The 55,840-nt window shown below is 73.1% G+C and carries 50 protein-coding genes and 4 pseudogenes (1 of these 54 cut by a window edge); 25 read left to right on the forward strand and 29 right to left on the reverse strand.

The features are described 5' to 3' along the window. Both AB0F11_RS04255 and AB0F11_RS04260 read left to right on the forward strand, forming a co-directional pair. Positions 1-463, forward strand: a pseudogene (locus AB0F11_RS04255) (transposase family protein); the annotation flags it as partial. 53 nt (positions 464-516) lie between these two features. Then, positions 517-948, forward strand: a complete 432-nt coding sequence (locus tag AB0F11_RS04260) for a VOC family protein (protein WP_362168226.1) — start codon at positions 517-519, stop codon at positions 946-948. 67 nt (positions 949-1,015) lie between these two features. On the opposite strand, the pseudogene AB0F11_RS04265 reads toward AB0F11_RS04260, so the two are convergent. Both AB0F11_RS04265 and AB0F11_RS04270 read right to left on the reverse strand, forming a co-directional pair. After that, a pseudogene (locus AB0F11_RS04265) lies at positions 1,016-1,678 on the reverse strand (transposase). 82 nt (positions 1,679-1,760) lie between these two features. Then, positions 1,761-2,531 carry a hypothetical protein gene (locus tag AB0F11_RS04270; protein ID WP_362168229.1) on the reverse strand — a complete coding sequence of 257 codons (771 nt, stop codon included), beginning with the start codon at positions 2,529-2,531 and terminating at the stop codon, positions 1,761-1,763. A gap of 96 nt (positions 2,532-2,627) precedes the next feature. On the opposite strand from AB0F11_RS04270, the pseudogene AB0F11_RS04275 reads away from it, so the two are divergent. Continuing rightward, positions 2,628-3,271: pseudogene (locus AB0F11_RS04275) on the forward strand (transposase family protein). Positions 3,272-3,277: 6 nt separating this feature from the next. Here the strand turns inward: AB0F11_RS04275 and AB0F11_RS04280 are convergent. Together AB0F11_RS04280 and AB0F11_RS04285 are read right to left on the reverse strand one after the other, a co-directional pair. Continuing rightward, on the reverse strand, positions 3,278-3,655 hold the full coding sequence (locus AB0F11_RS04280; RefSeq protein ID WP_362168598.1) for a VOC family protein: 378 nt from the start codon (positions 3,653-3,655) through the stop codon (positions 3,278-3,280). Between the two features lie 105 nt (positions 3,656-3,760). Beyond that, positions 3,761-4,369, reverse strand: a pseudogene (locus AB0F11_RS04285) (hypothetical protein); the annotation flags it as partial. A gap of 100 nt (positions 4,370-4,469) precedes the next feature. Between AB0F11_RS04285 and AB0F11_RS04290 the strand changes: the two are divergent. Beyond that, entirely contained in the window at positions 4,470-5,648 is a 1,179-nt protein-coding gene (locus AB0F11_RS04290) for an FAD-dependent monooxygenase (RefSeq protein ID WP_362168232.1), read from the forward strand. Between the two features lie 79 nt (positions 5,649-5,727). After that, the gene (locus AB0F11_RS04295) at positions 5,728-6,207 is read left to right on the forward strand and encodes a nitroreductase family deazaflavin-dependent oxidoreductase (RefSeq protein WP_362168235.1); all 480 of its coding nucleotides are present in this window, start codon (positions 5,728-5,730) and stop codon (positions 6,205-6,207) included. Positions 6,208-6,238: 31 nt separating this feature from the next. On the opposite strand, the gene AB0F11_RS04300 is transcribed toward AB0F11_RS04295, so the two are convergent. From AB0F11_RS04300 to AB0F11_RS04310, 3 genes are read right to left on the reverse strand one after another with little or no spacing between them, the layout of a single operon-like run. After that, positions 6,239-7,954 carry an NAD(P)/FAD-dependent oxidoreductase gene (locus tag AB0F11_RS04300; RefSeq protein WP_362168238.1) on the reverse strand — a complete coding sequence of 572 codons (1,716 nt, stop codon included), beginning with the start codon at positions 7,952-7,954 and terminating at the stop codon, positions 6,239-6,241. Beyond that, complete coding sequence (locus AB0F11_RS04305; RefSeq protein WP_362168241.1) at positions 7,951-10,101, reverse strand: serine/threonine-protein kinase; 2,151 nt, start codon at positions 10,099-10,101, stop codon at positions 7,951-7,953. The genes AB0F11_RS04300 and AB0F11_RS04305 overlap by 4 nt, the downstream gene beginning before the upstream one ends. A 33-nt stretch (positions 10,102-10,134) precedes the next feature. Then, positions 10,135-11,016 (reverse strand): oxygenase MpaB family protein, encoded by an 882-nt coding sequence (locus AB0F11_RS04310; RefSeq protein WP_362168244.1) that lies wholly within the window; start codon positions 11,014-11,016, stop codon positions 10,135-10,137. 420 nt (positions 11,017-11,436) lie between these two features. Here AB0F11_RS04310 and AB0F11_RS04315 point away from each other — a divergent pair, with 420 nt between their 5' ends. Continuing rightward, positions 11,437-13,236, forward strand: a complete 1,800-nt coding sequence (locus tag AB0F11_RS04315; RefSeq protein WP_362168600.1) for a GAF domain-containing protein — start codon at positions 11,437-11,439, stop codon at positions 13,234-13,236. On the opposite strand, the gene AB0F11_RS04320 is transcribed toward AB0F11_RS04315, so the two are convergent. Both AB0F11_RS04320 and AB0F11_RS04325 read right to left on the reverse strand, forming a co-directional pair. Continuing rightward, positions 13,237-13,665: a pyridoxamine 5'-phosphate oxidase family protein gene (locus AB0F11_RS04320; RefSeq protein ID WP_362168602.1), complete on the reverse strand. Its 429-nt coding sequence runs from the start codon at positions 13,663-13,665 to the stop codon at positions 13,237-13,239. 77 nt (positions 13,666-13,742) lie between these two features. Continuing rightward, positions 13,743-14,066, reverse strand: a complete 324-nt coding sequence (locus tag AB0F11_RS04325; RefSeq protein ID WP_362168246.1) for an STAS domain-containing protein — start codon at positions 14,064-14,066, stop codon at positions 13,743-13,745. A 247-nt stretch (positions 14,067-14,313) separates the two neighbouring features. Between AB0F11_RS04325 and AB0F11_RS04330 the strand changes: the two genes are divergently transcribed. The 4 genes from AB0F11_RS04330 (at position 14,314) to AB0F11_RS04345 (ending at position 17,648) form a co-directional block, all read left to right on the forward strand. Then, positions 14,314-15,045: a response regulator transcription factor gene (locus AB0F11_RS04330; protein ID WP_362168249.1), complete on the forward strand. Its 732-nt coding sequence runs from the start codon at positions 14,314-14,316 to the stop codon at positions 15,043-15,045. A gap of 79 nt (positions 15,046-15,124) precedes the next feature. Then, positions 15,125-16,015 (forward strand): hypothetical protein, encoded by an 891-nt coding sequence (locus AB0F11_RS04335; protein ID WP_362168252.1) that lies wholly within the window; start codon positions 15,125-15,127, stop codon positions 16,013-16,015. Positions 16,016-16,107: 92 nt separating this feature from the next. Continuing rightward, complete coding sequence (gene sigK / locus AB0F11_RS04340; RefSeq protein WP_362168255.1) at positions 16,108-16,707, forward strand: ECF RNA polymerase sigma factor SigK; 600 nt, start codon at positions 16,108-16,110, stop codon at positions 16,705-16,707. After that, complete coding sequence (locus tag AB0F11_RS04345) at positions 16,704-17,648, forward strand: anti-sigma factor (protein WP_362168257.1); 945 nt, start codon at positions 16,704-16,706, stop codon at positions 17,646-17,648. The genes sigK and AB0F11_RS04345 overlap by 4 nt, the downstream gene beginning before the upstream one ends. A gap of 69 nt (positions 17,649-17,717) precedes the next feature. On the opposite strand, the gene AB0F11_RS04350 is transcribed toward AB0F11_RS04345, so the two are convergent. Next, positions 17,718-18,146, reverse strand: coding sequence for a VOC family protein (locus tag AB0F11_RS04350; RefSeq protein ID WP_362168259.1), 429 nt, complete (start codon positions 18,144-18,146; stop codon positions 17,718-17,720). A gap of 10 nt (positions 18,147-18,156) precedes the next feature. After that, positions 18,157-18,576 (reverse strand): helix-turn-helix transcriptional regulator, encoded by a 420-nt coding sequence (locus tag AB0F11_RS04355; RefSeq protein WP_362168604.1) that lies wholly within the window; start codon positions 18,574-18,576, stop codon positions 18,157-18,159. 155 nt (positions 18,577-18,731) lie between these two features. Here AB0F11_RS04355 and AB0F11_RS04360 point away from each other — a divergent pair, with 155 nt between their 5' ends. Beyond that, positions 18,732-19,202 carry a VOC family protein gene (locus AB0F11_RS04360; RefSeq protein WP_362168262.1) on the forward strand — a complete coding sequence of 157 codons (471 nt, stop codon included), beginning with the start codon at positions 18,732-18,734 and terminating at the stop codon, positions 19,200-19,202. 47 nt (positions 19,203-19,249) lie between these two features. Next, on the forward strand, positions 19,250-21,637 hold the full coding sequence (locus AB0F11_RS04365) for an excinuclease ABC subunit UvrA (RefSeq protein WP_362168264.1): 2,388 nt from the start codon (positions 19,250-19,252) through the stop codon (positions 21,635-21,637). A 66-nt stretch (positions 21,638-21,703) separates the two neighbouring features. Here AB0F11_RS04365 and AB0F11_RS04370 read toward each other — a convergent pair whose 3' ends face one another. After that, positions 21,704-22,960 (reverse strand): molybdopterin molybdotransferase MoeA, encoded by a 1,257-nt coding sequence (locus AB0F11_RS04370; RefSeq protein WP_362168267.1) that lies wholly within the window; start codon positions 22,958-22,960, stop codon positions 21,704-21,706. Between the two features lie 143 nt (positions 22,961-23,103). On the opposite strand from AB0F11_RS04370, the gene AB0F11_RS04375 reads away from it, so the two are divergent. Then, the gene (locus AB0F11_RS04375; RefSeq protein WP_362168269.1) at positions 23,104-24,108 is read left to right on the forward strand and encodes a methyltransferase domain-containing protein; all 1,005 of its coding nucleotides are present in this window, start codon (positions 23,104-23,106) and stop codon (positions 24,106-24,108) included. Between the two features lie 170 nt (positions 24,109-24,278). Further along, positions 24,279-24,995: a response regulator transcription factor gene (locus AB0F11_RS04380; RefSeq protein WP_362168272.1), complete on the forward strand. Its 717-nt coding sequence runs from the start codon at positions 24,279-24,281 to the stop codon at positions 24,993-24,995. Positions 24,996-25,030: 35 nt separating this feature from the next. Here the strand turns inward: AB0F11_RS04380 and AB0F11_RS04385 are convergent, their stop codons facing one another. After that, entirely contained in the window at positions 25,031-26,761 is a 1,731-nt protein-coding gene (locus AB0F11_RS04385; protein ID WP_362168274.1) for a GAF domain-containing protein, read from the reverse strand. Between the two features lie 48 nt (positions 26,762-26,809). After that, positions 26,810-27,745 carry a universal stress protein gene (locus AB0F11_RS04390; RefSeq protein ID WP_362168276.1) on the reverse strand — a complete coding sequence of 312 codons (936 nt, stop codon included), beginning with the start codon at positions 27,743-27,745 and terminating at the stop codon, positions 26,810-26,812. 227 nt (positions 27,746-27,972) lie between these two features. Here AB0F11_RS04390 and AB0F11_RS04395 point away from each other — a divergent pair, with 227 nt between their 5' ends. Together AB0F11_RS04395 and AB0F11_RS04400 are read left to right on the forward strand one after the other, a co-directional pair. After that, entirely contained in the window at positions 27,973-29,307 is a 1,335-nt protein-coding gene (locus AB0F11_RS04395) for a CBS domain-containing protein (RefSeq protein WP_362168278.1), read from the forward strand. Continuing rightward, positions 29,304-30,290: a nitroreductase family protein gene (locus tag AB0F11_RS04400; protein ID WP_362168281.1), complete on the forward strand. Its 987-nt coding sequence runs from the start codon at positions 29,304-29,306 to the stop codon at positions 30,288-30,290. Before AB0F11_RS04395 ends, AB0F11_RS04400 begins: the two co-directional genes overlap by 4 nt. Positions 30,291-30,319: 29 nt before the next feature. On the opposite strand, the gene AB0F11_RS04405 is transcribed toward AB0F11_RS04400, so the two are convergent. From AB0F11_RS04405 to AB0F11_RS04415, 3 genes are read right to left on the reverse strand one after another with little or no spacing between them, the layout of a single operon-like run. Beyond that, positions 30,320-32,719, reverse strand: coding sequence for a glycoside hydrolase family 65 protein (locus AB0F11_RS04405; RefSeq protein WP_362168283.1), 2,400 nt, complete (start codon positions 32,717-32,719; stop codon positions 30,320-30,322). Beyond that, a complete protein-coding gene (locus AB0F11_RS04410) occupies positions 32,716-33,471 on the reverse strand; it encodes an HAD-IA family hydrolase (RefSeq protein WP_362168285.1) in 756 nt (251 codons plus the stop codon). Before AB0F11_RS04410 ends, AB0F11_RS04405 begins: the two co-directional genes overlap by 4 nt. Then, positions 33,468-34,154, reverse strand: a complete 687-nt coding sequence (locus tag AB0F11_RS04415; protein ID WP_362168288.1) for a pyridoxamine 5'-phosphate oxidase family protein — start codon at positions 34,152-34,154, stop codon at positions 33,468-33,470. The genes AB0F11_RS04410 and AB0F11_RS04415 overlap by 4 nt, the downstream gene beginning before the upstream one ends. A gap of 651 nt (positions 34,155-34,805) precedes the next feature. Here AB0F11_RS04415 and AB0F11_RS04420 point away from each other — a divergent pair. Further along, entirely contained in the window at positions 34,806-35,387 is a 582-nt protein-coding gene (locus AB0F11_RS04420) for an FAD-dependent oxidoreductase (protein ID WP_362168290.1), read from the forward strand. 50 nt (positions 35,388-35,437) lie between these two features. After that, a complete protein-coding gene (locus AB0F11_RS04425; protein ID WP_362168292.1) occupies positions 35,438-36,721 on the forward strand; it encodes a class I tRNA ligase family protein in 1,284 nt (427 codons plus the stop codon). A gap of 7 nt (positions 36,722-36,728) precedes the next feature. Here AB0F11_RS04425 and AB0F11_RS04430 read toward each other — a convergent pair whose 3' ends face one another. Next, positions 36,729-36,968 carry an SHOCT domain-containing protein gene (locus tag AB0F11_RS04430; RefSeq protein ID WP_362168294.1) on the reverse strand — a complete coding sequence of 80 codons (240 nt, stop codon included), beginning with the start codon at positions 36,966-36,968 and terminating at the stop codon, positions 36,729-36,731. Between the two features lie 223 nt (positions 36,969-37,191). Here AB0F11_RS04430 and AB0F11_RS04435 point away from each other — a divergent pair, with 223 nt between their 5' ends. Further along, positions 37,192-37,656: a cyclic nucleotide-binding domain-containing protein gene (locus AB0F11_RS04435; protein WP_362168297.1), complete on the forward strand. Its 465-nt coding sequence runs from the start codon at positions 37,192-37,194 to the stop codon at positions 37,654-37,656. 506 nt (positions 37,657-38,162) lie between these two features. Here the strand turns inward: AB0F11_RS04435 and AB0F11_RS04440 are convergent. After that, the gene (locus AB0F11_RS04440; RefSeq protein ID WP_362168298.1) at positions 38,163-39,023 is read right to left on the reverse strand and encodes a universal stress protein; all 861 of its coding nucleotides are present in this window, start codon (positions 39,021-39,023) and stop codon (positions 38,163-38,165) included. Beyond that, positions 39,020-39,928 (reverse strand): universal stress protein, encoded by a 909-nt coding sequence (locus AB0F11_RS04445; protein WP_362168301.1) that lies wholly within the window; start codon positions 39,926-39,928, stop codon positions 39,020-39,022. The genes AB0F11_RS04440 and AB0F11_RS04445 overlap by 4 nt, the downstream gene beginning before the upstream one ends. Before the next feature lie 211 nt (positions 39,929-40,139). Between AB0F11_RS04445 and AB0F11_RS04450 the strand changes: the two genes are divergently transcribed. The 3 genes from AB0F11_RS04450 (at position 40,140) to AB0F11_RS04460 (ending at position 41,696) form a co-directional block, all read left to right on the forward strand. After that, the gene (locus AB0F11_RS04450; RefSeq protein WP_362168303.1) at positions 40,140-40,316 is read left to right on the forward strand and encodes a BON domain-containing protein; all 177 of its coding nucleotides are present in this window, start codon (positions 40,140-40,142) and stop codon (positions 40,314-40,316) included. 13 nt (positions 40,317-40,329) lie between these two features. Next, positions 40,330-40,926: a CBS domain-containing protein gene (locus AB0F11_RS04455; RefSeq protein WP_362168305.1), complete on the forward strand. Its 597-nt coding sequence runs from the start codon at positions 40,330-40,332 to the stop codon at positions 40,924-40,926. A 125-nt stretch (positions 40,927-41,051) separates the two neighbouring features. Continuing rightward, on the forward strand, positions 41,052-41,696 hold the full coding sequence (locus tag AB0F11_RS04460) for a CatB-related O-acetyltransferase (protein WP_362168605.1): 645 nt from the start codon (positions 41,052-41,054) through the stop codon (positions 41,694-41,696). A 79-nt stretch (positions 41,697-41,775) separates the two neighbouring features. Here the strand turns inward: AB0F11_RS04460 and AB0F11_RS04465 are convergent, their stop codons facing one another. After that, positions 41,776-42,933 carry a zinc-dependent alcohol dehydrogenase family protein gene (locus AB0F11_RS04465; RefSeq protein WP_362168308.1) on the reverse strand — a complete coding sequence of 386 codons (1,158 nt, stop codon included), beginning with the start codon at positions 42,931-42,933 and terminating at the stop codon, positions 41,776-41,778. Between the two features lie 580 nt (positions 42,934-43,513). Here AB0F11_RS04465 and AB0F11_RS04470 point away from each other — a divergent pair. After that, positions 43,514-44,167, forward strand: coding sequence for a CBS domain-containing protein (locus tag AB0F11_RS04470; RefSeq protein ID WP_362168310.1), 654 nt, complete (start codon positions 43,514-43,516; stop codon positions 44,165-44,167). Positions 44,168-44,207: 40 nt separating this feature from the next. Here the strand turns inward: AB0F11_RS04470 and AB0F11_RS04475 are convergent, their stop codons facing one another. The 3 genes from AB0F11_RS04475 to AB0F11_RS04485 form a co-directional block, all read right to left on the reverse strand. Next, on the reverse strand, positions 44,208-45,398 hold the full coding sequence (locus tag AB0F11_RS04475; protein WP_362168312.1) for an acyl-CoA dehydrogenase family protein: 1,191 nt from the start codon (positions 45,396-45,398) through the stop codon (positions 44,208-44,210). 171 nt (positions 45,399-45,569) lie between these two features. Further along, complete coding sequence (locus AB0F11_RS04480; RefSeq protein WP_362168314.1) at positions 45,570-46,409, reverse strand: class II fructose-bisphosphate aldolase; 840 nt, start codon at positions 46,407-46,409, stop codon at positions 45,570-45,572. Beyond that, the gene (locus AB0F11_RS04485; protein ID WP_362168316.1) at positions 46,406-47,326 is read right to left on the reverse strand and encodes an SIS domain-containing protein; all 921 of its coding nucleotides are present in this window, start codon (positions 47,324-47,326) and stop codon (positions 46,406-46,408) included. Before AB0F11_RS04485 ends, AB0F11_RS04480 begins: the two co-directional genes overlap by 4 nt. 180 nt (positions 47,327-47,506) lie before the next feature. Between AB0F11_RS04485 and AB0F11_RS04490 the strand changes: the two genes are divergently transcribed. Next, the gene (locus AB0F11_RS04490; protein WP_362168607.1) at positions 47,507-48,286 is read left to right on the forward strand and encodes a DeoR/GlpR family DNA-binding transcription regulator; all 780 of its coding nucleotides are present in this window, start codon (positions 47,507-47,509) and stop codon (positions 48,284-48,286) included. A 657-nt stretch (positions 48,287-48,943) separates the two neighbouring features. Here AB0F11_RS04490 and AB0F11_RS04495 read toward each other — a convergent pair. The 4 genes from AB0F11_RS04495 to tdh form a co-directional block, all read right to left on the reverse strand. Then, a complete protein-coding gene (locus AB0F11_RS04495) occupies positions 48,944-49,789 on the reverse strand; it encodes an alpha/beta hydrolase (RefSeq protein ID WP_362168318.1) in 846 nt (281 codons plus the stop codon). A 792-nt stretch (positions 49,790-50,581) separates the two neighbouring features. Then, positions 50,582-51,496: a LysR substrate-binding domain-containing protein gene (locus AB0F11_RS04500; protein WP_362168321.1), complete on the reverse strand. Its 915-nt coding sequence runs from the start codon at positions 51,494-51,496 to the stop codon at positions 50,582-50,584. A gap of 12 nt (positions 51,497-51,508) precedes the next feature. Continuing rightward, positions 51,509-52,717, reverse strand: coding sequence for a glycine C-acetyltransferase (locus AB0F11_RS04505; protein WP_362168322.1), 1,209 nt, complete (start codon positions 52,715-52,717; stop codon positions 51,509-51,511). A 306-nt stretch (positions 52,718-53,023) separates the two neighbouring features. Next, positions 53,024-54,052 carry an L-threonine 3-dehydrogenase gene (gene tdh / locus AB0F11_RS04510; RefSeq protein ID WP_362168325.1) on the reverse strand — a complete coding sequence of 343 codons (1,029 nt, stop codon included), beginning with the start codon at positions 54,050-54,052 and terminating at the stop codon, positions 53,024-53,026. Positions 54,053-54,266: 214 nt separating this feature from the next. Here tdh and AB0F11_RS04515 point away from each other — a divergent pair, with 214 nt between their 5' ends. After that, entirely contained in the window at positions 54,267-55,178 is a 912-nt protein-coding gene (locus tag AB0F11_RS04515; RefSeq protein WP_362168327.1) for an alpha/beta hydrolase, read from the forward strand. A 24-nt stretch (positions 55,179-55,202) separates the two neighbouring features. Here AB0F11_RS04515 and AB0F11_RS04520 read toward each other — a convergent pair whose 3' ends face one another. After that, positions 55,203-55,840 carry the 3' portion of a class I SAM-dependent methyltransferase gene (locus tag AB0F11_RS04520; protein WP_362168329.1) on the reverse strand. The gene runs 100 nt beyond the window's last position, so only the last 638 of its 738 coding nucleotides appear in the window; its start codon lies off the right edge, out of view; it ends in the stop codon at positions 55,203-55,205.

The raw sequence follows: 55,840 nt of genomic DNA on the forward strand, positions 1-55,840 counted from the left end.
CGCTACATCACCGAAGCCGTCGACCTCCTGGCCTCGCTCGCCCCCACCCTGGCCGAGGCCGCCCGGACAGCTTCGACCAAGGCGTACGTCCTGCTAAGATGGCACGCTCCTGCCGATCGACCGGATCGCCGCCGACCGACCCTTCTGCTCCGGCAAGCACAAGGAACACGGAGTGAATGTGCAGGTCATCGCCGAACCTTCCGGACGTCTGTTGTGGGCATCACCCGCCCTTCCCGGAGCCGTCCACGACGTCCGCGCTGCTCGCGAGAACGGCATTATCGACGCTCTTGCCGAGGCCGGCGTCCCGTGCTGGGCCGACAAGGCGTACCGCGGAGCCGGCGGCACGGTCCGTGTCCCTTACCGGGGCCGATGGGAGACCCTGTCCATTGGCCAGCAGGCGGTCAACCGCTGCCACGCCAAGATTCGGGCCCTCGCCGAACAGGCCGTCGCCACCCTCAAGTCCGTGTGGATCCACCCGCCCGGGGAGATGAGCAGGGCCCCTGTTATCGTGCGCCGATGTCAACGATCAAGCAGTTCCAAGTGACCTTCGACTGCGCGGAACCTGCGCGCCTCGCCGCCTTCTGGTGCGAGGTGCTGGGGTACGTCGTACCGACAGTCCCGGAGGGCTTTGCCACGTGGGAGGAGTACCACCACTCGCTGCCGCCTGAGGACGAGGTCTACTTCGCGTGCGCTGATCCCTCGGGTGTGGGCCCGCGCGTGCTCTTCCAGCGAGTTCCCGAAGGCAAGGTCGTCAAGAACCGGGTGCATCTTGATGTGCGGGTCGGCACAGGGCTCGTGGGTGACGAGCGCCTGGCCACACTCGAGGCCGAATGCGCACGGCTGATGGCGCTCGGCGCGAAACACGTGCTGACGCAGCGCGCCGATGGCGTCAACGAGTCGTGCATCACGATGCAGGACGTCGAGGGCAACGAGTTCTGCCTCGCCTGACTCTCCTCCGAGACTGCGAGGGGGAGCCGTCTCCCGAGGACCTCTCAGGTCTCGTATGCGGCAGAAGCTATCCCGTGAGAGCGAGGTTGTGCAGTGGGGCGATGCCGAGCATGGCGTGTCGGACCCCGTCGCCCTTGAGACGGCAGTCGCGGAGGATCTTCCAGGTCTTCATGCGGGCGAAGACGTGCTCGACGCGGGCCCGGACCTGTTCGTGCGAGCGATTGTGCTCGCGCTTCCAGCCCGGCAACTCTTCGCCCGGGGTGCGGCGGTGGGGCATGAGGAGGCCGGTGCCCGGATAGCCGCCGTCGGCCACCGTGAGGGTCCTGCCCACGGCGGCCTTCGCGCCGGACTCCTCCCATGCCCGGCAGTCGTTGCGATTGCCGGGCAAAGGCTCACCGACCACAACGACCAGGCGGGTATCCGCGTCAATGACGACCTGGTGGTCGGTGGAGTACCGGTGGTTCTTTGACTGTTCAGCAATGCTGTGGTCCCGGGTAGGCACCAGGGTGCCGTCGACTACCAGCACGGTGTCCTTGGCGAACCGGCGCCGAGGCTGGAACGCGATGAGCGGGCCGAGCTGGTCGATGATGCGGTCGGCCGCCGACTTCGAGATGCCAAACAAGGGGCGAGTTGGCGCATCGTCAGGTTCGTGCGCGAGTACGCCCTCGCGGCGAAGCGCGGTCACCAACTTGCCGAAGACGCGCGGGCTCAGCCCGATAAACGGGGCTATCCAGACACCTCACGGCGCCAAGCCGTCAAGTCGGGACAGCGGGCACGAGCTCACTGTTCGATTTCGAGGGCCCTGCCGGTGGTCATCGGAGAGCGTCCTTGGTGTGGCCTCGGGCGAAGTCCCATGGGGCGGGTGCTTTGGCGGCCTCGTACTCGTCTGCGATGCCGAAGACACTCCCGCCTCCTGGGCATTCCGCCCGGCCGAACAGGTGCGTCAGGCCCCAGGCGAGCCGTTGCTGGCCATCCCGTACGGCCGACTCGTGCAACATCCTCCCGGTGCCGGTCAGCTCGTGCGGGACGGCTGGCCGGAGGGGAACCTGGTGGACATCCCCCAGATTCCAGTCCCGGATCGAGGAGTAGCAGCCGTAGTCGCCGACCGCGATCGTCACCGGTGCGTCGCAGTGCGGACACGCGACAGTGACGAAGGGATCGGTGAAGTCGTCCAGGGCCTCGAACCACAAGGTCTGACCGTCGAACGCGAGCATGGCCCGCAGCCAGCTCAGGTAGATCTTCCCGTCCAGGCCAGACCGCAGCCGGGCGGCGGCCATGGCGCGAAGCTCGGCCAAGGCCACCGCACAACGGGCGACTTCTTCGTCGGCGCCATGAGGTTGAAGGAGGCCACCCGCTATGGCTCCGGCCAGATCGAGCGCCCAGTCCCCGGCGTCCTCGGTCTTCGCGATGTCCGCGAGCCGCGGCAGTGCGGCGATGCTCGCCGGGGTGATCGTCCCCTGGTGGCACAAGCGCCCCCAAAGCCAGTCGATGGCCTCCTGGTCACGACCGATGGCTCGGTCCGGCAGCCCGGGTATCGCGTGTGTCGGGCCGTAGGCGTCGTGGAGTGTGGACCAGTCGATCACTAGGCGCGGGCAGTCGGGATGAGAGCAGAACGAATGAGGCGTCCGGGTGGTTGAGCGAGATGTCTCCCGTCTCAAGCGACCAGCCGGGGAGCCTTGTTGGTCCCCTATCCTGCCGCACTGGACCTGCCGCACGCGCTCGTCGAGTGGGTCACCATGCTCATCGTCACCCGAGAAGGTGACCGCCGCTGCAAACTCCGGCCCTCCCAACGCGCCCTGGTCGCGCTAGGTGTACCTGCGCAAGCACGACACCCTCGCCCAGATCGCAGCCGGCTTCCGGATCAGCGTCGGCACCGCCCACGCCTGCGTCCACCAGGTCACCGACCTCCTCGCCCGGAAGGCACCCGGCCTGACCCGGGCCCTGCGAGAGGCCGACCCGGAGTACGTCCTGGTCGACGGCACCCTCGCCGAGTGCGACCGGGTCGGCGACGGCCGCGCAGACCACTCCGGAAAGCACCGGCGCCTCGGTGTGAACCTCCAGGTCATCACAGCCCCGCAAGGCAAACTCCTGTGGATATCCCGCGCCCTGCCAGCCCGCACCCACGACCTGACCGCCGTGCGCACCCACCGCATCGTGAAGACCTGCGTCCGGCTCTGAATCCCGGCACTGGCCGACATGGCATACACCGGCGCCGGCGGCACGGTCGCCGTGGCGCTGGCGAATCTTCCACCACGCCCGCTGCAGCCCGAACTGGCTAACGTCAGCAGCCAAGGCCGTCCTCACCCTCGAGCTTCAACGCTGAAAAGGCTCAGTGGCGGACCAGGCAGAACGGGTGGCCCGCCGGATCCGCGTAGATCCGCCAGCCGCCGGTGTCGGGGCGGCCGTCGAGGAGCGTGGCGCCGCCGGCCAGTGCCAGCTCCTGGGCCCGGTCCAGGTCCGGGACGCCGAAGTCGAGGTGGAACTGCTGCGGGCGGTCGGGGTCCGGCCAGTGCGGCGGCCGGTGGTCCGCGACCCGTTGGAAGGCCAGCACGAGGCCGGACGGGGTGTGCAGCGTCGCCCACTCCTCGTCGACGGACCACCGCGGGTCCGGCAGGTTGACGGTGCCGCCCGCCACCGACCGGTAGAACGCGGCGAGGAGCAGCGGATCGGGGCAGTCCAGCACCACGCACTGGAGCTCGGCGGCCACGAGGTCGGCGGCCACGGGCGCGGGGCCCGGGTCCCCGGGGCCGGCCGGGGCGGTCGCCTCGGCACCAGGGGGCTCGGCCGGGGCCAGGGCCGCGTCCAGCATCCGGCGTGCGGCGGCGGCCAGTTCGGCGCGGTCCGGGGCCTGGCGGGAGCGGGCGAGGGCGCCGACCAGCCGGTCGTAGAGCAGGCCGTCGGTCCAGGCGACGAGCAGCTCGGCGGCCTCCCGGGGCCGCTGCGCGCCCAGCGCGGCGAGGATGCCGGCGGCCCGGACCCGGGCGGCCTGGCCCGCACGGTGGAACTCCGGCTCCAGGTCCGGGTTGCGCGCCGCCTCCATGCTGAGCTCGAAGCGGGCGAGCTGCCGGGCCCGCCCGCTGGTCAGCCACCGGTGCAGCAGGGCCGCGAGGGCGGCCGCGACCGCGTCCCGGTCGCCCGCCGCCGGGCGGTCGTCGCCCTCGTAGTCCGCCAGGTCCAGTTCGGCGAGCCGCTGGTAGCAGGCCCCGATCAGGGCTGTCCTCGTGCGGAAGTAGTACGAGGTGCTGCCGGCCGGGAGTTGCGCCGCGCCGTCGACGGCCCGGTGGGTGAGCCCGCGCAATCCGGCGGTGGCGACCAGGTCGATCGCCGTGTCGGCGATCAACGTCCTGCGGTCGGTGCGTTCGCCGCGTGCGGTTCGGGGTTCCTCGTCTTCGCCGGGGCGGCCGGCTCCAGGGGTGGACATGCCTTCACTCTACAGCTGTAGAGTGAAGGCATGTCGCCTCTACGGATGTAGAGGCGCGGCGGGGGTCAAGCCAGTGGTGCGCGAGCGAACGGAGATGGTCATGTCCCAGCGTCATGCGGTCGTGGCGGGTGCGGGAATCGGCGGGCTCACCGCGGCGGTGGCCCTGCACCGCCGCGGCTGGCGGGTCACCGTGTGCGAGCGGGCCCCGGGGCCGTCCGCCGCCGGCGCGGGCATCGTGCTGGCCCCCAACGCCCTGCGCGCCTTCGACGCGATCGGCTTCGACCCCGGGCGCGTCGCGGGCCGGGCCGTCCCCGCCGCCATGGGGCTGCGCCGGCCCGGCGGCCGCTGGCTGAACCGCGCCGACACCGCCGTGATGGCCGCCCGCTACGGCCGGCTCCCGCTCGCCGTGCACCGCGCCGCCCTCGCCGCCGGGCTGGCCGCGGAGCTCCCTGCGGGCACGATCCGGTACGGGGCCGCGGTCACCGCCGTCGACAGCCCCGACAGCGCCCCCGTGGTCCGCACCGCCGGCGGCGGTCTCACCGCCGACGTGGTGGTGGCCGCCGACGGCATCAACAGCCCGACCCGCCGCAGCCACTTCCCCGGCCACCCCGGCCTGCGGTACAGCGGGGAGACCGCCTGGCGCACGGTGCTGCCGGCCGAGGCCCTCGCCGGAGCCCTGCCCGGGGCGCCGGAGGCCGCCGAGACCTGGGGTCGCGGCGAGCGCTTCGGCATCGTCCCGCTCGGCGACGGCAGCGTGTACGTGTACGCCACCGCCGTCGTCCCGCAAGGCCACCGTCCCGCCGACGTACGCGCCGAACTGCTGCGCCGCTACGGCACCTGGCACGCCCCCGTCCCCGCCCTCGTCGAGCGGATCGACCCCGCGGCGGTCCTCCAGCACGACCTGTTCGACCTGGCCGCCCCGCTCCCCCGGCACCACAGCGGCCGGCTCGTCTGGATCGGCGACGCCGCCCACGCCATGACCCCCAACCTCGGGCAGGGCGGCTGCCAGGCCGTCGAGGACGCCGTCGTCCTCGCACACCTGCTGGACGGCGCCGACGTACCCGCCGCCCTGGCCGCCTACAGCGCCGCCCGCTGTGCCCGTACGGACGCCATCCGGGTCCGGGCGCACCGCGCCGGCCGGGTGGCCGCACTCACCCACCCCCTCGCGGTGGCCGTGCGCGACCTCGCGATCCGGGCCACCCCGGCGCGCGCCGCGTACCGGGCACTGGACGACCTGTTCGACGGGTTCACCCTTCCGGAGGAACCGGTCCCGGCATAAATCGCCCCACGCCGGGGTTGACGCCCATCGGCATCCGGTTCACCCACCGTCGACCGACCCCCAGCGCAGGGAGGCCCACATGAGCACCGCCCACAACGCCGACACCTCGGACATCGACTGGGACAACCCGAAGGACCCCAGGCCGGGCTGGCAGCTCGACCACCTCCGGCAGTACGTCGACTCGGGCGGCACCGAGGGTCTCACCTGGCAAGGCGCCCAGGTCCTGCTGCTCACCACCCTCGGCCGGGTCTCCGGCAGCCCCGTGCGGACCCCGCTGTTCTACGGCGAGGCCGACGGGCACTACCTGCTGGTGGCCTCCAAGGGCGGCTCTCCCGAACACCCGCTGTGGTACCGCAACCTGACGGCGCATCCGGAGGTGCGCATCCAGGTCGGCCCGCGCATCATGCAGGCGACAGCCCGTACGGCGACGGCCGAGGAACGCGCCGCGTACTGGCCCGTCATGGTGGAGCACTGGCCCGCGTACGACGAGTACCAGGCCAAGACGGACCGCGAGATCCCGCTCGTGGTGATCGAGCCCGTCGGCGAACCGGTCGGATAGCGGACGGCGGTGGCGTGGCGTCGCCGGGCCCTCAGCGGCCCAGCGCCGCCATCGCCGCGTTGTGCCCGGGGACCCCGCTGACGCCGCCACCGCGCACGGCGCCCGCCCCGCACAGCAGGATGTTGGGGTACGGGGTCTCCACGCCCCACCGGCCCGGAACGCCGTCCCCGCCCGTGGCCCCGTCTCGGCGCGTGGCCCCGTCCCCGCCCGTGCCCCCGTCCGCGTACGGCCAGGACAGGTCCCGGTGGAAGATGTGCCCGCCTGGCAGGCGCAGTTCGCGTTCCAGGTCCAGCGGGGTCTTGGCCTCGATGCAGGGCCGCCCGTCCGCGTCGAAGGCCAGGCAGTCGGTGAGGGGTTCGGCGAGGTGGGCGTCGAGCTGGGCGAGGGTGGCGGTCAGCAGCACCTCGCGCGTGCCCTGGTTGTCCTTCTCGAACAGCCGCGCCGGGGTGTGCAGTCCGAACAGGGTGAGCGTCTGGTAGCCCTGTTCGACCAGCTCCGGCCCGAGGATCGAGGGGTCGGTCAGCGAGTGGCAGTAGATCTCCGAGGGCGGTACGGAGGGCAGCTCGCCGGCGGCGGCCTCGGCGTGGGCCCGCGCGAGCTGCGCGTACCCCTCGGCGATGTGGAAGGTGCCGCCGAACGCCTCGCGCGGGTCCACCGAGGTGTCCCGCAGCCGGGGCAGCCGCCGCAGCAGCATGTTGACCTTGAGCTGGGCCCCCTCGGGGGCGGGCAGCGGCGGCTCCTGGCCGAGCAGTTCGGCCAGCGCCCGCGGGGAGGCTGCGACGAGCACGGTCCGGCCGACGACCCGCCCCTCGCCGGTCGCGGTACGGAAGGCCACCTCGGCGGGTGCGCCGCTGCCGTCGGTGTCGATCCGCAGCACCTCGTGCCCCGTGGCGATCTGCGCCCCGGCCGACCGCGCCGCCTCCGCCAGCGCGCCCGTGAGCGCTCCCATGCCGCCGACCGGGACGTCCCAGTCGCCCGTGCCGCCGCCGATGACGTGGTAGAGGAAGCAGCGGTTCTGCACCAGCGACGGATCGTGCGCGTCGGCGAACGTGCCGATCAGGGCGTCGGTGAGGACCACGCCCCGCACCAGGTCGTCGTCGAAGTGCTCCTCGATCGCCCGCCCGATGGGCTCCTCGAACAGCATCCGCCACGCCGCCTCGTCGTCGATGCGGGAGCGCAGTTCCGCCCGCGTCGGCAGCGGCTCGGTGAGGGTGGGGAAGACCTTGCCGGCGACCCGCCCGGTCGTCCCGTAGAAGGCCTGCCAGCTGTCGTACTCGCGCTGCGAGCCGGTCAGCCGCGCGAAGGACTCCCGGGTCCGGGCCTCGTCGCCGCCGACGAGCAGCCCGCCGGGGCGGCCGCCGCGCTCGACGGGCGTGTACGAGGAGACGGCGCGCTTGCGGACGGCGAAGCGCAGGCCCAGGTCGCGCACGATCTTCGCGGGGAGGAGGGAGACGAGGTACGAGTAGCGCGACAGCCGGGCGTCGAGGCCCGCGAAGGGGCTGGTGGAGACGGCGGCCCCGCCGGTGGTGGCGAGGCGTTCCAGGAGCAGGACCGAGCGGCCCGCCCGGGCCAGGTACGCGGCGGCGACCAGGCCGTTGTGCCCGCCGCCCACGATCACCGCGTCGTAGACGTCGCGGTGCGGAAGCCGGTCCGTTTTCCGCTGCCCGCCCGGTTGCCCTTCCGGTTGCTCGTCCGCCTGCCCGTCCCGCTGCGTGTCGCCCTGCGCGTCCCGCCCGAAGCTGGTCATGGCTCTTGGTAGCACACCTGGCCGAGCCGCTCCAGACAGTGCGCCTCGTCGGCGTGGGCCGCGACCGTGTCCGGATGGTCGTCGCCGAGGGAGCGCTCGCGGATGCCGGCGAGCTCCCGGTAGACGGGCAGGGCCTCGTCCCAGCGGCCCAGCCGGCCGAGCCCGACGGCGAGTTCGCGGCGGCTGACCAGGGTGTCGGGGTGCTCGGCGCCGAGGGCCGCCGCGCGGGCCGCGGCGACCTGCCGGGCCTCGGCGACGGCCTCCTCCCAGCGGTCGAGGCGGCCGAGGTTGACGCCGAGGACGTGCCGGGCGCGCAGCGTCTCCGGGTCGGCGGCCCCGTACGCCCGGGTGCGGTCGCGGACCAGGCCCCGGAACAGGTCCAGGGCCTGGGCGGCGCGGCCGCTGCGGCCGAGCGCGATGCCGACCTCGTACCGGGCGGCGAGGGTGTCGGGATGGTCGCGGCCGAGGACTCGTTCCCGTACGGCGGCGACCTCGCGGAAGCCGTCGAGGGCCTCCTCCCAGCGTTCGAGGCGGCCCAGCGCGTACGCCGCCTCGTACCGGGTCAGCAGCGTGTCCGGGTGCTCGGGGCCCAGGACGACCGCCCGGTCCGCGGCGGTCTCGGCGGCGGCGTGGTGGGCCTCGGCGTGCCGGCCCAGCGCCCCGAGGGCGCAGGCCAGGTTGTGGCGGCAGTGCAGGGTGTCGCGGTGGAGCGGGCCCATGCTGCGCTCGCGGCCGACGAGCACCGCGCGGTACACGTCGTAGGCCTCCTGGTGGCGGCCGAGCCGGCCCAGTTCGTACGCCGCCTCCTGGCGCGCGGCGAGGGTGTCGGGGTGGTCGGCGCCGAGGAGCCGGGTGCGTCCGTGGGCGACGGCCTCGTACGTGGCCAGCGCCTCCTCGGGACGCCCGGACCGGCTGAGCGCGAAGGCCCGTGCGTGGCCGGCGGCGAGCGCGGCGGCGGAGCCGGTGTCGGAGTCGAAGCGGGCGGCGCCGAGCGCGTCGAGCCCCGTGCCGATGCCGATGCCCGTGCCCATACCGGTGGCTGTGACGGTGCCGGGTGCGGAGCCGTGGAAGCCCGGGGGGCACGGCACCCCGTACGGTGCGGTCCGCGGGTCCTCCGACGCGGCGGGCCGCAGGATCCGCTGCCCGCCGCTCGTCCAGGAGCCGGTGAGCACGGCCCATTCGCCGCTCGCGGGGCGGGCCTCGATGCCCGCCTTGCGGCCTGCGGTCATGCCGTGGGCCCAGCCGGGCAGCGGGGCCGGGACGCCGGCCGCCGCGGTGTGGCCGGCGCCGAGGCGGGCCTCGACGAGCCGGCGGTGCAGGTCGCGGGCGTCGCCCGGGCGGTCTTCGGGGCGCTTGGCCAGCAGGTCGAGGATCACCTGCTCGATGTACTCGGGCAGCTCGGGGCGGTGCCGTCGCGGCGGCACGGGCGTGTTGTCGCGGTGCCCGACCAGCACCGACCAGGAGTCGCCGAGGTCGAAGGGCGGGGCGCCGGTGGCGATCTCGTACAGGACGCAGCCGAGGGAGTACAGGTCGCTGCGGTGGTCGAGCTCGCCGCCGGCGATCTGCTCGGGCGACATGTAGTGCGGGGTGCCCATGGCCATGCCGCCGCCGGTGAGCTTGGCGGTGAAGCCGATGTCATGGGCGAGGCGGGCGATGCCGAAGTCGCATATCTTCACCGTGCCGTCGGTGAGGCGCATGATGTTGGCGGGCTTGAGGTCGCGGTGGACGACGCCCTGGTCGTGGGTGTAGCCGAGGGCGGCGGCGAGCTGCTCGGCGATGTCCACGACCACGTCGACGGGGAGAGGGCGCGGCTGGTTCTGCTCCATCAGCTGGCTGAGGTTGCGGCCGTCGAGGAGCTCCATCACCAGGTACAGGGGGCCGCCGGAGGCGCTGTCGTCGCCGAAGTCGTGGACGACGGTGACCCCGCGGTGCTGGAGGGAGGCGGCGACGCGGGCCTCGCGGCGGAAGCGCTCGCGCAGGACCTGGGTGAAGTGGTTGTCCTGCTCGGATCCGAGCGGTTTGAGGCATTTGACGGCGACGTGCCGGCCGAGGGATTCGTCCCGGGCGCGCCACACCTCGCCCATGCCGCCGCGCCCGATCAGATCGAGCGACCGGTACCGGCCCTGGATCAGTCTGGACTCCGCCATGTCTTGAAGTCGCCCCCGTTGTCGTGCTACGTCCTATGCCCTCCCCGGCCGGACCAGTATGGCCGCTGATGTACGCAGTGTGTACGCGGAGGGGCGGCTCCCGGGGCCCATGCGCTGTATCGCTTTCAAGATGTGACCTGGCGGCAGCTGCCAGCGCAGACCTGCGGGAATGCTGCGCAGCAGGGTACCGGTGAGGCGCAGGTGGCGGGTGACGGTGCGCGGGGGCGGTGCGGGCCTGCCGTACAGCTGGTGCGCGTACGCGGGCAGGGATCCGTAGGCGAGCGCGGCAACCGGCCGCCACAGCACATTTCGGCCAGGTACGAGGAGCGGCGGAACGGGCGGGCGGCGCAGGAACTCGTCCACGGCGCGGGCATCGGGGCCGGCTGCGAGCCCGGGCCTGACCGCGTCGAAGTAGGCGGCGAGGGCGGCGGTGCCGGCGGGGACGCCGGCCGGGTCGAGGCCGACGAGGCGGGCGTTCACGCGGTTCTCGTCGACGTACCGGTCGGCCTGGGCGGGGGTGAGGGGGACGCCGGAGCGGCGCAGTATGTGCAGGAAACTGTCGATCTGGGCGCAGTGCACCCACAGCAGGAGCTCGGGGTCGTCGACGGGGAACCGCTCGCCGGTGGCGGGGTCGGTGGCGGACAGGGACCGGTGGATGCTGCGGACGCGGGCGCCGGCGCGTTCCGCGGCGTCGGTGGTGCCGTAGGTGACGGTGCCGACGAAGTCGGCGGTGCGCAGCAGCCGGCCCCAGGCGTCCCTGCGGAAGTCCGAGTTCTCCAGGACGGCGCGGACGGCCCGGGGGTGCAGGGCCTGGAGGTAGAGCGCGCGCACCCCGGCGATCCACATCACTGGGTCGCCGTGGCACTGCCAGGTGACGGACGCGGGCCCGTAGAGCCCCGGGTCGGCTCCGCTCATCCCCTGCCTCCCTCATGGCCGCGCCGTGCCCGGTGCCCCGGGTGCGGGTGGTACGGGTGGTCCGGATCGAGCGTGCCACCGAGGGGGCGCCGGGCGCCACGGGGCGCCCGGGGAGCGGGGCGGGGGCGCGGGAGAGGGCGGGGCGCTCAGGCGAGGGCGGGAGGGTGCGCAAGAGAGGGCGGGAGGAGCCCGCCCGCTTCTCGCGGAACCCGATTGTGCGGTGCACGGCACGAGGGCCGCTTCTCCGCATCCTCGAAATGGGCTCCTTCCGCACTTTCATGGAAGCACTCCCGGGCGCTGCCCGCCAGGGCCGGAGGAGTTCCGCCTTCCGCATCTTCTCGCTGCCGATAGTCTTTTCCACCGTTCGAGGGCAAGGAGAGCGGGTTGATGGTGGGGGATGCGTTGTCCCGGATGCCGAGGATGCGTCTGGACGAGTTACTCGACGAGCTCCAGGCGCGGATCGACGCCGCCCGCGGCACCCGCGACCGGGTCCACAGCCTCCTGGAGGCCGTGGTGTCCGTGGGCCGCGAGCTGGAACTCTCCCAGGTGCTGCGCCGCATCGTCGAGGCCGGCGCCCTGCTCGTCGACGCCGAGTACGCGGCCCTGGGCGTCATCGGCCCGGACGGCAGGACCCTCTCGCAGTTCCTGACCGTGGGCCTCGCCGACGAGGAGATCGCCCGGATCGGCTCGCTGCCTTCGGGCCACGGCTTGCTCGGCGAGGTGATCCGCAACCCGGAGCCACTGCGCCTGGCCGACCTGGGGGCCCACCCCTCCTCGCACGGCTTCCCCGCCCACCACCCGCCGATGCGGACCTTCCTCGGCGTGCCCATACGCGTGCGGGAGGAGGTGTTCGGCAACCTCTACCTCACCGACAAGCGGGGCGGACGGGACTTCGACACCGAGGACGAGTCCGTCATCACGACGCTCTCGGTGGCCGCCGGAGTGGCCATCGACAACGCCCGCCTGTACGAGGGCTCCCAGCGCCAGCAGCACTGGCTGCGGGCCAATGCGGAGGTCACCCGCAGCCTGCTGTCCGGGAGTTCGCGCACCGAGGTGCTCCAGCTGATCGCGCACCGGGCCCGGGACATCACCGGTGCGCGGGCGGCGGAGATCGCCACGGCGCTCCCCGGCGCCGACGGGCTGCTGGTCGAGGTGGCCACGGGCGCGGGCGCCGCCGCCCGGCAGGGGCTGGTCCTGCCCATCGAGGGCAGCATGGTGGGCGCCGCGCACACCGAGGGCGCGCCCGTGGCGAGTTCGCGTGCGGCCACGGACCGGCGGTTCCCGGCCGGCGCACCGCTGCCGGACGCCGGCGGGCCCGCGGTGGCGGTGCCCCTGGGCACGGGCGGCGGCGCGGAGGCCCGCGGCGTGCTCCTGCTGGCCCGGGCCGCCGGCGATCCCGTCTTCAGCGAGGGCGAGCTCGAACCGCTGCTGGCGTTCGCCGGACAGGCGGCCCTCGCCCTGGAGTTGGCGGACCGGCGGCGGGACGCGGAGCAGATCGCCCTGCTGGAGGAGCGCGACCGGATCGCCCGCGACCTCCACGACCTGGCGATCCAACGGCTGTTCGCGACCGGAATGACCCTGCAGAGCGCCGCCCGGCTGGTGGAGCACGAGGGTGCGGGGCAGCGGATCGGCCGGGCCGTCGACGACCTCGACGAAACCATCAAGATCATCCGGTCGACCATCTTCGGGCTGCGCACCAAGGACCGGGAGGCCGGTACGGGGCTGCGCGCCCGGACCGCGCGCGCGGTCGGCGAGGCCGCCGCCCTGCTCGGGCATCCGCCGCGGCTGACCATGGAAGGCCTGCTGGACACCGATGTGCCGGCGGACGTGGCCGACCACGTCGTGGCGGTGCTCGGCGAGTTGCTCAGCAACGCCGCCCGGCACGCGCACGCCACCCGGGTCGGGGTCTCGCTGAAGGCCGCCGCGGGCGAGGTCGTCCTCACCGTGTCGGACAACGGGGTCGGCATCCCGGCCGGGGGCCGGCGCAGCGGCCTGGCCAACCTCGACGAGCGCGCCCGCCGCGTCGGCGGCAGCTTCCTCACCGAGCCCCCCGCCGAGGGCGGCAGCCGGATCGTCTGGCGGGCCCCGCTGCACCCGGACCGCCCGGAGCGCACCCCGCGGCCGGACACCCGCCCGGACGCCCGCCCCGAACCCGGCCCCTCCCCGCGGCCGGGTGCGGATGCGCAGGCCTCCCGCCCGGCCCCGGCCCCGCGCCGCTGATCAGCCGGCCCGGGCAGCCGCGGCCGGGCCGCGCTCCAGCCGGAAGCCGGTGACCAGGTCCGGCCGGATCCGTACGACACGGGTGGGCTCCGGCCGCTGCACCCAGGGCCGCAGCCGGTCCGCGTACCGGGCCGCGAGCACCGGGTCGGTCACCGGAACGGCGAACCCGGTGACGACCACGCTCCACCCGAGCCGGGTCCGCGGATCGATGTCGTCGGTCTCGTAGGCGACGACGGTGCCGGACGCCTCGGACGGGGCGGCCAGCGCCGCCAGCGCCCCGCCGTCGTGCACGCGCAGGACGATGTCACCGCCGTCCAGCAGATGGTTGACGGGGCGTACGGCGGGCAGCGCGTGCCGGGTGAACACGACCCGGCCCAGCGGCACCGTCCCGAGCAGCCGCAGGGCCTCCTCGCGCTCCAGCGGGCGCATGAGGCGTGCGCCCGTGGCGCCCGGGGCACCCGACGCGCCGGTCGCGCCCGTCGCGCGCTCCACCCTGCGCACCGGGCTCACGACCGGTCGCAGTGCAGCACCCGGTCCGCGCCCAGCACCCGCAGCGACTTGGCCAGCAGCGGCGGCACGTCCTGGAGCACGAGCTGCGCGCCGGCGCGCGCGCAGCGCCGGTTCAGGCGCAGCAGCATGTCGATGCCGGAGCTGTCGCAGAAGGCCAGCCCGGACAGGTCGAGGACCACGTCGCCGCCGCCGTCGGCGACCCGGGCGAGTCTCGGCTCGACGGCCGCAGCCGTGTGCACGTCCAGTTCGCCCACCACCGCAACGCCCGCGCCCCATTCCTCCCGTACGACCGTCCGGAGCGCGATCATCGTCCTGCCCATTGCGTCCTCTTTCCTCACTCGCCTCGCTCGTCACGCTCGCCTACCCGGCCACCCCACCACGTACGCGGGCCGCGGCGACAGGTCCGCACGCCCCGTACCGGGGGCCGAAGGTCCCGAGTTCGCGCCTTCCGCCGCGCCCGGCGGGAGCGGCGACAGGGCCGATCGGCCCTTCCGCCGCTCCCGCCGGGCGGGCAGGATGCGGGAGCGGGTGCGCGCCCGGTGCGCCCGCCCGAACCAGGAGTACGAGATGACCGACAGCGGCGCCGGCGGCCCCATCCCGGCGGAGGAGCCCATCAGCGTCTTCCTCCTGGACGACCACGAGGTCGTCCGCCGGGGCGTGCACGACCTGCTGGAGGCGGAACCCGGCATCCGCGTGGTCGGCGAGGCCTCCACCGCGGAGCAGGCGCTGGCCCGGATACCGGCGCTGCGGCCGCGGGTGGCCGTGCTGGACGTACGCCTCCAGGACGGCGACGGGGTCTCGGTCTGCCGCGAGCTGCGCTCCCGGATGCCCGGGCTCGCCTGCCTGATGCTCACCTCCTTCGACGACGAGGAGGCGCTGCTCGACGCCATCATGGCCGGCGCCTCCGGCTACGTCCTCAAGCAGATCAGCGGAACCGACCTGGTCACGGCGGTCCGCACGGTCGCCTCGGGGCAGTCGATGCTGGACCCGGGCGCCACGGCCCGGGTGATGGCGCGGATGCGGGGGGAGGTCCCGCAGGAGGAGCGCGCGCCGGGCCTGCCGGGCTTCACGGAGCGGGAGAAGGAGATCCTCGTCCTGGTCAGCGAGGGGCTGACGAACCGGGAGATCGGCACGCGGCTCTACCTCGCCGAGAAGACCGTGAAGAACATCGTCTCGCGCCTGTTCGTCAAGCTCGGCGTCGACCGCCGGGTCCAGGCGGCCGTGATCGCCAGCCATGCCCTCGTTCCACCGGCCCGCAGGCCGGGCCGTCCGCACCACCCCTCGGCTACGAATCACTAGTGGCGCCCCGAGCGGCCGCTTCCCCCCTGCCGCACGGACGGCGCCCGAAGCCGTTCCGAGGGATGAGGAGGTGCCGGTCATGGTGATGTCCGTCCGAGCCCGCCGGCTGACGGTGAGTGCCGCGGCCGCGGGCCTGCTCGCAGGAGGCGGCACGGTGAGCGGCATCGGCGCGGCCCACGCCGCGGACGCCGCGGCCACGGCTGCGGCTCTGTCCGGGGCGACGCGTGCGACCGACGACCCGATGCACTGCACGTGGAAGAAGGGCCACTGGGAGAAGAGGTGGGTCACGGGCCACTGGAAGAAGGTCTGGAAGCACGGCTGGTGGTCCCACGAGAAGCAATGGAAGCCCGGCTACCGTGACCACCACGGCAGGTGGCACCCCGGTCACTGGGTGTGGGTGACGGTCCACCACAGGGGCAAGTGGATCTGGATCCACGTCCCGGGCCACTGGAAGTGGGTGTGGGTGAAGGGGTACAAGGTCTGCAAGCCCTGGAAGTCGGACACGGACAAGCCCTGGAACCCGTACAAGACCGGGGACCAGGACAGGACCCGGAACCAGGACAAGACCTGGAACCCCTACAAGCCGGGTGACCAGGACAAGACCCGGACCCAGGACAAGACCCGGAACCCGTACAAGCCGGGTGACCAGGACAAGACCTGGAACCGGGACACGACCGACGAGAACGCGACCACGGGCCAGGGCACGACCATGGACCAGGGCAGGACCACGAACCCGGACGACACCCTGGCCCCGGGCAACACCCTGGACCAGAACAGTCCCGCGAACCAGGACAGGACCCTGACGCCGGACCGGCCCCTGAACCAGAACGAGCCCGCGACCACCCAGGACGAGCCCGCGACGCAGAACCTGCCCACGACGCAGGACCTGCCCGCGACGCAGAACCTGCCCGCAACCCCGAACCTGCCCGCTGACCAGGACCAGACCATGGATCAGGGCGCGACCGGCTGACAAGCCGGCCGGCACGGTGATGCGGCGGGCTCCGATCGGTGCTGGCATGGGAGGAGGTGTGGTCCACCGCCGTCGAGCGAGGTGCCCAGAGCGTGTCTACCGGTCGTCCCAGTCATCCCCGATCCCCGTCGGCAAGCCCCCAGGTCCGAGCGGAGCTGGACGGGCTGCTGTGCCGGGTCGCCGAGGGCGACCCCGACGCCTTCACCCGGCTGTACGACGCGGTCAGCCGCCCGGTGGCGGGACTGGTCACCAGCGTGGTGAGGGACGCGGCCCAGGCAGAGGAGGTGGTCCAGGAGGTACTGGTGGAGGTGTGGCGGACCGCCGGCCGGTTCCGTCCCGACCGGGGCAGCGCCATGAGCTGGGTGCTGACCGTGGCGCACCGGCGGGCGGTGGACCGGGTCCGCTCGGTCCGGGCGCAGGGCGAGCGGGAGCGCCGCAATGCGGTCCGGGAGTGGTTGCGCCCCTTCGACGAGGTCGCCGAAGAGGTCGAGCAGCATCTGGAGCACGAGCAGGTGTGGCGGTGCCTTGGGGCGCTGTCGAAGGCCCAGAGGGAGAGCGTGGTGCTCGCGTACTACGGGGGACTGAGCTACCGCGAGGTGGCGGCGGCCCTGGAGGAGCCGGTCGGTACCGTCAAGGCCCGGCTGCGGCAGGGGCTGCGGCTGCTCGGCGAGTGTCTGGAGAACACGGGATGACCGGGAACGGATCCCACGACGCGGCCGGGGCGTACGCCCTGGACGCGCTGCCGGACGACGAGCGGCGCGGGTTCGAGACACACCTCGCCGAATGCCAGGCGTGCTCCGTGGAGGTGGCCGGCCTGGCGGGGGTGGCGGCGCGGCTCGGGGAGGCCGTCGCGGTCGACCCGCCGGCGGGGCTGCGGAGCCGGGTGCTCGCCGAGATCGCCAGGACGGCGCAGGAGCCGCAGGCGTCCCGTGAGTCGTACGAGTCCCGCCGGCCGCAGGAGGAACCGGTGGGCCCGGCGGCACCTCCTGCGGCCGCGGCGCCCCCTGCGGCCCCGTCCGCACCCGCCAGGCCGCCCCCGGGCGGCCCGCCCGTCACCCCGGTCCCCGCCCCGCCCCCGCCGGCGGCTCCGGTCCGGCGCCGGATCGTGCTCGTGCTGGCGGCGCTCGCCTCCGCCGCCGTCGCGCTCGGCGGCGTCGCCGCGTGGCAGCACCGCGAGGCCTACGCCGCGCGGGCCTCCCTGGTGCGGGCGGAGCGGCAGGAGGCGGGCGTGGTGGACGTACTGGCCGCCTCGGACGTGCAGCTGCGTACGCAGCGACTGCCCGGCGAGGGCCAGAGCACCGTGGCCGTCTCGCGGAGCCGGGACGCGGCCGCCCTGTTCGCCAGCCAGCTGGACCCGCTGCCCGCGGGCAAGGCGTACCAGGTCTGGTTCAGCGATGCCGGGCGCTACCGGCCCGCGGGTCTGCTGAGCGGCTCCGGCGACCAGCAGCTGCGGCTGCGCGGCCCTCTGGCGACGGCGACGGCGGTGTGCGTGACGGTGGAGCCGGCGGGCGGGGCCCGCAAGCCGACCGCGCCGGTCCTGGCGGTGATCGGTGTGCCGCCGCAGTCCGGGGACACCGAGGCGTCCTCCGAGACGCCGTACCCGGACGACACCGACGAGGAGACCTACCCCTGAAAGGCCGGCTCCCGGACGGCCCGAGCCGGCCCCCGAGCGGGCCCGATCGGACCCGAGCCCGCCCCGGGCTCACTTCCCGCGCGGCTGGGTGAAGCGCACCAGGTTGCCGGCGGGGTCGCGGAACGCGCAGTCGCGCACGCCGTAGGGCTGGTCCATCGGTTCCTGCAGCACCTCGCCGCCCGCCGCGCCGATCCGCTCGCTGATCCGCTCGAAGGTGGCGTCGCAGTCGGGCGTCTGGAAGATGACGCCGCGCAGCAGGCCCTTGGCCATCAGCTCGGCCATGGCCTGCCGGTCGGCCGGCGAGGCGTTCGGGTCGGCGAGGGGCGGCTCCAGCACGATGTTCACGTCCGGCTGCGCGGGCGACCCCACGGTCACCCAGCGCATCCCCTCGAACCCGACGTCGCCCCGCACTTCGAGGCCCAGCACGTCGCGGTAGAAGGCGATCGCCTTGTCGTGGTCGTCGACGGCGATGAAGCATTGGGAAAGCGTGATGTCCATGCCGCTCACGCTACGGCCCGGCGGCCGGCCCTGCTTCTCCGTTCCTGACCGGTCGCGTGTGGATCTTGGCGATGCAGGCCGGGATCACGGCGCCGTCGTCGTGGTTGCGGGCCCGGTAGGCACTCGGGCTCTCGCCGACCAGCTCGGTGAAACGGGAGCTGAACGAGCCCAGCGAGGTACAGCCGACCGCGAAGCAGACCTCGGTCACGGTCAGGTCGCCACGCCGCAGCAGCGCCTTGGCCCGCTCGATGCGGCGGGTCATCAGGTAGCTGTACGGCGTCTCGCCGTAGGCGGCGCGGAAGCTGCGGGAGAAGTGGCCGGCCGACATCAGGGCCCCGCGGGCCAGGGTCGGGACGTCGAGCGGTTCGGCGTAGTCGCGGTCCATCCGGTCGCGGGCGCGCCGCAGTCGGACCAGGTCGTCGAGCTCCAGCCGTTTCACCCGGACAGTCTGCCACGGGGGCCGCGGCGGCCGCGGCCCGCGAGGAGCGGTCGGCAGCGGGGCCCGGAGCGCCGCCCGGCAGGCCCGCAGCGATCGATCAGGATCGGAGAAGCGCCGGCCTCCGGCCCCCGCCTAGCGTGGCGGCCATGGACACCACCGAAACCGCCAACACCACCGACACCGCCGAAACCACCGCCGCCACCCCCGACATCAGCGTTCACTGGACCTTCCTCCCCCACATCGACCCCGAGGCCTCCCTGGCCTTCTACCGCGACACCCTCGGCTTCGAGGTCCGCAGCGACGTCGGCTCCGGCGCGATGCGCTGGATCACGGTCGGCCCCGCCGGCCGGTCCGGCACCTCCGTCGTGCTGGAGCCGCCGGCCACCGCTCCCGGTGTCACCGACGACGAGCGCCGTACGATCGCCGAGATGATGGCCAAGGGCACCTACGCCCGCCTGACCCTGGCCACCTCCGACCTCGACGGCGTCTTCGCCCGGCTCCGGGCCGCCGGGGCCGAACTCGTACAGGAGCCGACCGAGCAGCCGTACGGTGTCCGGGACTGCGCCTTCCGCGATCCGGCCGGCAACCTGGTCCGCTTCAACGAGCAGCGCCGGTAAGGCCACCCGCCGCCCCGCCCGCCCCACCCCACCCGATCGGAGACACGATGAGCAAGGCCACGAGGAAGGACACGCCGTCGCCCGGGCTGCCCGCGGCCGACAGCCACGATCTGATCCGCGTGCTCGGTGCGCGCGAGAACAACCTCAAGGACGTCAGCGTCGAGATCCCCAAGCGCCGCCTGACGGTGTTCACCGGTGTCTCCGGTTCGGGCAAGAGCTCCCTGGTGTTCGACACGATCGCCGCCGAGTCGCAGCGGCTGATCAACGAGACGTACAGCGCCTTCGTCCAGGGCTTCATGCCGACCCTGGCGCGGCCCGAGGTCGACGTCCTGGACGGGCTGACCACCGCGATCATCGTGGACCAGCAGCGGATGGGCGCCGACCCCCGCTCCACCGTCGGGACGGCCACCGACGCCAACGCGATGCTGCGCATCCTGTTCAGCCGGCTCGGGCAGCCGCACATCGGCCCGCCGAGCGCGTACGCCTTCAACGTGCCCTCGGTGCGGGCCAGCGGGGCGATCACCGTGGAGCGCGGGGCGCGGAAGGCGGTCAAGGCCACCTTCAACCGCACCGGCGGCATGTGCCCGCGCTGCGAGGGCCGCGGCTCCGTCTCCGACATCGACCTGACCCAGCTCTACGACGACACCAAGTCGCTCGACGAGGGTGCGCTGACGGTCCCCGGCTACAGCATGGACGGCTGGTACGGCCGGATCTTCCGCGGGTCGGGCTTCTTCGACCCGGCCAAGCCGATCCGCAAGTACACCAAGCGCGAGCTGCACGACCTGCTCCACAAGGAACCCACCAAGATCAAGGTCGACGGGATCAACCTGACGTACGAGGGCCTGATCCCGAAGATCCAGAAGTCGATCCTGTCCAAGGACATCGACGCGCTCCAGCCGCACGTGCGGGCCTTCGTGGAGCGCGCGACGACGTTCGCGACCTGCCCCGAGTGCGAGGGCACCCGGCTCGCCGAGGGAGCCCGGTCCTCGAGGATCGGGCGGGTGAGCATCGCCGACGCCTGTGCGATGCAGATCAGCGATCTGGCCGCATGGGTGCGCGGCCTCGACGAGCCCTCGGTGGCGCCGCTGCTCGCGAAGCTGGGGCACACCCTCGATTCGTTCGTCGAGATCGGACTGGGCTACCTCTCGCTCGACCGGCCCTCGGGCACGCTGTCGGGCGGTGAGGCGCAGCGCGTCAAGATGGTCCGCCACCTCGGCTCGCCGCTCACGGACGTCACGTACGTCTTCGACGAGCCGACGATCGGCCTGCACCCCCATGACATCCAGCGGATGAACGGCCTGCTGCTGCGGCTGCGGGACAAGGGCAACACGGTGCTCGTCGTGGAGCACAAGCCGGAGACGATCGCGATCGCCGACCACGTCGTCGACCTCGGGCCCGGAGCGGGCACGGCCGGCGGCACCGTCTGCTTCGAGGGCACGGTGGAGGGGCTGCGGACCGGCGACACCCTCACCGGACGCCACTTCGGCGACCGGGCCTCGCTGAAGGAGGCGGTGCGCAAGCCCACCGGTGCGCTGGAGGTCCGCGGGGCGACGACGCACAACCTCCGGGGCGTGGACGTCGACATCCCGCTCGGGGTGCTGACCGTCGTCACCGGGGTCGCCGGCTCCGGGAAGAGCTCGCTGGTGCACGGCTCGGTCCCCGCGGGCGCCGGTGTGGTCTCGGTCGACCAGGGTGCGATCCGCGGCTCGCGCCGGAGCAACCCTGCGACGTACACCGGGCTGCTCGACCCGATCCGCAAGGCGTTCGCCACGGCCAACGGCGTCAAGCCGGCGCTGTTCAGCGCCAACTCCGAGGGCGCCTGCCCCACCTGCAACGGCATCGGCGTCGTCTACACCGACCTGGCGATGATGGCCGGCGTCGCGAGCACCTGCGAGGAGTGCGAGGGGCGGCGCTACCAGGCATCGGTGCTGGAGTACCGGCTCGGCGGCCGGGACATCAGCGAGGTGCTGGCGATGCCGGTGGCCGAGGCCGAGCAGTTCTTCGGCGCCGGCGAGGCGCGCACGCCGGCCGCCCACCGGATCCTGGAGCGGCTGGCCGACGTCGGCCTGGGGTACCTCAGCCTCGGCCAGCCGCTGACCACGCTGTCGGGCGGCGAGCGGCAGCGGCTCAGGCTGGCGACGCACATGGCGGAGAAGGGCGGGATCTACGTCCTGGACGAGCCGACGGCGGGACTGCACCTCGCCGACGTCGAGCACCTGCTGGGCCTGCTGGACCGGCTGGTCGACTCCGGCAAGTCGGTGATCGTGATCGAGCACCACCAGGCGGTCATGGCCCACGCGGACTGGATCATCGACCTGGGCCCGGGCGCCGGCCACGACGGCGGCCGGATCGTCTTCGAGGGCACTCCCGCCGACCTGGTCGCCGACCGCTCCACCCTGACGGGTGAACACCTGGCGGCGTACGTCGGCGCGTAGCGGAGCTGCTCGAACCGGCGGCGGCCGGGTGGGGCGGGATGGCGTCGGCCGGCGGGGGGCCGGCCGTCAGGAGGGCATCAGGAGCAGCGGGACCGGGCTGCCCTCGGTCCAGCCGGGCGGGACCGCGGCGAGCGCGTCGGCCACGGCGGCGCCGTGCAGGAACGCCGCGCCGTGCCCGTCGGCGATCCTGGCCCCGTCGCCGTCCCAGGCGACGGGCACCAGCCGCGTCGTCCCGGGAACCGACCGCACCCGGCCCCGTACCGGGACCCGGGGCAGCGGGGCGAGGGCCCGGCCCGCCAGGCCGGCGATCAGCGGGCCGAGCAGCGTGTGGGCCGCGACGAGCGCGGCGTACGGGTTCCCCGGCAGCCCCACCACCCAACGGTCCGGGTCCGGTTCGGCGAGCAGCATCGGGTGCCCCGGGCGGCAGGCGACCGTGTCGACCACCATCCGCGCCCCGGCGCCCGGCCCGCCCAGCAGCCGGCGCAGCTGGTCCGTGGCGCCGACGGAGGTGGAGCCCGTGACCACCACGACGTCGACGTCCCGCATGCCGTGCACGGCCTCGGCCAGCAGCCCGGCCGGCCGGTCGGGGACGTGCCGCACCCGGCACGGCTCGCCGCCGAGCGCGAGGATCAGCGCCGGCAGGAGCGGGCCGAGGGCGTCGCGCACCCGGCCGGGGCCCGGCCGGCCCGCGCGGTCCAGCTCGTCGCCCGTGATCAGCACGCCGACCCGGGGACGCGGCCGCACCGCCAGCGCGTCGTGGCCGCAGGACGCGGCGAGCCCGAGCAGCGCCGGGCCGACCCGGGTGCCCGCCTGGGCGAGACGGCAGCCCGCCGGGGCGTCCTCGCCGGCGCGCCGGACGTGCCGCCCCGGCGACGGGGCGCCCGGCCCGTGCACCCGGCCGTCGTGGCCGGCCACCGCCGCCTCCACCGGGAGCACGGCGCACGCCCCCGCCGGAACCGGGGCCCCGGTGGAGATCTCCACGCACTCCCCCGCCCCCAGCACGCCCGGCCACACCGCACCCGCCCGGACGGCACCGCGGACCTGCCAGGGCCCCGAACCGGCCACGGCGTACCCGTCCATGGCGGCAGTGTCGAACGCAGGGAGCGGATGCAGGGCGCGCAGGTCCTCGGCGAGCGTGAGCCCGGCGGCGGCACCGAGGGGGACCCTGCGGGCGGGCACCGGCCGGGGAGCGCCGTGGGCCAGCACCCGCGCACGGGCCCAGGAGACGGCCGGGGACTGAGGCGCGGCGGGCGGCAGGGTGCCGGGCGGGGTCGAGCTCGGGGTGGGGGTCGGGCTCGAGGTCGTGACGGCGGCGGAAGGCATGCACACGACTCTCGCCCCGCGGGGTTTCCGGCCGCCTGCACGGGCATTGCCATTGCGCTCCGACTCGCTCACGGACGCCGCGCCACCGATGTGAACGGCCACGGAGGCCGACGACGGGAGGCCCTCGCCGCGGAGGTGCCGGTGTGGCCCTGGGCGGCGGCGCCGGGCTGCTGGCGCACGGTGCGGACGCAGGTACGCACTCCGGTACGCACGCCCACGCCGACGCACCCGCTGCCGCCGACGCCACCCCGAGCGAGGGCCCGGCGGTGGAGCTCACCGCGGCCGCCTCCACCGACCCGATCTTCGCGGAAGTCCCCCGGCCGTCCACCCGCCTGCGTCCGGCCGCCGACCCCTTGCCCCTGCCCGCGGACGCGGTCGTACCGGCCTCCTGCGACGGCTACCCGGAGCAGGCGTTCCGCATCGGCGCCAGCGCCTGGGGCGTGCGCTTCCTTGCGCAGGACGGGCTCCGGCAGGACGACGGCGACGGCCCCGCGGCCGGGGAGCCGCCCGCCGGGCCCTTTCCCGGCTGCTGGGGCGAGGAGCTCCTGGGCCGGTTCGCGGCCCTGGTGACGGCCCGCGCCGAGCACACCGCCACCCGGGCCTTCTTCACCCGCCGGGCCGAGGCCTGGGAGGAGCGGTTCGCCCACCAGACCCCCGCGTACGAGGCCGCGGTCGCACGGATGCGGCCGGCGCCGGGCGGGCTCGCGCTGGACCTGGGCTGCGGGACCGGCCGGGCCATGCCGGCGCTGCGGGCCCTGGTGGGACCCTCGGGCCGGGTCCTCGGCGTCGACGTCACGCCCGCCATGCTGAGCGCAGCCGCCCGCCACGGCCGCGGCCGCGACGGCCACCTCCTGGCCGCCGACTGCACCCGGCTCCCCCTGCCCGGAGCCTGCGTGCACGGCATCTTCTCGGCCGGCCACGCCGCACTGCGCGAATGGGCCCGCGTCACCGCCCCGGACGGCGAGCTGCTGCTCTTCCACCCGTCGGGCCGTGCCGAGCGCGCCGCCCGCCACGGCCGCCCCCTCGACCCCGGCGACCTCCTCGCCGAGCCCAACCTCCGCCCCGCCCTGGAGACCACGGGCCGGCGGCCGGCCGCGTACGAGGACGCCGCGACCCACTTCCTGGCCCGTGCCACGCGCAGCACGTGACCAGCCCGGGGGAACGTCGGCGGGCGGGCCGTCGGCCGCCGGCCGCCCGCAGCCGGAACCGGTGACGAGGTCGGGCCTGATCCGAACGGCGTTGGCGGGGCCGCCTGGCAGGCGCCTTCCTGAGACAATTCGGGTGGAAGCGCACAGCGCGGACCGAACCAGGGGCGACCATGTCCGACGACCCGAAGGCCTCGGCCGAGGCGCCGATCAAGGTGTTCCTCCTCGACGACCACGAAGTGGTCCGGCGCGGGCTGCGGGACCTCCTCGACGCCGAGCCGGACATCACCGTCGTCGGCGAGGCGGGCACGGCCGAGCAGGCCCTGGCCCGCGGGCCGGCGCTCCGCCCGGACGTCGCCGTGCTCGACGTGCGGCTGCCCGACGGCGACGGCATCGGCGTCTGCCGCGAGCTCCGGTCGCGCATGCCGGACCTCGCGTGCCTCATGCTCACCTCGTTCGACGACGAGGACGCCCTGCTGGACGCGATCATGGCGGGCGCCGCCGGATACGTGCTGAAGCAGATCAAGGGCTCCGACCTGGTCTCCGCCGTCCGCACGGTCGCCACCGGCCAGTCCATGCTGGACCCGGCCACGACCGCCCGTCTCATGCACTCCCTGCGCGACCCGGAACCGGCGAAGGAGCCGGATGACGCCCGCCTGGCGGCTCTGTCGGAGCGGGAGCGGGCCGTCCTGGAACTCATCGGCGAGGGCCTGACCAACCGGCAGATCGCCAAACGGCTCTACCTGTCCGAGAAGACCGTCAAGAACCACATCTCACGGCTCCTGGGGAAGCTCGGAGTCGAACGCCGGGTCCAGGCGGCGGTCATCGCCGCGCAGGTCCACGACCGCGACCGCGAACACGACCGCGACCAGGGCCGAGCCGAGCAGTGAGGGTCTCCACCGGGGCGGGGGGCCGGCGGCCCCGGTCACGCCCGTGAGGGGGCCAGCGGTACCCGCCACTCCAGGCGGGTGCCGTGCCCGCCCCGGCCCCGCGAGGCGACGGTCATCCGGCCGCCGAGTCTCTCGGCGCGTTCGGCGAGATTGCGCAGCCCGCTGCGCCGGCCGCCCTCGGGCATGCCGACGCCGTCGTCCGTGACCTCCAGGGAGAGCATTCCGCCGCTCGCGGCGATGACGACCTCGGCGCGGGTGGCGCGGGCGTGGCGGGCCACGTTGCTGAGGGCCTCGCCGATGACGGCGAGGGCCTCGTCGGCCACGGCCGGCGGTACGTCGGTGTCGATCAGCCCCTCCATGCGCAGCGCCGGGGCGAAGCCGAGGCCGGCAGCGGCTTCGTCGAGGGTCTGGACGGCGCGGGAGCGCAGCTTCGGGCCCGTGCCCGGGAACTCGTGCTCGCGGAGTCCGAAGATGGTGGACCGGATGATCTTGATGGTGGCGTCGAGGTCGTCGACCGCACGGGCGAGCCGTTCGGAGGCCTCTGGGTGGTCCACGAACCGCTGGGCGCTCTGGAGGGTCATGCCGGTGGCGAAGAGGCGCTGGATGGCCAGGTCGTGCAGGTCACGTGCGATGCGGTCGTGGTCCTCGAGCAGGCTGGCCTGCTCGGCGTCGCGGCGCCGGTCCGCCAGTTCCAGGGCCAGGCTCGCCTGGCCGGCGAACCCGGGGAGCGCGGCGACCTCCGCGGCCGCGAACGCCGCTCGACCGCGGCTGCGCGCGAGGATCAGCACACCGCCGAGCTTCTCCTTCGTGCCGACGGTGACGGCGACAGCGGGACCGAAGCCCTTCCAGCGTTCGGCGTGCACGGTGATGTGTCCGTCGTGCTCCACGTCCGGGACGGTGACCAGGCCGTCGTGGGCCAGGGCGGCTTCGGCCAGGGTGCCCCGGGTGCTGGGCAGGACGGTCCCGCGGTGCGCCTCGGCCCCCTCTCCGAGGGCGAGGGAGCCGCGCAGCCCGCCCGCGGGGCCGAGGAGGTAGAAGACCCCGATGTCGGCGCCGGTGATGTTCCTGGCCCGCTCCAGAATGCCTTCGAGCACCTCGTCGCGCGGGGTCCCGGAGAGCAGGGCACTCGTGATGTCCGAGCCGGCCTCCAGCCAGCGCTCGCGCAGGCGGACCTCCTCGTAGAGGCGGGCGTTCTCGATGGCGATGCCGGCGGCGACGGCGAGGGTGGACAGGACCGCCTCGTCCTCGGCGTCGAAGTCGGCTCCGCCGCGCTTCTCGGTGAGGTAGAGGTTGCCGAAGACCGCCTCGTGCACCCGGATGGGGACGCCGAGGAAGGAGTGCATCGGCGGGTGGTGGGGCGGGAACCCGTACGAGGCGGGGTGCTCGGACAGCTCGGACAGGCGCAGGGGCTCCGGATGGCGGATCAGCTCGCCGAGGATGCCGTGGCCGGAGGGCAGGTCGCCGATCCGGGCGCGGAGCTCGTCGCTGATGCCGACGGGGAGGAACTCGGCGAGCTTCTTCTCGTCCCCGATCACGCCGAGGGCACCGTACTCGGCGTCGACGAGCACGACCGCGGCCTCGACGATGCCCCGCAGCACCTGCGGCAGGTCCAGTTTCCGGCCGACCGACATGACGGCTTCGAGGAGGCCGTTCAGCCGGTCGCGGGCGCCTCGGACCTCGTCGATCCGTACCTGGAGCTCGTCGAGCAGCTCGTCCAGCCGCAGCCGCGGCACGCCGCCCTCGGGGGCCCTGCCGCCTGCGCTCATGTCCCGCCTCCGGCCGGTGGCAGCGGTGAGAGAACCACCCTGTCCACGTTAGCCCGGGCCGGAGGGGGATTCCCGTTCGGACGCCATCGCGGTGTGGCTGCCGGCGCGGGGGATGAGGAGGACCGGGCAGTGGGCGTGGTGCAGGAGGCTGTGGGTGACCCGGCCCAGTGTGCGGCCGAGTCCGAGCGGGGCGGGGGCCCGGCGGCCTCCCATGACCAGCAGGTCGGCATGGCGGGACGCCTCGACCAGGACCCCGGCCACCGAGACGCTCTTCTCGGCGTCGCCCTGGAGGGTCAGGTCGGGGAACTCGTCGTGGACCGTGTCGGTGACGGCCCGCAGGGTCTCCTCGTGTCCGCCGGCGATCTCGTCCACGCGGTCGAGCATGGTCACCACGTTGCCCAGGGACTGGAGGATGTTCCACACGTGCAGCAGGCGCACGGACGCCTTGCGCAGCTCGGCCTCGCGGGCGGCGTAGCGGGCGCACACGAGATCGTGCTCGTCGCGGACGGCGGCGAGGACGGTGCCCCGCTCCTCGGCATCGTCGATGCCGCGGGCCACGATGACGGGGTTCTCGGCGGTGGCTGCCGTGTCCAGGCCGACGGAGCCGAGCATGAGCGAGCCGAAGCCTCCCAGGCCGCGGTTGCCCACGACGATGGTGCCGTGGAGGCCGGCGGCCCGGTTCAGGGTGGTGACGGCGTCCGTGCGGCTGAACTCGGTGGTCACCTGCAGACCGGGGTACCGGGCGGTCACCGCCTTCGCCGTGGCGTCCAGCAGTTCCCGGCCCGCGGCGCGGACCTCCTCGATCACCTCGGCCGACAGGTACAGGGCCCTGCTGTCGGTGTCGGCTCCGTGGACGATGTGCAGGGGGCGGCCGCGGCGCACGGCCTCGCCGGCGGCCCACAATGCGGCGGCGCGGGCCGGCGCCGAGCCGTCCACGCCGACGATGACCGAGCTGGTGTCCGGGGTGCGGATGGTGCTGTCCACGATTGCTCCCGACCGAGAAGCCGATGGGTCACACCTCTCAGGCTGGCACGGGGACGGGGTGGGTGAGAGGGCCGCCCGGGACCCTTCCGGGGCCGGATGTCCCCTCGTCGGGCCCGGACCGAACCACCCGGCCCAGGGCCCTTCCGGTCCCCGGACGGGACCGTTCGGCCCTCGATCCCCGGCGCGCTCCGGCGGATGGTGAGTGGCACACGCACCAGGAGGGCCTCATGAAAAGCCTCAAGGTGGCGGACCTGATGACCGACGAGGTCGTCTCCGTGGCCCCCGGCACCGCCTTCAAGGACATCGTCACGCTGTTCGCCCAGTACGACATCAGCGGTGTCCCCGTCCTGGACGACGAGGACCGTGTGGTGGGCGTGGTCTCGCAGAGCGACGTACTGGCCCATGCGGAACCGGAGCCGGGCGCGCCGCAGGACGAGGGGGCGCCGGCCCGGCCGGCCACGGCGGGGCAGATCATGTCCTCGCCCGCGGTCACGGTCCACGCCGAGGAGACGGCCGCCGACGCGGCCCGGCTCATGTCCCGCCGCGGCATCGAACGGCTGCCCGTCGTGGACGAGGAGGACCGGCTCGTCGGCATCGTCACCCGCCGGGACCTGCTCCGCATGTTCCTGCGCCCGGACTCCGAGATACGCCGGCGGGTCCAGGACGTCCTGGCGGACCTCGCGGACGTACCGGCCGGAGATGTCGACATCCACGTGGTGGACGGCATCGTGACCCTGGCCGGCACGGTGCCGCGCGGAAGCCGGCTGCCCGTGGTCCTCGGCCTCGTCGAACGGCTCGACGGCGTCGTGGCCGTGGCATCGCGGATCACGACCCGCACCGACGACGCGGCAAGCACGCGTGCCGGCCACCCCCGCCGGGCGATGCCCCTGCGCACCGTCGGCGACGTCATGACACACGCCGTGATCACCGTCGACCGCGGAACCGCGTGCGAGGACGTCGCCGAGACGCTGCGGATGTGGCACCTCAGCTCCGTCCCCGTGCTGTCCGAGGACGGAAGGGTCGCCGGAGTCGTCTGCGAGAGCGACCTGCTGCTCCGGCCCCAGGAGGAAGCCGGCACCCCGCGCAACGCCCTCGCCGGGCAGCTGATGACCCGCCCGGCCGTGACCGTGCAGAAGGACACCACCATCGCGGGCGCGGCGCGCCTGATGGCCCGCGGCCACCTCAAGCGCCTGCCGGTGGTCGACGACGACGGCCGCCCTCTCGGATTCGTCAGCCGCGGCGATCTGCTGAGGGCATACCTCCGGCCGGACGCCGACATCGCAGCCGAGCTCCGCGAGCTGATCGCGTACCAGCTGCTGCCGCACGGCTCGGCAGACGTGGACGTCCACGTCGCCGACGGCATCGTCCACCTCCACGGAACCCTGCCGGACCCCACGCTGCAGGACGTCCTCCTTCGTGCCGCCCGCACCGTGCCCGGAGTCGTGGACGTGGAGGCCGACTTCCACGGACCCCGTACCCGCGTGGGAGTGACCGCCACCAACGAACCACCCGACGCCGGGGCACCGCCGGCCGAGGCTGCACAGACAGGACCAGTCCCATGACCGCCATCCGCATCGACGCCGAAACCGCCGTCCGGCTCGTCGGCGACGCCGTCACCGCCCCCTCCATGCACAACGCCCAGCCCTGGCGGTTCGCCTTCCGCCCGGACAGCGACGTGATCGAACTGCACGGCGATCCGGAACGGGCCATGCCGCGAACCGACCCCGATCACCGTGCGCTCCACCTCGGCTGCGCGGCCGCCCTGTTCAACCTGCGCGTTTCCGCGGCCTGGCACCGGCTCGGCACGCACGTGGAGCTGCTGCCCGAGGCCTCCGCGCCCTGGCTGCTGGCCACCGTCGCGTTCGGTGACGCGGGCGCGGGAGAGGAGCCGGCCGCCCTGTACGGTGCGCTGCGGCGCCGACACACCAGCCGGCAGCCGTTCAGCGACGAGCCGGTGCCGCCCGCGCTGCTGGACGGCCTGCGGGCGGCCGCCCGCCTGGAGGGGTGCCGCCTGACGGTCCCCGACGGCTGGCACGCCGAGACCGTGCTCGCCCTCGTGCGGGACGCGGAGCACCGCGAGGAGACGGATCCGCTCGCGCAGGCGGAGACGGCCGCCTGGACCGGCGACGCACCGGGCGCGGCCACGGCACGCCGCGACGGCATTCCCGCCTCTGCGTTCGGCCCGCGCAGCGCGGGCGGACCGGCGCCCGTACGCGACTTCGGCCGGGCCCACCCGATACCGGGCCGTACGTGGGCCACGTTCGAGAAGCGGCCCCAGCTGGCCCTGCTGGGCTCGCCGGGCGACACCCGGACCGACTGGCTGCGCGCCGGCCAGGCGCTCGAACGCGTCCTCCTGCAGGCCACGGCCGACGGCCTGGCCACGTCGATGACGTCCCAGCCCCTGGAGTGGCCGGAGCTGCGGTGGACGGTCCGCGACCCGCTGGCCCCCATCGGCCACGTCCAGATGGTCCTGCGCCTCGGCTACGGGCCGTCGGGAGAGGCCACGCCCCGCCGCCCGGTGCCGGAGGTCCTGGACATCCGGTGACGGTCGGCGGAAGGCCGTAGTCCGTGGCGTCACCCCGCGGGTAGGCGGAACCACCGCTCCTGGCCTGCGGAGATCCGTTCGTGCCGGGCGCCGGGAAGGACCAGGTGCACCGGGCCGAGGCGCGAGGGCGGGACGCGGATGCCCAGTCGGCCCGGCCGGAAGCGGATGTGGATGTCCCGGTGCCCGAGGCAGGAGACGGAGAAGGTAGAGCCGGGTATCGCGGAGAGCGGCACGGGGTCGACGTGCAGACCGTCGGCAGCGGAGTGGAGTCCGACGATGCCGCGTTCGACGAGGTCGAGGGTGCCCGCCATGGCGCCGAGGTGGATCCCCTCGCCCGTGGTGCCGCCCTGGATGTCGGTGATGTCGCCGATCAGGGCTTCCTGGCAGTAGCGCCAGGCGTCCGGCCCCTGCTGCCGGGCGAGGACCCAGCCGTGGACGAGGCTGCTGAGCGTGGAGCCGTGGCAGGTCCGCCGCAGGTAGTACGCCACCGTCCTCGCCCAGAGCCCGTCGTCGAAGCCGTAGCCGAGCCGGGTGAACAGCCCGGCGAGTTCCGCGGGGCGGAAGAGGTACCCGAGCATGAGGGTGTCGGCCTGCTTGGAGGCCTGGTAGCGGTTGGGGGTGTCGCCCTCGGCCTCCAGGATGCGGTCCAGGCGGCGGATGTCGTGGTAGCGGGCGCGGTACGTGTCCCAGTCGAGCTCGGCGAGGTCGCCGTAGCCGTGGAACTGGCTGATCACGTCGTCGTGGAAGGGAACGTACATGCGGTGCGAGATGTCCTCCCACCTCCCGAGGTCCTCTGCGCCGATGGCGAGTTGCCCGAGGAGTTCGGCGCGTCGGGCCGCCGGGATCTCCGCGTACAGGTCGAGGGCACGGGCGAGCACCCAGGCCGCGGTGACATTGGTGTACGCGTTGTCGTCGATGCCCGGGGAGGCGGCGTCCGGATACGCGTCGTGGTATTCGTCCGGGCCGACGACACCGCGGATCCGGTAGCGGCCGAGGCCGGCGTCCCAGGCTGCAGCACCCGACCAGAAGTGGGCTGTGTGCAGGAGGAGTTCGGCGCCCGGTCCGTGCATGAACCCGGTGTCGCCGGTCGCGAGGCCGTACTGCCACGCGTTCCACGCGATGGCCGAGCCCACGTGGTGCTGGAGATGGGAGTGGTCGGGCAGCCAGCGGCCCGAGCGCGGGTTCAGGTGCAGCCGCTGGGTCTCCTCGGCACCGGAACTGGCGCTCTGCCAGGGGAACATCGCACCCGTGCCCCCGGCCCGCCGCGCCGCCTCCCGGGCCGCGGGCAGCCGCCGGTGCCGGTACATCAGCAGGGCGCGGGCGGTTTCGGGGAAGTGCAGGGCCAGGTAGGGCAGGACGAACAGCTCGTCCCAGAAGACGTGGCCCCGGTACGCCTCCCCGTGCAGACCGCGGGCGGGCACTCCGGCGTCGAGCTCCGCGGTGTGCGGCGAGAGGGTCTGCAGCACGTGGAAGGCGTGCAGGCGCAGGATCCTGCCGCTCTCCCCCGTCACCCTCAACCCCCCTTCGCTCCAGAGCCGTTGCCAAGCCGCTCGGTGGGACGCCAGCAGGGTCGGGAAGTCCGGGGCGTGTTCGGCCTGCTCGATGCTGCTGCGTACGGGGTCGGCGAGGGGGCGGTCGAGTGAGCTGGACAGGGCAGCGGTCTTCACGACGACGACCGGCTGCCCCCGCCGGATCGGCAGGACGGAGGTCTGCGTTGCCGCGGTGGCCGCGCATGCCCGGTCGACGGCTGCCAGGGGCCGCGTGGAGGTGCGTACGGCGAGCCCGATGTGCACGGCGGCGGCTGATGTGCGGCAGGACAGCCAGGCAGTGCCCTCCGCCTCGGCCCCGGCCCGGTGCTCGACGAGGTGGCGCCCGGCGAGGGCAGCGTAACGCTCCACGCCGGCATTGACGACGTCCCCGTCCAGAACGGAGACGATCTCGACTCGGCCCCTCCAGCCGTACGCGCGCAAGACGGTGCGCTGTGCGGCCAGGTGCGGGTCGCCCATGTGGACGAGGCGGGTGTGGGTGATGCCCAGGCGCCGGCCTTCGACGTCGAGGAAGAGCATGTGGCGGGTGAGGGTCCCGGCGCGCAGGTCGAGCCGGACGTGGTGCCGGCGCAGGGTCGGATGGTCCGGGGTGAGCCAGTCGCCGGGCGGGGCGCCGTCGGGCAGGCAGCGGTAGCGCAGGGCGGTCCAGTCCGGCAGCCGGACCAGGTCTTCGTTGGAGACAGTGCGTCCGGCGACGGTGGAGGCGAGGCGGTTGTAGCAGCCGGCCAGGTAGGTGGCCGGATAGTGGACGGCGTCGGCGGTGGATTCCGGGGCCGATCCGCGGGTGGCGAAGCGGCCGTTGCCGAGGGTGCACAGGGACTCGACCAGCCGCTCGGTCCCGGGGTCGTACCGCCGGTACTCCCAGCCCCATGACGTGTTCACGGCCCGGGTCCGTCGAGCGCAGCAGCCAGTCCCCCGAGATCGGGCAGGACGAGGTGGGCGCCGTGCGCACGCAGGGCGTCCGCCCGGTGCGGGTCGCGGTCGCGGTCGAGCCCGACGACCAGGTGGAAGCCGCCCCTGCGGCCCGCTTCGACGCCGACGAGTGCGTCTTCCACGACGGCCGTGCGCTCGGGGCCGACACCGAGGCGGTCGGCTGCCTCGAGGAAGAGGGCGGGGTCGGGCTTGCCCGGGAGGGTGAGCGCCTCCACGTCCCGGCCGTCCACCAGGGCACCGAAGAAGTCGGAGAGATCCGCAGCTCTCAGGAGGGTGCGGGCGTGGCGCGAGGCCGAGACGGCAGCGCATCCCACCTTCATCTCCCGGAGGCGCACCAGTGCGGGCCTGACGTCGTCGAAGGCTTCCACTCCTTCGGCCCACACCGTCTCGGAGAAGAACCTCTCCTTGCGGGCGGCCACCGCGTGCACGGTGTCGCATCCCGGCGGATCTCCGGGGGTTCCGGGCGGGAGGCCGATGCCACGCGCCGTGAGGAAGGCGCGTACCCCGTCGAGCCGGGACCTGCCGTCGACCAGTTCCCGGTAGTCATGGAGGGCGTCGAACGGGTGCGGGCGTTCTCCGAGCTTCTCCCCCCACCGGTCGAGGCAGCCGTCGAAGGTCTCCTTCCAGGCGGCCGCGTGACGGTCGGCCGTGGCCAGGAGCACTCCGTCGGTGTCGAAGACGACCGCGCCCACACGGCTCATGACGTGTGGGCCACGCGACGGCCGGTGAGTCGGACGGGGGTGAGTTTCATCCAGTGGGTGCGCGGGCCGCCGGCCCACGGCTGGGACCGGGCCGTGGCCGTCAGGTGCCGGATCTCCTCGGGGTCCGTGACGGCTTCCAGCTCTCCCACGGCCAGGACGCTCCAACCGCCGGCCGTGACGTCGTCGATGTTGTCGATCTCGAAGGCGACCTCGGTCCCCGCCGCTCTGGCCGCGAGGGCGTCCACGGCGGTGCGGAACGCGATGTCGGCCCCGGCGATCAGGTAGTTGACCGGCAGGACGGCCGGGCCTTCTGGGGTGAAGACGGCGATGCGTCCCACTCCGTACGTCCCCAGCAGCGATCGGCACTCGTCCTCGTCCAGCGGTACGAGCGCGGTGTCGCGGCGGGCGGTGGACCGGCCCCCGACGCGGCCGGCGCTCGCGCCGGTCAGGTCGTCGACCGTGACACCCAGCGCGTCGGCGACCCGGGCGAGGGTGCCGATGGACGGTGACGCCGCGTGCTCCTCCAGGTAGGCGATGTAGGTGCCGTCCGCCCCGCACCGTCGGCCGAGTTCCTCGCGGGTCAGGCCGAGGGCCTCGCGGCGGGCGGCCAGGCGGCGGCCCAGGTCGGTGCGTCCGGCGGCACCGGCGGACGGCGGGTGCTCGGTTCCCGGGATGCGCTTCATGGCGCGGCCTTCTCTCTGTGCGCCGGGGAAAGGGGGACCCCCAGGCTGCACCCGGGTCCCCTCGCCCCGCTTGGGCCGATCGGCCCCTCGGCGGGGACCGGTCGGTCCGTCACGCCGTGTCCGCGTCGACTGCGGGCTCTTCCAGGGTGTCGCGGACCTGCGGCGCCGCAACCGGGACGAGCGGTCACAGCGTGAGTGTTACGGAGCAAAACCGGGCGCACGCACCTGCTGTGGCCTCCCAGGCTTTTTCGCCCCTCACAAATGCTGTGGGTACCAAACGACGTCGATTAAGGGTGGCCGTAGATCAACACGGCTGGCCCACACCACGCTGGAAGCTGATCGGACCACACAGCGCGGCCAGGGCTTGACGAGGGAACCCGCCGATATTCGTTACATCCCATATTTGCCGATCTCAATCAGCAAAGGCGTGAACGATACTTTCTTGCGTAAGCTCGCAGTAAATCGAAGCGGCGTCGGACTTCTCCTTGTGGGACTCGTCGACGCCACCGGAACCGGTCTCTATTGGGCGGGATCGGCACTCTTCTTCACCAAAATCGTGGGGCTTTCCACCACTCAGGTGGGATTGGGCCTTTCCGTTGCAGGTGTGCTCGGAATCTTCGGCCCCATTCCCTTCGGCAGACTGGCGGACAGGTGGAGTCCCCGAGCGGTGCTCATGCTGCTCCATCTCTGCCGGCTGCGTCCACCGGCGAGACGCTGAGCGCCGCCAAGGCCGTGCTCGCCCCCGGGCCCTGGCTCGCCGACCCGGCGTGGCGGTCGCTGGTCGAGCCGCTCGGCGCCCGGGTGAAGAAGATCGTCGCCCTGCACGTCGACAAGGCACCACAGGCGCACGCCGGCGCGGTCGTGTTCGAGGATCAGGACGCCTTCCTCCTCCCGCTGCACCACCGCGGCCACTGGCTCTTCAGCTGCACGTCCCAGGAATGGGACGTGGAGCCCGACGACATCGCCGCAGGGCTGTCGGCGGCCGATCTGGCGCAGGCGCACGCGGTCCTCGAGCGCTACGCGCCGGGCCTGTCCGCCCACACCGCGTCGGGCCGCGTCTTCTGCGACGCGTACAGCCCGGCGCGCGAACCGCTCGTACGGGCCCTCGACGACAGCGCCCGCGTCATCTTCGCCGGCGCGGCCAACGGGTCCGGCTACCGGCTCGCGCCCGCCATCGCCGCCGAAGCCGCCGATCACTTGGGCATCGGCCCGGCACAAAGGAACTCAGCGTGATAATCAGCCACTTCACCCCGGACTAACTGTCCGACGCGTTCGGCATCGAGATGAGTTCGATCGCCGGCCTCGGCACCGGAGCCGGCTGGGGCCGGGTCGTTCCCGCAGGCAGGAGTGACGCACACCAGCACGACGAGACGGAGGTCTTCATCATCGTCAAGGGCACCGGCGAGCTGGTGGTGGACGGCGAGCGCACCCCCGTCGGACCCGGCACGGTCGCGGTGTTCGAGCCGTTCGAGACCCACGTCGTCGAGAACACGGGCACGGAGGACCTCCTCTTCTTCGATCTCTACTGGCGTGATCCCGCGCTCGCGGCCCGGGCGGCCGGCGCCGGGGCAGCGCAGCGGCGGCGCTTCGGGCAGCGCCCGGTCTTCGTCTTCTCCACTCCGCCCACACCCAACGGCGACCTCCACCTCGGCCACCTGTCCGGCCCGTATCTGGGCCTCACCGGCAGTGACGACTACCAGAGCTACGTGGTCGACCGTGCGCAGCGCGACGGTCGGGAGCCCGCCGAGACCGCCGCCCACTTCTCGGCCGAGATCGCGGCCACGCTGGCGCTGATGGACATCCGGCCCGACCAGTACACCGCCACCGATGCGGACGCGACGTACCGCGACGGCCTGCGGGCGTTCTTCCCCCGTGTGGCGGCCTCCGAAGGGGTGGCCCTGCGTGAGGGGCCCGCGCTGTTCGACGCCGAAACCGGCGACTACCTCTACGAGGTCGGAGTCGGCGGAGCCTGCCCCGGGTGCTGGGAAGGGACGAACGGCAACATCTGCGAGGAGTGCGGCGAACCCAACGTCTGCGCGGACCTGGCGGACCCGCGGACCCGGCGATCCGGCGAGGCTCCGCGGCGCGGAGAGGCCGCCCGCTACAGCCTCGCGCTGCACGGGTTCGCCGACGCGGTCGCCGCCCACCACGGTCTGGGACGGGTCCCGGAGCGGCTGCGCGAGCTCGCCCACCGCGTTTTCGCGCGGCCCGAGCTGGACCTGCCCCTGACCCATCCTTCCGGCTGGGGCGTGCCGCCCGCCGAGGCGGGTGCCGAGGGCCAGGTCATCTGGGTGTGGCCCGAGATGGCGTACGGCTTCCTGCACGGCATCGAGGCCCTGGGAGGGGCCTGGGCAGGGACTGGCGGGCCGGGGAGCCGCAGCAGGACTGGAAGATCGTGCACTTCTTCGGGTACGACAACAGCTTCTACCACTCGCTGCTCTACCCCGTGCTGTACAAGCTCGCCCACCCCGGCTGGGAACGCGCCGGGTCGCCGGCCGCCGACGGGCCCACGGCCACGGCGGTGCGCTCGGTCGAGCGGGCGCTCCGGTAGGGCCCTTGTCCGCTGATCGCATCTCACCCGGGTGTCGGTCCGGGCGCATGGCTGCGCAGTACCGCGAGCCGTTGTGTGTATTCCTCGGCGTCGATCTCGCCTCTGGCGTATCGCTGCGCGAGGAGCGTCTCGGCCTCCTTGCCGGAGGCGGTCGGCGGGGCGGGGGTCGGGTGGCCGTCCGTGGCGTCGCGCCTGACGGCTCGGGCCACGAGGACGGCAGCTGCGACGATCAGACCCCAGAGGATCAGTGTCGTGAGGGACATCGCGAACCAACCCCAGGCACCCATACCGTGACCGTTCCAGTACATCTCACACCTGCCGGGTCGACGGGGTCGGCGGCCGGGCGTCGGCCGTCTCCTTCTCCAGGTTCTCCCGCGGCAGCGGGTCAGGCATGGGCCGGTCGGACCCCAGAGGGGACCACAGGGCCCATGCCGGAACAGGGCAGGCCGCCAAGACTGAAGACGGACTCACATCAGGAGGCCGTCCATGAGCATCTCCTCCCCCACCCGTATCGCCGCGGCGCTGCCCGCTGACTGCCGTTCCCAGCTGATGGAACTGGCCCGAGAGGTCAACTTCGCCGAAGGGACCCGTCTCTTCCGCGAGGGCGGTCACGCCGACCGGTTCTGGATCGTCCGGTCCGGGACCGTGACCCTGGATGTCCACGTGCCCGGTCGGCGCGCGGCCGTCATCGAGAGCCTCGGAGCCGGCCAGCTGGTCGGCTGCTCGTGGCTGTTCAAGCCGTACACCTGGCGACTGGGCGCCGAGGCGATGACGCCCGTTCGCGCCTACGAGTTCGACGCGGCGCGCGTGCGGATGCTGGTGGACGCCGACTCCGGCTTCGGCTCGGCCGTCGGGCAATGGGTCGGTCAGGTCCTTGCGCACCGGCTGCAGGCAGCTCGTGTCCGCCTGCTCGATCTGTACGCGCCCTACGGCAGCGGCAGCTTCCTCTGATCATCCGCACGGCGAAGGAGCCGGCCATGGCTGCATCCCGCTACGCCGTCAGCGACGTCATGACGCACACCGCCGTCGCCATCGGCCGCGAGGCGTCCTACAAGAGATCGAGGAGCTGATGCACCAGCGGAAGGTCAGCGCGGTCCCCGTCCTGGAGGGCGAGGGCCGAATCGCCGAAGCCGCCAGGATCATGGCCCGCAACCGCGCCAAGCGCCTGCCCGTGGTGAACGACCCCGGTCCCCCCTGCTCGCACGGGCGATCTGCGCGGTCGAGGGTGTCGTCGACGTCCGGATGGAGCTGGACACCGCCATCAGCGCCGTGAGCACCACCGGCTAGCGCACCACGCCGTAGCGGAGGTGGACGACTCTTGAGCTGAAGGTGCAGGTCTCGACGCGTTCGAGATCCACCCGGCGCATCGGCGGCGGGGGTCGTGCCGCCGCGTCAGTCCTGGCAGAGCCGGGGCACGGACGGGCGCTACGTCGGTCGCACGGCCGAAGATGCCGGCCTCATCCCGCAGGGACGGTGATCACCGGGCAGTGGGCCCGGTGCAGCAGTCCGTGCACGACGGAGCCGAGCCGCATGCCGGTGTATCCGCCCCGACCGCGACGGCCCACGACGACGGCCAGGGCGTGCTCGGCCGCGCGGGCCAGTTCCTCGACCGGGTGGCCGGTGAGGACCTCGTGGGTGACGTGCACGTCCGGGTACTTCTCCCCCAGGCCTGCGGTGGCCTCGCCGAGCAGGGTGCGCTGGGCCCGCGGCGCGACCTCCTCGTCGTGCAGCATGAACAGCGGCGGCTCCCACACGCAGACGACCCTGAGGGCGGCACCCCGCAGGTCCGCCTCGTCGAAGGCGAAGGACAGCGCCTCCCTGGCGGATGCGCTCCCGTCGATGCCAGCCACGATGTACGGCGGCTGCTGGGTGACGTGTTCGGCGTCGCCCACGACGACGACGGGGCAGCGGGCCTGGGCCGTCACGGGCACCACGGTCGATCCGGCACTGAGGAACTCCGCGGTACGGCCCAGGTGCCGGGAGCCGAGGACGACCATGCGGGCGTCCCTCGCCTCCCCACCGAGGACGTGGGCAGCGGATCCGCCCGGTACGTCGGTGGTGGCCGGCACTTCCGGGTGCCTGTCGCGGACCCAGCCCTGGGCCTGTTCCAGCCTGTCGGCGGCGGCCCGTCGCAGTGCCGTCTGGAGTGGGATGTCGTCCACGTGACGGCTGTCGTGCTGCGGAGGTACCGCGATCAGCAGGCGCAGGGGGAGCCGGCGCCGGTGGGCTTCGTCTGCGGCCCACGCCGTGGGAAGGTGCCAGTCCCTGACCGGGTCGATCCCCACGACGATGTCGCGGGCGCTCCTCGCGGCGGTCATGACCGGCTCCCGGAGGCGCTGCCGAAGCGGGGGATGAGGAGGACGGGGCAGTGGGCGTGGTGCAGCACGCTGTGCGTGACCCGGCCCAGGTTGCGGCCGAGCCCGAGGGGGGTGGGGGCCCGCCGGCCGCCCATGACCAGCAGGTCGGCATGGTGGGAGGCCTCGACCAGAACGCCGGCCACGGAGACGCTCGTCTCCGCGTCCGCCTCGACGGTCAGGTCGGGGAACTCGTCGCGGATCACGTCCGTGACGGCCTTCAGCGTTTCGACGTGCTCTCCGGCCGTCTCGTCCACACCGTCGAGCATGCTGACCAGGTTGCCGACGGACTGGAGCACGTTCCACACGTGCAGCAGTCGCAGGGACGCCTTGCCCAGCTCGGCCTCCCGGGCGGCGTACCGGGCGCACACGAGGTCGTGTTCGTCGCGGATGGCTGCGAGTACGGTGCCGCGTTCCTCCGCCTCGTCGATGCCCCGGACCACGATGACGGGGTTCTTGGCCATGGCCGCGGTGCCCAGTCCGACGGAGCCGAGCACGAGGGAGTCGAAGCCGCCGAGGCCGCGGTTGCCCACCACGATCGTGCCGTGCAGCCCTCCGGCCCGGTGCAGGCTCGTGACGGCGTCCGTGCGGCTGAACTGGGTGGAGACGCTCAGACCGGGGTACTCGGCGGTAACGGCCTTCGCCGTGTCGTCCAGGACCTCGAGACCCGCGACGCGGACCTCGTCGATGGTCTTCGCCGACAGGTACAGGGCCCTGCCGTCGGTGTCGGCTCCGTGGACGATGTGCAGGGGACGGCCTCGTCGTACGGCCTCCCCCGCGGCCCACAGGGCGGCGCTGCACGCCGGCTCGGAGCCGTCCACGCCGACGACGACCGAGCTGGTGTCCGGGGTACGGATGGTGCTTTGCACGGTCACTCCCAACAGAGAAGCCGATGGGGACACACTCACGCTGACACCGCGATGCCCGCAGGAAGAGGGCCGCCCGGGACCGTTGTCGGGACCAAAGGTCCCCATCGTCCGAGCACGGCGCGGCACGGCACCGCCCGGACCGGCCGGCCCTTGGGGTCCCGGGGCGGGACCCACCACCCACTGCGGGTGAGGTCATCCGTGAGCTGATCGTGTGCCAGCTCATCCCGCACGCTCCGCCGAGGTGCACGTACACGTCGCCAATGGCATCGTCTACCTGAACGGATCGCTGCCGGAGCCCGCGCCGGAGGACGTGGTCGTGCGCGGCGCGCGCACCGTGCCGGGCGTCGTGGATGTGAAGGCAGACTTCACCGTCTCCGTGCCTGCTTGAAGGGAAACCCGTCATGGGGCACCGCAGCGTCGCGGATCTGATGACGCCCACCGCCGTCACAGTCCAGCGCGGCACGTCGTTCAAGGAGATCGCCCGGCTCCTCAAGGAGTTCGACATCACCGCCGTGCCCGTGGTGGACGACACCGGGCGCCCGGTCGGCGTCGTTTCGGAAGCCGACCTCCTGCACCGGCGATCCGCCGATGGCGTGGCGACCGCCGGGCAGCTGATGACAAGCCCCGCCGTCACCGCACGCCCCGAATGGAGCGTCGTCCGCGCCGCCCGGATCATGAAGCGGCACCAGGTGAAACGACTGCCCGTCATCGATGCCGGCGGCCGCGTGATCGGCGTACTCAGCCGCAGCGACCTCATCCAGCTGTTCCTCCGTTCCGACCGCGCCATCCAGGAGGAGATCCTCGAGGACGTGCTCACCCACACACTCCGCATCGCTCCCTCGGCGATCACCGTCGACGTCAAGGACGGCTTGGTGACGCTCAGCGGCACCGTGCCGCGGCCCGAACTGCTCCCTGTCGTCGTGCGGCTCTGCCAGAGCGTGGACGGGGTCGTGGATGTGGACAGCAGACTCACCTGCGCCGAGACCAAGCCGATCTGAAGGGCGCCGTGTAGGGCCTGTGGCGATGGGCAACCCGCATCGCCATCGCGGTCGAACACACGAACCTGGGATCATGGACGGGCTGTCCGTTGTGGTCCGTACGTCATCTGGAGTGGTCCGGCGTGATTCCCGACGTCCCCGATCCGTCCGCGCTGCATCCCATGCCCGAACAGCCGCGTGTGGTGCTCCTCAAGCCCCTCGTCAAATCGCCGTTGATCGAGGTCGGCGACTACTCGTACTACGACGACCCCGACGATGCGACCGCCTTCGAGACCCGGAACGTGCTCTATCACTACGGGCCGGAGAAACTGATCATCGGCAGGTTCTGCGCACTGGGCACCGGCGTCCGGTTCATCATGAACGGCGCCAACCACCGCATGGACGGCCCCTCCACCTTCCCGTTCCCGATCATGGGCGGGTCCTGGGCCGATCACTTCGACCTGATCACCGGCCTGCCCGGCCGCGGAGACACCGTCGTCGGCCACGACGTCTGGTTCGGCCACGGGGCCACGGTCATGCCGGGCGTCCGCATCGGCCACGGCGCGATCGTCGCCGCCGGCGCCGTCGTCGCCGAAGACGTCCCGGACTACGGCATCGTCGCCGGCAACCCGGCCCGCCTCATCCGCACCCGCTACCCAGAACCGGACATTGCCCGCCTGCTGGCCGTGGCCTGGTGGAACTGGCCCATGGAGCACCTGACGCAGCACGTGCGCACCATCATGTCCGGAACCATCGACGACCTCGAAGCGGTCCGTCCCGCCACCGCGTGACGGACCGACAGCCAGCCAAGGGCAGCAGGGGAACCGGGTATCCGCGACCGGGTACTTGAACGGTCGGCGCCGGCGCCGGTCAGGTCGTCCACGGTGGCGCCGAGGGCGTCGGCGACCCGGACGAGGGTGCCGACGGCCGGTGCCGCCGCGTGCTCCTCGAGGTGGGCAATGCAGTTGGCACGGCGACCGTGTCGTGCTGCGGTCCGCCGAGCACGACCTTCAGGGCACCGGTGTCACCAGCGCGGGAGAAGACGTCGTACGCCTCTTCCATCTGGTCGAGCTCGAAGCGGTGGGTGACCATCGCGGCACCGGGGAGCCGTCCGGCGGCCATCATCCGCAGCAGCATGGGGGTCGAGTGGGTGTCGACAAGGCCGGTGGTGATGGTGACGTCCTTGATCCACAGGTCTTCGAGGTGGAGGACGGCAGGCTTGCCGTGGACACCGATGTTCGCGACCCGGCCACCGGGGCGGACCATGCGGGTGCACATCTCGAACGCCTCTGGCACGCCGACGGCCTCGATCACCACATCGGCGCCGAGCCCGTCGGTCAGGTCCTCGACCAGCCGCTCGGGCTCCTCCTGGGCCTCTACGGTGGCGTCGGCACCAAGGCCGCGGGCAGCTTCCAGCCGGGAAGCGGCGAGGTCGACTGCGATGATCCGACCGGGGCTGTAGAGCCCTGCCGTGGCGATGGCGGCCAGACCGATGGGGCCGGCGCCGACCACGACCACCGTGTCGCCCGGGCGGACGTTGCCGTTGAGGACACCCACCTCGTACGAGGTCGGGAAGATGTCCGCGAGCAGGACCGCCTCGTGGCTCGCGAGCGCGCTGGTCAGCGGGTGCACGGAGAGGTCCGCGAAGGGGACGCGGACGTACTCGGCCTGGGTGCCGTCGATGAGGTGGCCCAGGACCCAGCCGCCGCCTCCGCGGCACTGGCCGTAGTGCGCCTCGCGGCAGTAGCGGCAGCGGCCGCAGGCCGAGATGCAGGAGATCAGGACGCGGTCACCGGGGCGGACGGTGCGGACGTCACCGCCCGTCTCGACGACTGTGCCGACGGCCTCGTGGCCGAGGATCCGGCCAGGCTCCACCTCGGGGACGTCGCCCTTGATGATGTGCAGGTCGGTGCCGCAGATGGTGACGGCGTCGACTCGTACGATCGCGTCGGCGGCGTCCTTGATCGAGGGGTCCGGCACGTCCTGCCAGCCGGTCTGTCCGGGCCCGTGGAAGACGAGTGCCTTCATCGTCCGGCCTTCTCTCTTGGAGCGGTGCGGGAGGGGCAACGTCAGGCTGCGCCCGCCCCCGTCCGCCGCGCTTGGGCCGGTCGGCCCCTACCGGGGACCGGTCGGCTCCCTCTCACCGGGCAGCTCCGGTGGAACGGTGAAGGCAGGCATCCGTCCGGAAAGGGAGGAGGGCTGCTGCCATCTCCCAGTCAGCCCCGTCGCCCGCGTCAGCCCGTCCGGCCCTCTTGACCTCCCTCGGCGGCGTGCGGACGGTCACGGGCAGCAAGTTGAGGCCGTACTGGTCCGCTGAGCTGGGCCGTTCGGTCCCTGCGGTATGCACCGCGCGGCCCTCCCGGCCGGGACGGGCCCCGGCGCACTGTGAGGGGGAAGGGATAGGCCCCCGCATCTCCAAGGAGCGCCAGCGGGCCGAGAAGTTCCGGATCATCGATTGCGGAGGACTCGGCTGTCGGCCGGTCCGTCTCCACCGCCGTGGCCGCGGTCATCGCCGACCGGCTCGACTCCGCCCGCACCCGGCTCCTCGACCTGTCCGCCCCTCACGGCAGCGGAACCCCGCTCGCCCACGCACGCTGAGGACCCTGCCATGACCTCCACCCCGTACACCGTCGCCGACGTCATGACCACCAAGGTCATCGCCGTCACCCCCACCACCGGGTTCAAGGACATCGCCGCCGCGATGGAGCGGTGGAAGGTGACCGCCCTCCCCGTCATCGAAGGCGAAGGCCGCGTGGTGGGCGTGGTCTCGGAAGCCGACCTCATGCCCAAGGAGGAGTTCCACGAGCACCGTCCCGGCCTGATCGAGCAGATGCGCCGCCTCGGCGACACCGCCAAGGCCGGCTCCACCCGCGCCGAGGACCTCATGACCACCCCCGCGGTCACGATCCGCCCCGACGCCACCCTCCCCCGGGCCGCCCGGCTGATGGCCGACCGCCGCATCAAGCGCCTCCCGGTCGTCGACGCCGACGGCACCCTCAAGGGCATCGTCAGCCGCGCCGACCTCCTGAAGGTCTTCCTCCGCACGGACGAGGACCTGACCGCCGAGATCCGCCAGAGCGTGGTCGAGCGCCTGTTCCCGCTCTCCCACGAAGCCGTCAAGGTCACGGTGTCCCAAGGAATCGCCACACTCACCGGACAGGTCAGGGACAGCAACCTGATCCCCGTGGCCGAACGCCTCACCCACTCCGTGGAAGGCATCGTCGACGTCCGCTGCCGACTGGAGCCCTCCACAACCGCATGACACAACGACCCGCGAGATGCCAGCGCGAACGACCGCACAATCAGCGGCGGACTCGGGGCATTCCGAGGCCGATCCACGAGATGATCTCGCGCTGGATCTCGTTGTTGCCGCCGCCGAAGGTGAAGATGACGGCGCTGCGGTAACCGCGTTCGAGCTCGCCGTGGAGGACCGCGCCGGCGGAGCCGTCCTTCAGGGGGCCCGCGGCCGCGACGACCTCCATCAGCCAGGCGTACGCGTCGCGCCGCGCCTCCGAGCCGTACACCTTCACGGCGGAGGCGTCCTGCGGGGTGAGGGTGCCGTCCTCGACGGCCCCCACCATCTGCCAGTTGAGCAGCTTCATCGCGTCGAGCCGGGCGTGGGTGCGGGCGAGGCGGCCGCGGACCCACGACAGGTCGATCACGCGGCGGCCGTCGGCGAGCTTGGTCCCGGCCGCCCAGCGCCGGACGTCGTGCAGCGCCCGGATGGCCATGGTGCCGTGGGCGGCGAGGGTGACGCGCTCGTGGTTGAGCTGGTTGGTGATCAGCCGCCAGCCCTTGTTCTCCTGCCCGACGCGGCGGCTCGCGGGGACGCGGATGTTCTCGTAGTAGCTGGCCGTGGTGTCGTGGGAGGCCAGGGTGTTGATGAGGGTGCACGAGTAGCCGGGGTCGGAGGTCGGCACCAGGAGCATGGTGATGCCCTTGTGCGCGGGCGCCTCGGGGTCGGTACGGACGGCGAGCCACACCCAGTCGGCGGTGTCGCCGTTGGTGGTCCAGATCTTCTGCCCGTTGACGACGTACGTGCCGGTCTCCTCGTCGCCCTCGCGGACGGCCTTGCACTTGAGCGCGGCGAGGTCGGTGCCGGCATCGGGCTCGCTGTAGCCGATGGCGAAGTCGATCTCGCCGGAGAGGATCCGGGGCAGGAAGTACGCCTTCTGCTCGTCGGTGCCGAACTGCATGAGCGTGGGCCCGACGGTGTTCAGCGCCATCAGCGGCAGCGGTACGACGGCCTGCGCGGCCTCGTCGAAGAAGATGAACTGGTCCATCGCCGACATGCCGCGCCCGCCGTACTCCTCGGGCCAGCCGACCCCGAGCCAGCCGTCGGTCCCGAGCCGGCGGATGGTCTCCCGGTAGAAGCGCTTCTGGGCGGCCGGGTCCTCGTAGCGGGCGTAGACGTCCTGCGGTACCAGCTCGGCGAAGTAGGCACGCAGCTCGGCGCGCAACTGCCGCTGCTCAGACGTGTATTCGAGGTGCACGGCCCCTCCGGGATCTCGCGGCGGATCGTGGATCGTGGATCGTGGTACGCGACTGGCGCAGGGCACAGTAGAACGTGTTCCAACAATCCGGAAGGGTGCTGCATCACCGGACGCCTGACGGACCGGGGCGGGGCGGGGCGGACGGCCTCCCCCGCGCTCCGGGTCACGGCTTCAGCGCGTCAGGGCTCCGATCATCGCCGCGGCCGTCGCCGCCATCGCCGTACGGGCCGCCTTCAGGTACGGGCGCGGGTCCGCCGGGGTGAGGTGCGCGCGGATGGCCTCGGTCATGGCCAGGTTCAGCGCCGTCCCGATGTTGACCTTGCGGATGCCGCCGGCCACCGCCGCAGCGAGCTCCGCGTCCGGCAGCCCCGAGGAGCCGTGCAGCACCAGCGGAACCTCCACCGTCTTGGCCAACCGGGCCAGCAGCGCGTGGTCCAGGGACGCCGTGCGGCTGGTCATGGCGTGGCTGCTGCCGATCGCGACGGCCAGCGCATCGACCCCGGAGTCGGTGACGAAGCGGCGCGCCTCGTCCGGATCCGTACGGGCGCCCGGCGCGTGCGGGTCCAGGGGCGCGGCGCCGTTCTTGCCGCCCACCTCACCCAACTCCGCTTCGATCCAAAGGCCGTTGGCATGCGCCCAGTCGGCCGCCGAGCGCGTGGCCTCCAGGTTCTCCGCGTACGGGAGCTGCGCGGCGTCGTACATCACCGAGCCGAACCCGGCGTCCACGGCCTGCCGGAGCAGCTCGGGGCTCTTGACGTGGTCCAGGTGGAGGCCGACCGGAACGGCAGCGGCCTCCGCGCAGGCGGCGGCGGCACGCGAGATGGGCAGCAGCGCGCCGTCACGGAACTTCACCGCGTTCTCGCTGAGTTGCAGGATGACCGGCAGACCGGTCTGCTCCGCGCCCGCGACGACGGCCTCGGCGTGCTCCAGGGTGATGATGTTGAAGGCGGCGACGGCCCGGCCTTCGGCGGCCGCCTCCCGTACGAGCGCACCGGCGGATGCGAGCGTCATCGGACCGCCTCCTCGCCGGCGGCGAGGATCACCGAACGGGTCAGGTTCCGCGGCCGGTCCGGGTCCAGCTCCTGGTGGGCGGCGACGGCGAGGGCCAGACGGTGTACCCGTACCAGCTCGGCGAGCGGGTCGAGCCGGCCGGCCACCCACTGCCCGCCGGCGGCGTGCACCTGCTCGGCGAGACCTTCGGGGGCCTCCCCGAGGCACCAGGTGACGGTGCCCGGCCCGGTGATGCTGATCGGCCCGTGCCGGTACTCCATCGCCGGGTACGACTCGGCCCAGGACAGCGAGGCCTCGCGCATCTTCAGCGCCGCCTCGTGCGCGAGCCCCACGCTCCAGCCGCGGCCAAGGAACGTGAACTGGCCGCTGCTGACGGCCTGTTCGGGCAGCGGCTGCGCCAGGGCCGCCCGGGCGTCGGCGACGGCGGCGGTGAGGGCCGCGGTGATGGCGGGCTGTTGTCCGACGTGGGCGCGCAGCAGGGTCAGGGCGGTGGTGGCGAAGCGGGTCTGCACGACGGACTGCTCGTCGGCGAAGTCGAGGACGACGAGCTCGTCGGCCAGCGACATCACCGGGGTCGCCGGATCCCCGACGACCGCGGTCGTCGGCACGCCCGCGTCCCGCAGCCCGGCCAGCAGGTCCAGCACCTCGGTGGTCGTGCCGGAGCGGGTCAGGGCGACGACGCGGTCGTAGCGGCGGTGCAGGGGGAACTCGGAGGCGGGGAACGCGTCCGTCTCGCCCTGCCCGGCCTCCTCGCGGAGGGCCGCGGCCGCCTGGGCCATGTAGTACGAGGTCCCGCATCCGACGATCGCGGTACGCTCCCCCGGCCGCGGCAGCACCGCCCGCCGCGCCGGGGCCAGTTCGACGGCCCGCTCCCAGCACTCCGGCTGTGTGCCCAACTCGTACGCGACGTGGCTCATGGCGGCTCCCTAGCCAGACTGGTGCGCTTTTCTGCAAGTTAGCGGGTGCTTTCGCGCAACTTCAAGCATTTCGGGGCGGAGCGTCTGGGCTAGTGTCGGGGGACGACGGCGGGAAGAGAAAGAAGAAGAGAGCGACAAGGGGATGGGCATCCGAGTGAGGGGGAGAACGCCGTGGGCGCCATGACCCGCAAGGAGCGCTGGCAGACACTGCTCGATCTGCTGGTGGAGCGGGGTGAGCTGGAGGTCGAACCGGCGGCGGAGGCCCTCGGCGTGTCCGCCGCCACCATCCGCCGCGACCTCGACCAGCTGGCGGAGCAGCAGCTGCTGGTCCGCACCCGGGGCGGGGCGGTCGTGCACGGGGTGTCGTACGAACTCCCGCTGCGCTACCGCACGTCGCGGCGGGCCGCCGAGAAACACCGCATCAGCGAGGCGGTGGCGGCCCTGGTAACGCCGGGCGAGGTGATCGGCCTGACCGGCGGCACCACGACCACGGAGGTGGCCCGGGCCCTGGCCGGCCGCCCGGACCTGGCGACGGGCTCGCCGGCGCTGACGGTGGTGACCAACGCCCTCAACATCGCGGGAGAGCTGGTCATCAGACCGCAGTTCAAGATCGTACTGACGGGCGGGGTGGCGCGCGCGCAGTCGTACGAGCTGACCGGCCCGCTGGCCCAGCAGGTGCTGGGGCAGCTCACCGTGGACACCGCGATCGTCGGCGTCGACGCCTTCGACCCGGCCGACGGCGCCGCCACCCGGCACGAGGACGAGGCCGCGATGAACCGCCTCCTGTGCGACCGCGCGCGCCGCGTGGTCATCGCGGCCGACTCCACCAAACTCGGCGCCCGCGCCTTCGCCCGCATCTGCCCGACCGAATCGGTCCACACCCTGGTCACGGACACGGGCCTGACCCCGGCCCTGGCAGCGGAGTTCGAGGCGGCGGGGGTGGGGGTGGTTCGGGTTTAGGGGGTTGGGGGCTGGGGGCGGGGGTTGGGGTTGGGGTTGGGGTTGGGCGGGAGCCGAGGGGCGGGGTCGGGGAGTGTCCGGGGGCGTCCCGGCCGCCCATTGTCCTTTCGGTTCGCGCCGGCTCGTCAAGGGCGCTCCTGCGTCGCGTCGCTTCGCGATCGCCTTCGGCGACCCTTGACAAGCCGCCACGAACCGAAATGCCAAAGAGCTGCCGGGAAGCCCCCGAAGGATGGCCAGGGGTCAAGTCCAGCCTCCACTCCCGTCAGAGAGGGCGCTCCGGGTCCCGATGTGCAGAATCCTTCCCTCCCGGCACGACCACCCCTGCCGGATGCCGGGCATCCGGGAAGCCGAGCCCCAAAGCTCCCAAGAGACGCATGTCCGGAGCCGAGGGGCTCCAACCTGCACCAGACATCGAGAAAATTGCTGCCAGGAGTGGGGAAACGCCCCAGATCGCTACGCCCTCCTCTTTTCTCAGCGTCCGACGGCCGTCTGCGGCTGGTAGCGCAGCAGATCGCTACGTGGTCCCGCACGTCTCGGCGTCAGACGGCCGTCTGTGGCTGGTAGACGCAACAGATCGCTACATACGGACGGTCATCGGCGGCCGACGGCCGTGGAAGGAGCCCGTGTGCCGGGTGTGCGGGCGTCGGTCGAGGGACCTCACGTAGGTGTGGGGGTGTCCAGCAAGGTAGCCAGGTAGTGGGGACGTTCCTCGACGACCAGGTGTCCGGCGTCGGATATCACACCCAGTTCGGCGCCCAGCTTGCCGCGCACTGCCGTGAGAAGGCGCCTGGGCGGAAGGAAGACGTCGTGCTCGCCTGTGACGACCACACGAGGGACCGGCCGTGCAGGCAGGACCGCGGTGCCGGGCGCTCCGCTGGAGCGCGAGTGCCGGGCGACCAGCGTCATCCAGGTCACCAAGTCCTCGCGCGGCTGATGGCCCGGGGCGAGCATGGCGCGCAAAAGGCGAGCGCTGTTCGTCGGTGCGGGTCGGAGGAACCAGGCTGCCGACGCGGCCAGCACCGCGGGCGTCAGCCTGAGCCCGGTCAGGCCACCAGGCGAGACGAGGACCAGTCGGCTGATCCTGGGTGAGTCGGCGGACAGGGCTACAGCGGCACCGAAGGAATGGCCCATCACCACTACCGGTTCGGACGTCGTCTTCTCGATCACCTCGCTCAGCCACTCCCCGTACCAGGACAACCGCCCACCGGAGGGAGCCGGTTCGCCGGAGCTGAGCCCCGGCTGGCCCGGGACGTCGACCAGCAGCACCCGGTGACCGCCCGCCACCAGGGACGTGGCGAGCGGTAGGGAGACGGCGGCGTTGAAGTTCGTGCCCGGCACGAACACGACTGTCGTGGCACCATCTCCGGCGCGGACCACGTGCGTCTGCGCGCCGTTGGCGTGCACCGTCGTCCGTTCGTGCGGTACCAGCCACGCGTCGAGCTGCTCGAAGCACCAACGCCGGACGAGTTCCCTGCCGGTCGTGCTGCGGTAGATCGAGTTCACCGGTTGAGTATCACGCCCTCCTCCGCCCATGACCCGCCCAGGTCGGCACCGAGTTCGGTGAGCTGGCGCCAGCAACACGTCGAACTGCCGCGTCTACGAGCCACAGACGGTCGTCGGACGCCGAGACGCGCCACGTAGCGATCTGTCGCGTCTACCAGCCACAGACGGCCGCCGGACGCTAAGGAATGCGGTACTACGTAGCGATCTGGTGCGCTACCAGCCCAAGACGGCCGCCGGACGCCGAGGAGAGAGGAGCGCGTAGCGATTTGGGGCGCTCCCCGCTCCTGGCAGCCGTTTCGCTGATGTCTGGTGCAGGTTGGGGCCGCTCGGCTGCGGAGAGGGCCATCTTTCGGGTCCTGGGGGCTCGGCTGCCCGGATGCCCGGTGCCGGGCAGGGGTGGCGGCGCCGGGAGGAGGGATTCTGCACATCGGGACCCGGATCCGCCCTCTCTGACGAGGGCTATTGCTGAATCATTCCCCCTGGCCATCCTTCGGGGGCTTCCCGGCAGCTCTTTGGCATTTCGGTTCGTGTCGGCTTGTCAAGGGTCGCCGAAGGCGATCGCGAAGCGACGCGACGCAGGAGCGCCCTTGACGAGCCGGCGCGAACCGAAAGGACAATGGGCGGCCGGGACGCCCCCGGACACTCCCCGACCCCGCCCCACCGTGACCCCGCCCGTACCGGGCTCGCCCGACTAGTCGGCCACCGTCCGGAAACCTCCCCCGCCCGCAGAGCCTCCCCCGCCCGCAGGGCCTCCCCCGCCCCCAGGACCCCCTCAGTGCGCAGGAGGACACCTCAGTGCGCCGGCAGTCTCCCCGCCTCCCGTTGCAGCGCCGCCAGGACCGGCGCGATCAGGGGGTGGGTCTCCGCGCCGCGTCGGGTCGCGGCGAAGACGCGGCGGGTTGCCGCCGGGCCCGAGACCGGGCGGACCTGGACCTCCTTGAGGTCCATGCCGCGCAGGGCCGAGCGTGGGACCAGGGCCACCCCGGCGCCCGCGCCGACCAGGGCCGTGACGGCCCGGAAGTCGTCGGAGGAGTGCACGAAGCGCGGCTGGAAGCCCGCCAGCTCGCAGGCGGTCAGCGTCACGTCGTGGCACGGGTTCCCGGGGTACTGGCCCACCCAGTCCGCGTCCGACAGATCGGCCAGGGCCACCTCGGGCAGGTCGGCCAGCGCGTGCCCCGACGGGAGCACCGCGTCGAAGGGCTCGGCGTACAGCGGGATGACGGACAGGCGGCCGTCGTCGGCGCCGGGGGCGCCGCGGTACTCGACGGCGAGGGCGAGGTCGGCTTCGCCGTCGAGCAGCAGCGGCAGGCTCTCGTCGCCCTCCGCGTCCCGCACGCGGAGCCGGATGCCGGGGTGCTCGTGGGCGAGGCGGGTGATGGCCGGGGCGAGGACCTCGGCGATGCCCGTGGCGAAGGCGGCGACCGTGACCTCGCCGGCGGAGCCTCCCGCGTAGGCGGCGAGTTCGGCTTCGGCGCGTTCCAGCTGGGCCAGGACCTCGTGGGCGTGCCCGAGCAGGATCTCGCCGGCCGCGGTCAGCCGTACGCCCCGGCCGCTGCGGGTCAGCAGCGCGTGCCCCGTCTCCTGCTCCAGGGCCGCGAGCTGCTGGGAGACGGCGGAGGGGGTGAGGTACAGGGCGGCGGCCGCGGCGGTCACCGTACGGTGGTCCGCCACGGCCCGCAGGATGCGCAGCCGGCGGGGGTCGATCACCCCTCCATGATGTCAGCCCTGAGCAGCACCGAGAGCCGCGCGGGCGTCGATGAACGCGGCGACGGCGCGTTCGACGTCCGCGGTCGAGTGGGCAGCGGAGAGCTGCACGCGGATGCGCGCCTGGCCCATGGGGACGACGGGGTACGAGAACCCGATCACGTACACGCCGCGCTCCAGCAGGAGCTCCGCCATGCGGGCCGCCTCGGCCGCGTCACCGATCATGACGGGCGCGATGGCGTGGTCGCCGGGCAGGATCTCGAAGCCGGCCTCGGTCATCTTGGTGCGGAAGAGCTTCGTGTTGTCCGCGAGGCGCTCGCGCAGGTCGCCGGCGGACTCCAGCAGGTCGAGGACCTTCAGGGAGGCGGCGGCGATGACCGGGGCGAGGGAGTTCGAGAAGAGGTACGGGCGCGAGCGCTGGCGCAGCAGCTCGACGATCTCGGTGCGGGCGGCGACGTAGCCGCCGGAGGCGCCGCCGAGGGCCTTGCCGAGGGTGCCGGTGATGATGTCGACGCGGTCCATGACGCCGTGCAGCTCGGGGGTGCCGCGGCCGCCGGGGCCGACGAAGCCGACGGCGTGGGAGTCGTCGACCATGACCATGGCGTCGTAGCGGTCGGCGAGGTCGCAGATCTGCGTGAGGGGGGCGACGTAGCCGTCCATGGAGAAGACGCCGTCGGTGACGATCAGCTTGCGGCGGGCGCCGCCCTCGGTGGCCTCCTTCAGGCGGGCCTCCAGCTCGGCCATGTCGCGGTTGGCGTAGCGGAAGCGGCGGGCCTTGGAGAGGCGGATGCCGTCGATGATGGAGGCGTGGTTGAGGGCGTCGGAGATGACCGCGTCCTCGGCGCCGAGGAGGGTCTCGAAGACGCCGCCGTTGGCGTCGAAGCAGGAGGAGTAGAGGATCGTGTCCTCCTGGCCGAGGAACGCGGACAGGCGCGCCTCGAGCTCCTTGTGCACCTCCTGGGTTCCGCAGATGAAGCGGACGGACGCCATGCCGTAGCCCCAGCGGTCGAGGGCGTCCTTGGCGGCGGCGACGACCTCCGGGTGGTCGGCGAGGCCGAGGTAGTTGTTGGCGCAGAAGTTGAGGACCTCACCGGGGGTGCCGCCGGCGGTGACGGCGACGGCGGCGCTCTGCGGGGTGCCGATGACGCGCTCGGGCTTGTGCAGGCCCGCGGAGCGGATCTCGTCGAGGGTGGCGCGAAGGTCTTCGCGGACGGTCTCGAACATGGTGCGGTGCTCGCTTTCTCCTCGTGCGGCGGAGGGAGATCGAGGGAGGGAGGGAAAGGGAAGAGAAGGGGGCCGGGCCCCGCGGAGGGGGGAGGGTTTGCGAGGCCCGGCCGAGGGAGATGGTCTGTGGCGGACCGGATGGTCCACATCGGGCCGGACGGCCGATGCCGGACCGGAGTCGGCCCGTACCGGACCAGTCGGCGTACCGGACCAGTCGGCCCGTACCGGACCAGTCGGCGTACCGGACCGGTCGGCCCGTACCGGACTATCGGCCAGTCGGCCCGTATCGGACCGGGCCGGCCCCGGTCAGGCCGTCCAGTCCAGGATGATCTTGCCGCTGCGGGCCGTCGCCGCCTCGTCGAAGGCGGCCTCGAAGTCGCGGTGCGAGTAGCGGCCGGTGATGACGGGGCTGAGGTCGAGCCCGCCCTCCAGCAGCACCGTCATCGCGTACCAGGTCTCGAACATCTCGCGGCCGTAGATGCCCTTGATCGTGATCATCGAGGTGACGATCTTCGCCCAGTCCACCGGGAACTCCTGGGCGGGCAGGCCGAGCATGGCGATCTTGCCGCCGTGCGTCATGTTGTCGATCATGTCGCGCATCGCCTCGGCGCGGCCGGACATCTCCAGGCCGATGTCGAAGCCCTCGCGCAGCCCCAGCTGCGCCTGCGCGTCGGCGATCGTCTTCTGCGACACGTCCAGGGCCAGCGTGGCGCCCGCCTTGCGGGCGATCTCGAGGCGCTCGGGGCTGACGTCGGTGATGACGACGTTGCGCGCACCGGCGTGCTTGGCGACGGCCGCGGCCATGATGCCGATCGGGCCGGCGCCGGTGATCAGCACGTCCTCGCCGACCAGCGGGAACGACAGCGCGGTGTGGACCGCGTTGCCGAACGGGTCGAAGATCGCCGCGACGTCCAGGTCGACGGCGGTGCGGTGCACCCACACGTTCTGCGCGGGCAGCACGACGTACTCGGCGAAGGCGCCGTCGCGCCCGACACCGAGGCCGACGGTGCTGCGGCACAGGTGGCGGCGGCCGGCCAGGCAGTTGCGGCACTTGCCGCAGACGAGGTGGCCCTCGCCGCTGACCAGGGCGCCGATCTCGATGTCGCGGACGTCGGCGCCGACAGCGGCCACCTCGCCGACGAACTCGTGACCCAGCACGAGCGGGGTCTTGACGGCGCCCTGCGCCCAGCCGTCCCAGGAGCGGATGTGCAGGTCGGTGCCGCAGATGCCGGTGCGGAGCACCTTGATCAGCACATCGCCGGCGCCGTACTCCGGCTCGGGGACGTCCATGAGCCACAGCCCGGGTTCGGCTTTGTGCTTGACGAGTGCCTTCATGGGGTGGCTCCAGGCATGTGCAGGGGGCGCCGCGACCGAAGTGACGGGTGCGGCGTATCGACAGTGACCAATCTGCCGAGAGCGGTGGTGATCAGTCCATCGAGGATTTCTTAAGCGGGTCGACAGCCCAGCTTCACGCCTATGCTCCTCACGTGAAGGGCCGTGGCCTGCGCAAGAGGCCGTGGTCGGGGCAGGGAATGGGGAGGTGTGGGGCGTGCCGAGTCTGCGCAGCAGAGCGCTGTCGGTCGCGCTGATGGCGGCGGGGCGGCGAAGACGGTTCGCGAGTGCCGAGGCGGTGCGTGCCAGGGTGGCGGAGTCGGCGCGCCGGCCGGCGTCGCACCTGCCGCCGCGGTCGCTGGGCCGGGTCGCGGACATCTCGCGCACCTTCGTCGGGGCGTGGCCGGTGTACGACGTGTGCCCGCGGGGGGCCGAACCGGCGGCGCAGGTGCTGTACGTACACGGCGGCGGGTACATCCACGAGCTGGTCCGGCCGCACTGGGCGATGATCCGGACGCTGGTGACGCAGGCCCAGGCCCGCGTGGTGGTGCCGGCGTACATCCTGGCGCCGCGGGGCACCGCGGACCGGACGGTTCCGGTGGCTGCGGACCTGCTGAGCGGCCTGATCGAGGGCGGCGGGGCGGGCGGGACGGTGCTCATAGGGGATTCGGCGGGGGCCGGACTGGCGCTGGCCGCCGCGCAGCGGCTGCGCGACCGTACGGGTGCCCAGCCGTCCCGGATCGTGCTGATCTCCCCGTGGGTGGACCTGACCATGAGCCATCCCGACCAGGCGGCGCTGGAGGCGGCCGACCCGGTGCTGGCGCGGCCGGGGCTGCTGGAGGCGGGCCGGCTGTACGCGGGGACGCTGGCGCCGGACGACCCGCGGGTGAGCCCGCTGCACGGCTCGTTCCGGGGTCTCGCGCCGATGACGGTGTTCACCGGCACCCGGGACGTGCTGAGCACGGACAGCCACGAGCTGCTGCGGCGGGCCCGGGGTGCCGGTGCGCAGGTGGAGTTCCACGAGGAGCCGGGGCTGCCGCACGTGTACCCGCTGCTGCCGGTCCCGGAGGGGCGGGCGGCACGGGAGCGGATCGTGGAGCTGATCCGGTCCGCGGCGGCCGAGGAGTGACGGCGGCCGCGGGACCGGGGCGGGTCAGGCCGTGCACGTCATGAGCGAGCTGACGGGACAGGCCCGGTAGGCGGTCCAGTAGGCCTCGTCGCGTGCCTCGTCGGCGGGCGGGGTGCGGCTGGGCTGCCAGCCGATGGTGCTGAAGCCCGCCTCCACGGCGGCCTCGGCGAAGTCGGCGTGCGCCCATTCGCGGAACTCGAAGTCGACCGAGGGCTCGGTGAGGAACTGCGCCTTGAGCAGCGGTACGTCGCCTTCCGGGACGCGGTCGACGATCCGGACGCCGTACGGCGACCAGTCGACGTGCGGGAAGGCGCCGGGGTTGGGGACGATGGCCAGCAGGCGGCCGCCGTCGCGCAGGTTGGCGCGGACGGAGCGGAACATGGCGTGCAGGGCGGTCCGGTCGGGCGCGTAGTTGAACAGGTAGACGGCGGTGGCCAGGTCGAACGGGGCCATGCGGGGCAGTTCGGCCGCGTCGGCGACCACGTACTGGATGCGGCCGTGGTGCTCGCCGCCGGCTTCGGCGCGGGCCAGGCGGATCATCTTCTCGGAGATGTCCACGCCGACGGCGCGCCGGGCTCCGCCGCGGGCGAGCAGCCGGGTGTTGTGGCCGTGTCCGCAGGCCAGGTCGAGGGTGTCGAGTCCGCGTACCCCGCCGAGGGCTT

The sequence above is a fragment of the Streptomyces sp. NPDC032472 genome (assembly GCF_040636955.1).
In the GTDB taxonomy this organism is placed as follows: domain Bacteria; phylum Actinomycetota; class Actinomycetes; order Streptomycetales; family Streptomycetaceae; genus Streptomyces.

What these genes read in the sequence shown, in the direction of transcription:
- AB0F11_RS04505 (WP_362168322.1), bottom strand. Translation starts at nt 52,717, where the DNA reads ATGTTCGAGACCGTCCGCGAAGACCTTCGCGCCACCCTCGACGAGATC.
- AB0F11_RS04410 (WP_362168285.1), bottom strand. Translation starts at nt 33,471, where the DNA reads ATGAGCCGTGTGGGCGCGGTCGTCTTCGACACCGACGGAGTGCTCCTG.
- AB0F11_RS04325 (WP_362168246.1), bottom strand. Translation starts at nt 14,066, where the DNA reads ATGGGCAGGACGATGATCGCGCTCCGGACGGTCGTACGGGAGGAATGG.
- AB0F11_RS04485 (WP_362168316.1), bottom strand. Translation starts at nt 47,326, where the DNA reads ATGAGCCACGTCGCGTACGAGTTGGGCACACAGCCGGAGTGCTGGGAG.
- AB0F11_RS04490 (WP_362168607.1), top strand. Translation starts at nt 47,507, where the DNA reads ATGACCCGCAAGGAGCGCTGGCAGACACTGCTCGATCTGCTGGTGGAG.
- AB0F11_RS04295 (WP_362168235.1), top strand. Translation starts at nt 5,728, where the DNA reads ATGAGCACCGCCCACAACGCCGACACCTCGGACATCGACTGGGACAAC.
- AB0F11_RS04290 (WP_362168232.1), top strand. Translation starts at nt 4,470, where the DNA reads ATGTCCCAGCGTCATGCGGTCGTGGCGGGTGCGGGAATCGGCGGGCTC.
- AB0F11_RS04320 (WP_362168602.1), bottom strand. Translation starts at nt 13,665, where the DNA reads ATGCGCCCGCTGGAGCGCGAGGAGGCCCTGCGGCTGCTCGGGACGGTG.
- AB0F11_RS04370 (WP_362168267.1), bottom strand. Translation starts at nt 22,960, where the DNA reads ATGCCTTCCGCCGCCGTCACGACCTCGAGCCCGACCCCCACCCCGAGC.
- AB0F11_RS04385 (WP_362168274.1), bottom strand. Translation starts at nt 26,761, where the DNA reads ATGAGCGCAGGCGGCAGGGCCCCCGAGGGCGGCGTGCCGCGGCTGCGG.
- AB0F11_RS04310 (WP_362168244.1), bottom strand. Translation starts at nt 11,016, where the DNA reads ATGAGCGGAGCCGACCCGGGGCTCTACGGGCCCGCGTCCGTCACCTGG.
- AB0F11_RS04300 (WP_362168238.1), bottom strand. Translation starts at nt 7,954, where the DNA reads ATGACCAGCTTCGGGCGGGACGCGCAGGGCGACACGCAGCGGGACGGG.
- AB0F11_RS04480 (WP_362168314.1), bottom strand. Translation starts at nt 46,409, where the DNA reads ATGACGCTCGCATCCGCCGGTGCGCTCGTACGGGAGGCGGCCGCCGAA.
- AB0F11_RS04305 (WP_362168241.1), bottom strand. Translation starts at nt 10,101, where the DNA reads ATGGCGGAGTCCAGACTGATCCAGGGCCGGTACCGGTCGCTCGATCTG.
- AB0F11_RS04455 (WP_362168305.1), top strand. Translation starts at nt 40,330, where the DNA reads ATGGGGCACCGCAGCGTCGCGGATCTGATGACGCCCACCGCCGTCACA.
- AB0F11_RS04315 (WP_362168600.1), top strand. Translation starts at nt 11,437, where the DNA reads ATGCGTCTGGACGAGTTACTCGACGAGCTCCAGGCGCGGATCGACGCC.
- AB0F11_RS04400 (WP_362168281.1), top strand. Translation starts at nt 29,304, where the DNA reads ATGACCGCCATCCGCATCGACGCCGAAACCGCCGTCCGGCTCGTCGGC.
- AB0F11_RS04380 (WP_362168272.1), top strand. Translation starts at nt 24,279, where the DNA reads ATGTCCGACGACCCGAAGGCCTCGGCCGAGGCGCCGATCAAGGTGTTC.
- AB0F11_RS04465 (WP_362168308.1), bottom strand. Translation starts at nt 42,933, where the DNA reads ATGAAGGCACTCGTCTTCCACGGGCCCGGACAGACCGGCTGGCAGGAC.
- AB0F11_RS04360 (WP_362168262.1), top strand. Translation starts at nt 18,732, where the DNA reads ATGGACACCACCGAAACCGCCAACACCACCGACACCGCCGAAACCACC.
- AB0F11_RS04415 (WP_362168288.1), bottom strand. Translation starts at nt 34,154, where the DNA reads ATGAAGCGCATCCCGGGAACCGAGCACCCGCCGTCCGCCGGTGCCGCC.
- AB0F11_RS04365 (WP_362168264.1), top strand. Translation starts at nt 19,250, where the DNA reads ATGAGCAAGGCCACGAGGAAGGACACGCCGTCGCCCGGGCTGCCCGCG.
- AB0F11_RS04440 (WP_362168298.1), bottom strand. Translation starts at nt 39,023, where the DNA reads ATGACCGCCGCGAGGAGCGCCCGCGACATCGTCGTGGGGATCGACCCG.
- AB0F11_RS04350 (WP_362168259.1), bottom strand. Translation starts at nt 18,146, where the DNA reads ATGGACATCACGCTTTCCCAATGCTTCATCGCCGTCGACGACCACGAC.
- AB0F11_RS04430 (WP_362168294.1), bottom strand. Translation starts at nt 36,968, where the DNA reads ATGTCCCTCACGACACTGATCCTCTGGGGTCTGATCGTCGCAGCTGCC.
- AB0F11_RS04395 (WP_362168278.1), top strand. Translation starts at nt 27,973, where the DNA reads ATGAAAAGCCTCAAGGTGGCGGACCTGATGACCGACGAGGTCGTCTCC.
- AB0F11_RS04335 (WP_362168252.1), top strand. Translation starts at nt 15,125, where the DNA reads ATGGTGATGTCCGTCCGAGCCCGCCGGCTGACGGTGAGTGCCGCGGCC.
- AB0F11_RS04260 (WP_362168226.1), top strand. Translation starts at nt 517, where the DNA reads ATGTCAACGATCAAGCAGTTCCAAGTGACCTTCGACTGCGCGGAACCT.
- AB0F11_RS04425 (WP_362168292.1), top strand. Translation starts at nt 35,438, where the DNA reads ATGAGTTCGATCGCCGGCCTCGGCACCGGAGCCGGCTGGGGCCGGGTC.
- tdh (WP_362168325.1), bottom strand. Translation starts at nt 54,052, where the DNA reads ATGAAGGCACTCGTCAAGCACAAAGCCGAACCCGGGCTGTGGCTCATG.
- AB0F11_RS04330 (WP_362168249.1), top strand. Translation starts at nt 14,314, where the DNA reads ATGACCGACAGCGGCGCCGGCGGCCCCATCCCGGCGGAGGAGCCCATC.
- AB0F11_RS04470 (WP_362168310.1), top strand. Translation starts at nt 43,514, where the DNA reads ATGACCTCCACCCCGTACACCGTCGCCGACGTCATGACCACCAAGGTC.
- AB0F11_RS04435 (WP_362168297.1), top strand. Translation starts at nt 37,192, where the DNA reads ATGAGCATCTCCTCCCCCACCCGTATCGCCGCGGCGCTGCCCGCTGAC.
- AB0F11_RS04345 (WP_362168257.1), top strand. Translation starts at nt 16,704, where the DNA reads ATGACCGGGAACGGATCCCACGACGCGGCCGGGGCGTACGCCCTGGAC.